This window comes from Scopulibacillus cellulosilyticus (assembly GCF_042665295.1).
Lineage (GTDB): Bacteria > Bacillota > Bacilli > Bacillales > Sporolactobacillaceae > Scopulibacillus_A > Scopulibacillus_A cellulosilyticus.
On record NZ_JBHTCO010000020.1, the window covers coordinates 56,499 to 114,169 of the forward strand.

The following is a 57,671-nucleotide window of genomic DNA, read 5'->3' on the forward strand; positions in this document are numbered from 1 at the left end:
CAAACCTGAACCGTCCTTTTGTACAAATCCGTTGTCGACACCTAACTTATCATGGACATATTTTCTAATTACGGTCAGTCCGGCCTTCGTGCTTCCATCTTTCCGAACGCTTGCGCCTAGCTGTTTCGTCAGCATTTCGGCAATAAAATTATCGCTGTCTTTATCTTGTTTTTTTAAAATTTTATCTAAATCAGGAGAATAAACTTTGGCAATGAGTTTTGCGTGTTTATCTATCTTTCTTGTTCTAATCTGCGGCTCTTGATTAAACGAAACACCCTGATGTTTAAGGTGATCGTAAAACACTCGGCCGGTAAAACGCGCAGGGTCCTCAATAGAAATTTCTTCTTTGTAATAATGATGATCTTTGTGTTCATCATCCTTGTAATCTTTCCCAATCGTTCCTTTTATAACAATTTCATTTTTTAACCGCGTACGGGTTATCGTCAAGTCTTCTTCCTTACCTTCAACTGTTTTGGCATGATTTATGACTTGAACGTATTCGGGTGATGGATTAACTGAAACTTTCGGTTTATCCCCCGGTTGTGACGGTGCTGCTTTAACATCTACTGTGCTTTCATTTACGGACAGCGCCCCGATTGGTGCAGCATAATCATATGGTTCATCATCCCACATCCATTTTGCACCAAGACGCTTATTATCAAAATAGCTGTCATCAACAATAACTTGTCCGTCAACGCGGCGTACACCTTTTTTTGCAAGGGATTTAGCCAATTCTTCTAACTTTTTCACGGTCAAAACCGGATCCCCATAGCCTTTCAGTTCAATATCTCCATGCAGTACACCGTTTGATTTCAGCTTTCCATTAATATAAACCTTTGTAGGAAACCTTTTATTCTTCGGCCATAAGCCGCTTGCCGTTGCTGTAACTAATAATTTCAAAACGGAAGCCGGAACAAAAGTTTTATTTTCCTGATATGAGGCCAGCGTTTTTTTTCGATCCAAAGAATAAATATCGTAGCCGACGATCATACCTTTGGCATAGGGTTCGGAATTCAGTTCATCAACATAGTGCCGCAACGTATCCGCCAAAATTTTATCGGAATCCTGATGACCATAAGCTAAAGCGGGTGTTGCGGTACCCGCAATTAACAGGATGGCAAGAAATAAATATAAGGCTTTAAAAGGTGAAAAAATGATATTAAACCCCTTTCATTCTTATCTTCCTTACATCATTTTTGGAAGGCTTTTTCAATCGGGAAGCAAAAAATAATACAGTCTCCCAAATAAACAAAACAATCATAACTAATCCAAATACTATGATGATATGATTAAAGAAATGCCTCCAAACTATTGAAATCCCTTTCTTTGGCAAGTGAATCGAAAAAGCTAAAAACATGCTAAAGGTAAAATTCCTTGCCCACTGCGAAACATCATAAACAAAGATAGCTTCCCGCACACCGAATGTTTTAATTCTTAACACGGCTCGAAAAGTTTCAATGCTCTCAATAATTATGATAAAAATAAAAGCAAGTAACCAAACAAAGTAAAGAAGCGAAGCCGGTACAGCATGAGACAGCGTACTTGCAAGTCCAGTAATAGATAAAGCACCGTGTATAATGCAATTCGTATTTTTCCAATCACTGACTAAATGCCAATTTAACCGAACATATTGCCTGATAATTAATATAAGACCAATAAGGTAAAAGCAAACCCCGAGCAAAATTAATAATTGATAGATTTCTTCAGGCATGGATTTTTTCAACAATAATGAATAATCAATAACTAACGATTGCGTGCTTACAGCCGATAACAAGACGACACCATGAACAAGTGTCTGTTTCATTTTATATAATTGAAAATAACGAATGATACATAAGCCGGCATAAATCAGCCATAGACAAGAATTAATCATAATAATCAAAATGGCGATCATACGCCATTCCCTTAAGAAGAGAATTAATCCCATAGAACAGACAGAAGAGCCGGCGAGCCAAGTTCCCATTGCAAAACTGTTTAGGACTGACCGAAGGTGGCGTTCAAAAAATGTGCCTTTAAAAAGGGAGGCCGTATAATCGGTGATTAAAGACAGCCATAGTACAAAGATAACGATGATTAACAATTGATCCAAAAAAGCAATGTCAATAGGCATTTCATATATCGCATCACTAACAAAAACCCCCATAGACATCACAATTGCTCCGGCAGCAGTCGCAGCGTACGTTGGTTTAAACAGACGTTTACGAAAAATGAAAAATGCAACCCATAAAAAAACAAAAGCTGCAAAATCGGCTAACGCCTTAGGCTCAATCCAGATCATACACAAATAGGCTAATCCAAAACCAAGAACTAATAACAGACAATTCAACGAAATATGCTTAACTCTCAATTTATTCTTCCTTATAACTTAATATTCTTTAATATAATCTTTTAAAACTCTTACATGATTATACGTTTCATCCTTTGCCGCATAAACAAACGTTACTGTGCCGTTTTTCAGTTGATCTTTAACTTGATCAACAGCCTTTTGTTTTTCAGGTTCTGTTTTTAATTCTTCAATATAACGCGCTTTAAAATCATTAAATTTATCTGGATCATGTGCAAACCATTTTCTCAGATTCGGACTCGGCGCAATATCTTTTAGCCATAAATCAACATGCGCTTTCTCCTTTTTCACACCTCTTGGCCATAATCGGTCAACCAATATCCGAAAGCCATCATTATCTTCAACATCCTCATAAACCCGTTTCATTTTTAATTCAGCCATAGATCTTCTTCCTCCTTTTTAAGCTCTTAAACCCATTTTACATGAAAAATAGCAAACTGGTAAAATCCAGTAATCACAAAAAGACCCCTACTAACCTCCCAGGTACCCGAACGGTATTAGTGAAGGGAGGAATTATTCAAATGAAAAAAATATTCGGTATTGTCCTTACAGGGCTGTTAGCACTGCCATTTATTGCTGCCCACGGTGCCGATGCAGCTGACTACCAGCATTGTAAATTTGAGCATCAAGGGCAAATCAAAACGCACTTTATTTATTATAATTATAAAAGTCAAAGTCAGAGCGGTGATCAAACAAAATCGGCGGCAACTGATCAATCAAATACAACGACGACTGATCAAAATAACAAAGCAGCTGGAAATGATCAAAACTCTGCTAAATCTGACCAAAGCAAAAGCCAACTTAATGCTTATGAACAAAAAGTGGTAGAGCTAACAAACCAAGAACGCCAGAAGAATGGCCTTCAGCCGTTAAAGGTGGACAACCAATTATCAAAAATGGCTCGTGACAAATCACAAGATATGGCTGATAATGGATACTTTGATCACCAATCGCCAAAATACGGTTCCCCATTTGATATGATGAAGACATATGGAATCAAATATACGGCAGCTGGAGAAAACATTGCGGCAGGACAGAAAACACCTGAAGAAGTCGTTAACTCTTGGATGAACAGTCCTGGACACAGAGCAAACATTCTTAACAAAGACTACACATACATTGGCGTAGGCTATGTTAAAGGCGGTTCTTACGGAACTTATTGGACACAGGACTTCATTAAGAAATAAAAAGAAATCCTCGTATGAATTTATCATGCGAGGATTTTTATTGTTTAAATTTAGTACCGGCCCCGGCCGGGTGGAAAGCCCAGTTGACTAGGAAATGGAATACTGGGCTCCCCTTGCTGACCGCTATAGTATGGCGATCCGGCGCCTTGTCCCGGGGATGGTATACCCGGCATCATTCCTCCGCCCGGCTGACCGCCCTGACCCTGCGTGCCAAATAACCCTTGTTGGCCTTGACCGCCGCTTTGACCCGGATATGGCGTCCCGGGCATTACACCTCCGCCCGGTTGGCCCCCTTGTCCGTGAAATGGCGTACCCGGCATCATTCCCCCGCCCGGCTGGCCGCTTTGCCCCTGCGTACCTAATAATCCGTGATGGCCTTGACCGCCATTTTGACCCGGATACGGCGGCATACCCGGCATCGTACCTCCGCCTTGCTGGCCCCCGCTTTGTTGTTCATGACGATTAGTCCAATCCGGTTGACCCAAATAGTAATAATGCATCAAATTCCCTCCTGTTGAAATAAAAAGACTTTATTATCATATTCATATTTCTTTATCATGTTATATTCATCCATAAGTCAGTTCTTTTGCCTATTTTAGAATATGAGAAATATATGCTAAGCGTGTAAATCCAGAAATCTTAATGAAAGGAACCCTAGGCAATCCCGGCTTTGACCAGAAGTATTTCATAGCACATAATTGGAATTTAGTCGTACTCAAGATTTCCCCGAAACAGAATTGTTGCTCAAAAAAAATGCTAAAGGCTAATGTCACGTACCTTATACCCGCCTCTAACATAATTATGCTATAAGCGGATTAGATGAGGTGATAAAAATGACTAAAAACGTCATATACCGGGAATATGGCCCCGGTGATGCCGTTAAAATCGGGTCTTTTAATAAAGAGCTGGAGTCAGCCTATTTATTTAACAATGACTTTAAGCCAGAAAATATTTTTTTAGCAACCGATAAGAAAAACCAAGTTTTGGCTATCGGTCATTTAGAACCGTACAGTTTTCTTGAAAAGAATGGAGAAACTAAAACGTACGTTTCCCATTTTCGTATAAACATTGTTCAAAATCCTATGTATTCAATAGATGAAAGTGTCAAAGATGGTATTTTAACAAAACTGATTAAACGCGCAAAAGAAATAAAAAAATGTCATCATAAAACCATTAAGTTATACGTCAGTCTGCCAAATCAAAAAACAAATGACATTGATTATTTTTTATCAAAAGGCTTTTGTCACAATGAGACAGCTTTTATTATGCGCCGCGATCTGACTAAACCAATAGATACTGATTTTCCTCGATATAATGGCGTCGACGTTTCTCATTGGAAGGTGGAAACAGAAAAAGAACAGCTCAAATACTTACAAGCACAGAAAGATAGTGAAATACCAGAACTATGGAGTAAAGAAAAGCTTGTGTGGTTTAAATCAAGACCTAATTGGCATACATTTACAGCCTTTTATCAAGGTAACATCATTGGAAGCGTTATGACTTGGGAATTAGGTGAAAACATAAGCATGACAGAACAAATGTTCATTCTGCCTCATTGGAGACAAAAGGGCATTGCCCGGCAAATCCTTACAGATGCATTAGTCTCTTTACGTGATAAGGGAAAAACTGAGGTCTTGTTAGGGGTTTTAAGTCATAATAAAGGGGCAATTAATTTATGTAAGTCAGCAGGCTACCACCTCATTGAGACTTATCTTCAATTTTCGTTGACCATATAAAAGAGAAATTAGAACGCCCATACTTCTTTTAAGCGGCAAAAGATTATGTTTGATAATCCCACATAATTATTAGCCGCTTCTTTTCAATTATTTTTCGATATGAATTGAAAAAAAATACATAAATTCCAAAATAAAAACGAATAATAAGAGCAATTCAGGAAAGGAGTGAAAATTTATGCGTTATTTGTGTTTAAGTCTATTGCTTGCAACAATGTTTTCTATCATTCCGTTTGGCACGGGACCAGTTCACGCAAAGGATACTCTAGATACTCTAGCAAATTCCGGAACAAAGATTGTAAAGCTAACGCAGCAACAAAAAGCTGAATTACAAGCACTACATAAGCAGATTTTAAGCAAGAAAGAAGAGGTGATTCATAAATACGTAGAGTATGGTATTTTAACAAAGGCAAAAGGGAACAAAATTATAGCACGGATGGAACACCACTATGCAATGCATGAAAAAAACGGCTTCATCCCCAGATGGCATGGCCACAAAGATAAACATTGGGGGAAATTGAAAGAAAATAATTAAGATATAAAAAGGCTGGGACAAAAGGTCATTAATAACCCTTTGTCCCAGCCTTTTCATTATATTTACTTCTTAAATATGTCCTTTACGTCTCCTGCCTTTTCTTGAATTTTTCCTTTTGCTTTATCTTTTTCGCCTTCAGCTACTTTTTGATCATCATTCGTTATATTTCCCCAAGCTTTTTTTGCTTCACCTTTAACCTGGTTGCCTTTTCCTTTTAATTTGTCATTGCTCATTAGCGTTCCCTCCCTTTATTATTCATGTTTTTCTATACCCGTATGAATGAATAATAAACATACTAACCAATTAAGGTTTCAATTTCGTATCAGTATACATATCAGAACGCAAGCGGATGAACCGGTACAGATGTGTCACGATTACTTTTAGAACTGCGTACCCTGGGACAGCGAGGATAATGCCAACAATTCCGAAAAGGTTCCCCGCCGTCAAAATGACGAAAATAACGGTTATAGGGTGAATGTGCAAGCTTCTTCCCATAATTTGAGGTGAAATGACTTTCCCTTCAAGCAAATGAACGACTACCCAAACAATAGCTAATTTAAGAATCATTAAAGGTGAAGTGACAATAGCTAATACGGCAGCTGGTAAAATAGCAATGAAGGGTCCTAAATAAGGGACAACATTTGTCACCATAGCAATAACCGCGAGCAGCAGCGCATAGTCCAAGCCAATAATTGAATAACCAATAAATAGCAAAATACCAACACAAATAGCTACAAAAATTTGGCCCCGAATATAAGCACTTAGCGCATGGTTCATGTCACCTAAAATTTCTTTCGCCTCTTGACGTGTTTGATTAGGTAAAAAGTTTACAATGTAATCCGGTAATTTTTTACCGTCTTTCAATAAGTAAAAAAGTAAGAAAGGCAAGACAACTATTGATAATATAACTTCAGTGATCGTGCCGACAAAAGTGACAATTCCCTGTGAAAAGTTTGACACATATTTACTTAAATGCCCTGAAATATCCTTCGTTATTTTACTGATATCCGTATTTAGAGAGGACCCTGCCTTATGAACAATTTTACTTTGAGTGACTTTATGAATAATCCCTTGAATTTCATGACTGAGATGAGGAATATTATCTATCAGACTTTGAATTTGTTCTTTCAACGGCGGTATAACAGATCCTACTATAAGAGTAATAATACCGATAATGACTATGTACAATATTAGAATAGATATGATTCTTTTAATTCTTAGCTTTTCCAAGAGGTCAATCAAAGGATTAAATAAGTAGAAACAAACTCCTGCCAAAACAATCGGTAAAAATACAGTTTCTATGAAAATCATGACTGGCTTTAAAATAAAAGTAATCTCTGATAATGAGAAAATCGTTGTACTTATAATAAAGATGATTATCGTATAAACCACGAATTTATTATTTAAAATTTTCTCTTTAAAAACTGTTCTTTTTGGACTTTTAAACGCCATTCTATCACTCCCTTACTCAAGGCAAGACTTAAAGATGCTAATTTTCATATATTCATTTTACCCGTAAAGGCCTTGATTGGAAACGTCTTTTTGGTTCAATTAATCGGGAGTATCCTTTACAAAAGTTAATAGCATCTCCAGTCTTCCAAGGGAGTTGCTTACGTTTCGAAAAGAAAGTTTTCGATGCCTATCTTTTTAAATGAACAGGATGAACGATGGTGTTCAATAGTCCTCCAATAATGATAATCATTGCTGAAAGGTAAAACCAAAACATTAATACGACAATGCCCCCTAATTGACCGTAAAAGGCTGAATAATTGTTATGCCTTACATAAGAGGCAAACCCTAAAGAAACCATCTGCCAACCTATTGTTGCGAAAATAGCTCCCGGCATGACGTTCATGATTTTGAGTTTGATGTTAGGAGCAAAATAATAAAGACCTATAAAAAAGACGATGATAAACAAACTTCCAATACCCCATTGAATAAAAAGCCAAAGATTTTGAAACCATTCAATAGAGACAACGTCCTGTAAGTAATATCTCATCACGCCTTCAATAGCAGGAACGACTACAGAAAACAGAATGGCAATCATAAAACCAATCGTAAGCAGCAAGCCTTCCAATACTTGCTTAAAAATGTTTTTCTTCGTTTCTATCTCATACGCGTCATTTAATATTCTCTTGATACATTGAAATCCCATTGAAGACAACCATAATGTAAAAACTAAACTAAAGGACAGCAGATTGCCTTTTTGGTGAATGAGCGTGTAAGTCAGCGTATTTTCAATTAAGCTGTAAGTACCTTTAGGGGCAAAAGGCTTGATCAATTCTAAAATATAGTCTCCTCTAAACGGCAAATAAGGAATTAAGGAATAGATAACTAGTAGAAACGGAAAAATTGACATTAAAAAGTAATAAGCCATCTGGGCGGATAAATCATAGACTCTTAATTTAAAAAAACCGTCGCCAAGCTGACGAAGTATAGAAAAGATATCCATAATAATAGTGCCTCCTCTTCTAAAAAGGTGACAAAGATGCAGGTAAAGAAAGATTTAATTATAATTAAGCTATTCCAGTCAAAAAAGAATCATGATTGAGAACGGTCTATTTATCCCGGTGCAACCGTCCGTATGACTCCCGCCTCAAAAATTTAGCTTAAACGCTGAAGTTTAGGCGGGAGATAACGGACGCTAACACCCCGATTTGTTCAACTAACCATCAGTGGGGGATGAAGAAAAACCCCCACTGATGGAAGTTTCACTTTATTGTTAATGTCCATTTATGGAAAGATTTAAACCTTTAATACGAGTTTAACACGTTAATTTTTAAATTTTGAATATATTATTTATCCTACGGAAAAACTCACCATAAGCAACGCCTGTTCTTATTAAAAAATATTGACAGTTATTTTTTAAAAATATATTTTAAAAATGAATTTATCATGAAAGTTTAATCATATTATTTTATAGATTGGAAGGAAATCGGCAATGAAAAGTGTTTCAGTCATTATGAATCCATCAGCTGGAAATAATAAGTTAAAAAACGATATTCATATTATAAAACAGAAACTGTCGCAGAAATATGAATCCGTTGATATTTATTTAACTAAAGAACCTGGCGACGGCGCTAATTACGTAAGAAAAATTGCCAATAACGTTGATTTAATTATCGGCGCCGGCGGAGACGGTACTATTTATGAACTTATCAATGCCATATGCGGTTTAGAAAAACGGCCGGCTTTTGCTATTATCCCGGGAGGAACTTGCAACGATTTTTCCCGTGCTGTCGGCATGTCCCAAAAACCGTTAGAAGCGCTTGAGCAAATTTTAGATGAACATCAAGAAAAAGTTGATGTCGGGTATACTGACCATCAATATTTTCTCAATTTTTGGGGTATTGGTCTCATTACTCAGGTTTCTGAAAATCTTGAATCAGATAAGAAATTAGGCAGATTATCTTACTATATTAGTACAATGCAAACCATTAATAATGCCGAATCTTTTCATTTAAAGCTGGCTTCAAAGGAACGCGATTATGACGGAAAAGCTGTCATGGTTATTGTAGGGAACGGTCCCTTTACAGGCGGATTACAAGCCTTTTTCCCAAATTGCAATCTTCAGGACGGCTTGTTGGATGTCCTTATTTTAAAAGATACATCCTTACCGACATTCTGGTCCATTCTGCGTTCAAGTGTGGCCAGTGAAGATTTATTTAATAAAGAAGAAATTATTCATTTTCAGACAAATGAATTGACTATTGAATGTGAGCCAGAACAGAAAATTGATTGTGATGGTGAACGAAATGAATCAACCCCGGCTCATATAAAGATTCTGCCGCAGCATTTAACTGTAATGGTTGGCGACTTTTCAAATTAATAAAGGATATCCCGGCTTAGCATCTCAACGGCCCTTGTATGCAGCCTTTTGTTAGATCAATATTTAAAAGTTTATCTTTTCGAATCGGCGGGTAATTTAGATATTGAGACCTTACATTAATCTAATGGGAGGAAACATTATGGGTATTATTTGGACTCTTATTATAGGCGGTATTATTGGATGGCTGGGCGGATTAATCACCGGCCGGGATATTCCAGGCGGTATTATTGGTAATATTATAGCCGGGTTCATTGGATCATGGTTAGGTACGTTTATTCTTGGCCATTGGGGACCGAGGCTTGCAGGGTTTTACATCATCCCGGCAATTATCGGAGCTATTATTTTAGTTCTTATCCTTAGTTTCTTTTTTCGCTCCTTTAGAAAAAGATCATAACATAAAAGGCGTGTCACAATTTAAAACTATGCCAATTATAGCTGGAAAAATTTAAAAAACAAATGAACTTGTTATCAATTCTGACTGGAAACGAGCAGATAATGGATGCTGCTAAAACAGACCTTTTTAATACGTTAGGCCACCTGGTTATCCAGGTGGCCATTTTGATTAATTTAAAATTAAATCAAGAATCAAGTCTTTTATAGCGGGCTTCAGCAAACATATACACACCGTATGCAATTAAACCAACAGCAGCAACAGCCAGAAGTACAGAACCATAGGGCTGCCGGGATACCTCAGCAAGCGCGCCATCCAGACCTTTCGTTTCATTAGGATCAGCCTGGATGGCTGTTCGAATAAGAAAAAAGCCAATAATCCCAAAGACAACGCCGCGTGCCGAAATCCCAAATTTCCCAAACCGTCCGCTCCACAGCCATTCTTTTCGGCTCATCTTATTTTTCTTAAGATTTTTTTGAAACTTGCCTGACAGTGCCCAAAATACTTGACCTATACCAAAAATAAGGATCCCTGCTCCCAGCAATCCGATAATGGTTTGACCAAATGGTTCCGCAAGCATTTTTGCTGATAAGGTTTGATAATGATGCCCTGGATCTTTAACACCAACATGCATTAACATCTTTACTGCACTGATACATAGACTTATATATATACCGGCAACAAAAAGGTACCCGATCCGGGTAACGATGCCTTTCAGATTATGTCCGATATTTTGCGGGTCAAAAAGTGCAGCGATGATTTGCCAACACCCATAACTGCAAAGACCTGCAGCCAAAACGATAAGTCCTATAAACCCAAACGGCTGCTTTGCAATTGTATGAAGCGCGCCTTCTGAACTCACTAATTTACCATGTAAACCAAAAGCTGTTTGCATAGCCAATAATCCTATGATGAAATAGACGGCTCCTTGCGCCATATGCCCAAAACGTGCAAATCGAATGACCCAAGGCTTTGTCTGTTCTTTTACTTTATGAAACTTGTGGTCATCTTTAATAAATGGTGTTTTCCCCATACCGCTCCGCTCTCCCTTTGCAAACAGATATAAATACGATAATTGTTCATCTAATCATAACTAAAATTGAACTTTAATACCCTATAATATCTTATATATCATATTATAAAAAGTTGCAGGCGGGATAAATGGCCGGTATAGCCCTATTATCAAAAAAGAAGGCGTTCCAATTGGATTGCCTTCTAACCCGATTTTATATTGTTAGACACTAAATCAGAAATTAAAAATCAATTACCCGGGGTAAGCTTTACCCCGGGTAATTTTCTAAATGAATTAAAACAAATTATAGACCGCCAAGACCTAATTGATTTAAAATGTCTACGTCGACAACATCAGCATCACCGCTGTTTCCAGAAAGAATACCGTCTAATAAATTTACCTGTTTCACATTTTTCACCTCCACTAAAACTAGTATTTGGTTATTTATGAAACTACAATTACAATATAACAGAATAATATTTTCCATAATAGAGAATGATTAACTAATCCTTACGGTCTAAATAACCGCAGCTGCTTATAAAGAATTACTACTTTTTTGGTTGGATATTTACTTTTGTAATATTTAATTAATTGTAAATATATAATCCTACTATTTATCATTATTCTAAGATACATAAGAATCCGTTAAACTATTAAATAACATCCATAGTATAAATTACAAGTAAGCATAAACTTTAAAAATTAAAAGTAAATTACATTTTAATTTTGATTTTGTAAAAGATATAAGGACTAAAGGGCTAATATTTCCAACCAAAAAATATTAGAACAAATTTTAAATTTTATTTATGAAAAAAGAAAAAAATCCCTTGAGATGGGAAGTCTCAAGGGAAATAAAAGGAGTATTTTTAAGGATAAACCAGAGCTTGTATTTATAATCTCCATTGGAAGCATTTTATATGCATAATCATGAACTTTTAATTATTTTAGTTTCGACGTAATCATTTGACTAAATATCTCCCACCAGCCTACATCTATTGTATTCACAAATACACGTCTTGTTTCGGGCAACTGTTCATTTAGGTTAACCGTTTTAAACTTTTCTTTAAAGGCGGTATATCAAGATTGAAAGAACCGTAACTGTAATCATAATAACGAAGATACTGTGGTCTCATGAGACGGCAGTATCTCCGGTTCCTTTTAAAGTTCCTTTAATACTTAAGTATTTCTCGGTTTTTCTTCCTTTTCAACCGGTCTTGATTCATCGACGGGAGGATTATTATATCTTTGGTCAACGGTCCCTCCGGCTAATCCTTCATCAACCATCCGGTCAACATCAAAGTTATACTTTTTCCTTTTTTCATTGTCTTTGCTTAGATTCTTTTTATCGTTTTCAGCCATAATCGATCACTCCTTTATTTTGCTCATACCCTTCAGACAAAATTTTAAACTTAGAATTATTAAAATTTAATGTTTTAAATGGTACGGTACTGTCGAAATCACGACATCTTTTCGGAACAATAAGATAACCCGGATCATGAGTCCGGTTTGGTTATGCAAAGCTTTGGTCCACCATTGGCGCGGAATAAACTCTGGGACAAGCACGGTGATCCGGCGATGCTTTCCGTCTTCTCCCATATGATCGATAAAGCGTAATAATGGCCTGATAACACTGCGATAACGCGAAACTGTTGTCACCAAGCGAACATCAGGCGCCCATTTCTCCCATTGCGACTCCATTCTTTTGACATCTTCCTCGTCAAAACCAATATATAAAGCCACAGCTTCCCCGCCTATGGATTTGGCATAACCAATTGTATTACGTACAACCTTGCTGATACCGCTGACCGGAATGATAATACGGCTTTCAATCTCTTCGGGTTTATCTGTTTCAATATCAATTTGAAGCTCCTGACCAACCAGCACAAAATGACGTCTGATCCGATAAAATATCAGGATCAATAAAGGGATGAGAATGACAACAATCCATGCACCTTCCGTAAATTTGGTCACAGCAAAAATAATTGTAACAACAAAGGTCAAAATTGCGCCAATCAGGTTAATCACTAATTTGGACAGCCAATGCTTCGGTTTGTTTTTAATCCAGCGGCAAACCAGGCCTGTTTGCGCTAATGTAAAAGAAAGAAACACACCTATAGCATATAGCGGAATAAGTTGATTCACATTCCCCTCAAACGCGATAATCAATACGATTGCTGCAACAGCCAAAAAGATAATCCCGTTCGAAAAATTCAATCGGTCTCCCCTGACACCAAACATCCGCGGCAAAAACTTATCATCAGACATCATTGAAGCCAAAATAGGAAAAGCCGAGAAACTGGTATTACAAGCCAAAAGCAAAATTAATGCAGTCGTTACCTGGATATAATAGTAAAAAACTGAGTGTCCAAAAATATGCGCCGCAATCTGAGAAAGCACTGTCTCGTGGTTCGGAACAACATGATACAAATAAGCTAATCCAGTGACGCCCGCGAGTAAAATGGCTAGTAATATCACAAGAACGGCTAGCGTACGGGCCGCATTTTGTTTAACCGGTTTCTTAAAATTTGGCGTTGAATTTGAAATCGCCTCAACGCCTGTTAAAGATGAACACCCGGAAGAAAAGGCCCGCATCAGTAAAAACAGCGTTAGTCCTTTCGGCAGGTGATTTGTCACCGGCGGTACATGACTCGGAACCCCTTGAATCAACACTTTCACCAGCCCTGTCACAACCAGTCCTAAAATCCCGAGAATGAACAAGTACGTTGGAAATGAAAAAATTGTTCCAGATTCTCGAATGCCACGTAAATTCAAAACCATAATAAGCAAAACAAAAAATACCCCAATTAAGACCGTATAGGGCCGAAGAACAGGAAAGGCAGAAGAAATGGCTGCGACTCCTGATGATGAGCTGACAGCCACAGTCAATGTATAATCAATAAGTAGAGCAGATCCTGCTGTAAGACCGCCAAACGTCCCCAAATTGTCAGAGGAAACAATATATGCACCTCCCCCGCCGGGATATTCATGAATAATCTGACGATAGGACAACCCCAGCATCACCAATAAAAAAATAATGGCTCCTGCAATCGGCAATGAATACCACAGAGCAACAGCTCCGATTGGAGCAAGAACTGTAAGAATTTGTTCCGGCCCGTAGGCAACAGAAGACAAAGCATCAGATGATAATGTCGGCAAGGCCTTCCATTTAGGTATTTTCTGATCCTTTAATTCTTCTGTTTTTAAAGGCGGTCCGATTAATATTCGTTTCAATGCAGTCATCAATGATCAGCACCTCTTTTGAATAATGTGGTACATTAACCGATGAAATTTAATTAATAACAAGATAAAGAAAACTTGGCTGGTGCCAAGCCTCAGGGCGCAGGCAACTACTTTCCTTGCGTATAAAAAAAGTGAGAAACTCATATAATTTCCCACTAATGATAATTATCTTTTTGAAGTAAATTGTTAAAACACTATATTCTTTTCAGTTGGATTAAGTGAAAGCTATTTAACAATTAATACAGGGCATATTGCATCGTCTAAAACTTTCTTGCTGACACTGCCAAGGAAAAATTCTTTAATCGCTCCTCTTCCGCGGTTTCCCATAACAATGATTTCATATTTATTTTTATCAGCGTATTCACAAATTGCTTTCTCAGGGGTGCCTTCTAAAAGAACAGCATCAATTTTGATGCCTTTGTTATCAATCTCCTCAATAGTGTGTCTTAACAGTTCTTCCCCTTCTTGTTTAAAAGCTTCATCAACATTGATACTTATACCCGCCGCCCCAACATTTGGATAAGATTCCGGAGATATAACATGCACTAGTGTTATATGGCATTCTTCCTCACGCTGTTTACATAAAGAGATTGCCGTTTGCAATGCACGGCCGGCCGCTTCAGATCCATCAATCGGTACTAATAATTTGTTCATTTTACTTTCCTCCCATTTTCTCATATTAACTATTACCCTTTTAAAAAGGTTTCAAAACTTATATGTCAATTTCCATAATTCATACTTTAATACTAAATAGAAGTGGTACTTATGGACATAGTAAAAAATGACAGAACATGTTAATATTTTCTTAACATATGAGCGGGAGGTGAAATCATGTAAATCAATTTATCATTTTTGCGCCATTATGTTTCTGAATATTCCGCCATTCGTTTTATCCTTAATTAAAAAGTATTAATTTATCCTTAATTAAAAAGCATTAATATGAGGAGGGATTGGCAGTGAAACTTTATTTAGATCCGGGCCATGGTGGAAAAGACTCAGGCGCTGAAGGAAATGGTTTACAAGAAAAAGATATTGTATTAGATATTGCCTTAAATATCCATGATATTTTAACTAGAGAATATAAAAATATACAAGTCAAAATGAGCCGAACAACTGATAAATTTGTCAGTTTAGACCAACGTACCAATGAAGCTAACTTATGGGGCGCCGATTACTTTTTATCAATCCATTGCAATTCCAGTAATGGATCAGGTTATGGATATGAAGATTATATTCATGACAGCCTTTCTAATTCATCTAAAACGGGAAAATATAGAGATATTATTCATAAGGAAGTCATCGCGGTTAATGAATTGCACGACCGTGGGGAGAAAAAAGCTGATTTTTATGTTTTGCGTGAATCAACGATGCCTGCGCTATTAACTGAAAACGGCTTTATTGATAATGATCATGATGCTCAATTAATGAAGCGTTCTGACTGGAGGAAAAAAGTTGCCAGAGGACATGTTAACGGGTTGGAAAAGGCCTTTAATCTTGAACAAAATAACACTGTCAATGAAAAAATATACAAAGTTATTGCCGGATCCTTTAGAGATAAGAAAAATGCAGAAAAACGTGTGAATGAACTTCATTCAAAGGGTATTGACGCCTTTATAGATCCCGCCGTTATATCAGGGGAATTATGGTATCGTGTTCAGGCAGGTGCTTTCATTGATGAAAAAAACGCAGAAAAACGCCTCTGGGAAATTGAAGCATTAGGGATTAAGGATGCTTTCATTGCAGCGGAAGATGTCAGCATTCAAGGTCCTGTTTATTTAACAGCTGATGAAATGGATCAGTATGTAAAATCTGTAAATTCAGAGGCTCTTAGTTTAGGAAACTATTATGCCGCGTTTGGTCAATACTATAATATTAAAGGTGATATTGCATTTGCTCAAAGCTTGCTTGAAACAAATTACTTTCGTTTCACAGGCGTCGTTAAAAAAGATCAAAATAATTTTGCAGGTATAGGCGCCACCGGACCGGATAACCCTGGTGCGAGTTTCAATACACCTAGGGACGGTGTCCTTGCCCATATGCAACATTTATATGCCTATGCGACAACCAATCCTTTGCCTGCCAAGTATCCATTAGTTGATCCAAGATTTGATCACGTTGAAAGGGGAACAGCACCAAATTGGGTTGATTTAAACGGTAAATGGGCTGTTCCCGGTGATAATTATGGACAATCTATTTTAAATTTATATAGGAAAATGAAACAATTTTCCAAGGAGTCGAGCCAAAATTACGCGAAAAACTGACTATAAATTATTTTTTGTTAGAAAACAGTTTCAAAATATGAATTGCCATAGGGCATAAGACGGCCGACCCTCCTGTATATTAGAGGATCGGCCGTTTCTATACGTTAAACATCATATAATTAACGACATTGTCGGCTTCTCTTAATCTTTAAAATGGAACTTTTTCCATTCCCCGAATTTTTTAGGAGGACTAAATGCCAAAATGCGGAATAATGAGGCAACTTTTACTGTACCGAGCTTTATTTTTCTAAAGGCTTCCTTTTTCTCTAGGGAATCCTTCGGAATACACTTAGCATGATGCTTGCGAATAGGCTCAATTTCAACCTCAATCATAACCGCCCCTTGGCAATCTTCAAGTTCAAGATCGTACAACTTGGTATAGGGAGGCAACGGTTCTTCTTTTGACTTCTTATCAACAAGCAAATGAAACAGCAGAGCTTTAGCTTTTAAAAAAGTTTCTTCCTCTGAAGTCGCCCATACAGTTTCTTTTCCTAAGTCAGGGAATGTAATTTTTATTTTATCTTGGCTGCAATCAAGTACGGCAGGGTATTTAACTTTAGAAACCTTGTGATCACTCCATTTTGAAAAAATAGAGCATCCCCTCCGTTTTCATAATATTTTACAATACCCTTTAAAACGCCATCCGAAACCCCTATTTCAATTTAGGATCGGTATACATATCTGAATGCAAGCGGATAAACCGGTACAGATGTACGACGATAACTTTTAATACAGCATAGCCTGGTACAGCCAAGATGATGCCAACAAGTCCGAAAAGATTTCCTGCCGTTAAAATGACAAATATAACGGTAATTGGGTGGACATGTAAGCTCTTGCCCATAATTTGAGGTGATATTACTTTACCCTCCAGCAGCTGAACAACGACCCAAACAATCGCTAATTTTACGATCATAAAAGGAGATGTGACAATAGCTATGATAATAGCCGGCGAAATAGCTACGATTGGTCCTACATAAGGAACAACATTTGTCACCATTGCGACTACCGCAAGCAGTAATGCATAATTAAGGCCAATAATTGTATAACCAATAAATAGCAAGATCCCTATACAAATCGCAACAAAAATTTGGCCGCGGATATAGGCGCTTAACGCATGATTCATATCACCTAAGATTTCTTTGGCTTCATGCCGTGTTCTATTAGGTAAAAGTGTGACAAAGTAATCAGGCAACTTTTTGCCGTCTTTCAATAAGTAAAAAAGTAAGAAAGGCAAAACGGCAATTGATAATACAACTTCAGTAAGTGTACTAACAAAGGCGAGTATCCCTTGTGAAAAGCCAGCCGCATATTTACTCAGCTGACTTGTCAGGTTTTTTGCTATTTTATTAATGTCAGTATTAAGGGATTCCCCTGCTTTATGAACAATTTTGCTTTGGGTCACTTTATGAATAATTTCCTGGATTTCATTGCTTAGTTTAGGAATATTGATGATAAGACTTTGAATTTGTTCTTTTAATGGCGGTATAACAGAAGTAACGATAAGTGCAATAATATCGATAATAAGTATATATAATACAAGAATTGATACGATTCTTTTAACACCTCTTCTCTCCAAAAAATCGATGATTGGATTAAATAAATAAAAACAGACACCGGCTAATAAAATCGGCAAGAAGATTGTTTCTATGAAAATAAGCACCGGCTTTAAAATAAAACTTATTTTTGATAAGGAGAGAATAGTTATACTCATAATAAAGATAATCATGATATAAACAACAAATTTATTATTTAAAACTTTCTCTATGAAAAAGGTTTTTTTAGGGCTTTTAGGCTCCAATCTATCACTCCCTTTTAATAGGTGAATTTGTACTTAAAACAGCATTATTTAGAAAATAAAACCTGATTTTCCTAGTTATTAATATTCTATTCGGAAGCAATAGTTCTATGATATTTTTGCTTATTTCATATTCGCTTTTTATTCATTAGGAATACTGTTACAAAAAAACTCTGCTAATCGTGCAGCAGAGTATAATACAATTTATTAAACCTGAGAAAATTCTTTTTAAATTGGAGTAAGACCATGAAAAGTTTCTTATTTCCAATTATGATAAAGGATCTTTAACATTTATTAGATTTATGAATTGGTACGCTCATTTAAGTAACTGTTTTCACCGGGAGAAAAATGAACATTTTGCAGGTTTTCCGGCTGTTGTTCCGGGTCTGGGTGGGTCGTAGTATGTTCAACTTCTTTAATTTCCGGATAATCAATTTCAGTGGTTTTTACGCTTTTCTTTTTTTCCTCATTCATGCTATCCCTCCTTTGTAACAATATCATGTGCCACAACTGGCGTCTCTATCCGTCCTATCATTTTTATCACATAAACGTCATTCCTAACGTTAACTGATGCTCCAACATCATTCATGAGTCCGCAAAAAAAGGCTGCCTGTGAGTCGACATTCGACTTACAAGCAGCCCGATTTATTTGACATTTTTATCACAACAGTTCCTAACGTCTTCTCATGAATTTAAATTAACGAACATAATTAATATGCTTTAATGTATCCCTTATCACTTGCAAATCATCTTCAGAGTATATCGGCGCGTGATTAAGCTGGTTTCTTATAAATCCGCATAAATCCTTTTTGTTTGTAAAACGATAGGAATCTCCATCATTGGATAAATCTAAAACGCCCTGGTTGTACGCTTCATCTTTAACTGATTCGTAACCAAAATAGACGATTGGTGTTGCATACATTTTATGTTCCAAGCGTTCTAACAGATATTGGGAGAGTATCTGTGCGGAACGTTTCGCTTGCTTGGCCGGATCCCCGTAAGATTTGATTTGTACCATCGGCGTATCAGGTTCGTCATTATTTTTAGTTTCTACAAATACAAGCGTTTGGTCCTCATGACTATCTTTTGAACCCATCATATCATTAATAAAAGAGAACATGCCCGCATTATTTCTGTTCAAACCATGAATGATCTTCCCCCGCCAAAACTTTGTTTCAACAATAAAAAGTCCGGCCGGAAGCAAAATAAGATGATCAATTTGACGGGTTTTCATTAGACCGGTCTCGGTTGTATATGGAATAAATAAATTAGGCAAAATGAACATTTCTGAGGAAGTCAATTTACCTTCTTTTATTAATTGTTGTTTTAGCCCTTCGAGAATTTGATGTGTTTCAATTTCACCAGAGTTCCGGGAATACATTTGTAAATCAATGACATGCTGCTGAAGGGCATCAATTGATCGGTTTAATTCATTGATTTGCCCGTAGTAATTTTCCTCCATATCCTGAAGCTGCTGCTTGTAATCAAATTCTTTCTGTTCTTGCTGAGTCTCAAATAAGCTTTGAGTTGCCGCTATTTCAGTTTGGTGCTTCTTAACAAGCCGCGCTTCGGTTTCTTTCATCCTTTTTCTAAGATCAAATATATACCAAATGCCCGCGCCAAGGGCTAATATTAATATGATGATAATGAAAATGCTCATATTTATTCCCCTCTCCATAAACTCATTCGTTACAGGAAGAATTCTTATGACTGATATTACCATTGTTCGAGAGTAAGTGCCATTTTTATAGGATACTACTAAGAGAATGATCTTTCTATTTTTAAAAATTGGTAATAATGTTCTTGCAGTGGGTTTGCCTCACCGCAAACATGTGATATATTCTGATGTTAAGGAGCCAAACGTGATATTAAATTAACGGAGGTTATTGGAGAGATAGATGTTTAGCGTAGGTTACAGAACCATTAAAACAGCAATCGGGGCTGGTATTGCCATCGGCATCGCGCAGCTATTGGGTTTAAATTTTTATATTTCAGCGGGCATTATTACGATTTTATGTATCAAGCCAACAAAGAAAGCATCATTATACAGTGCTTGGCAGCGTTTTATTGCCTGTCTCCTTGCCATGGTGTTTGCCGTGATCTTTTTTCATATTCTTGGGTATCATCCGTGGACAATTATGCTCGTATTGATTCTGTTTATTCCTTCACTTGTAAAGCTGAAGGCACAAGACGCCGTTGGGACCAGTTCGGTTATTATCTTACAATTATATTCACTGGAAAAAACAACTATAGGAATTATCTGGAACCAATTTCAGGTTATTGTGATCGGGATCGGCGTTGCGCTTTTGATTAACTGGTATATGCCAAGTGTGGAAAGCAAAATTATTAAATACCGAAAAAAAATAGAAGATAACTTTTCAATTATTTTAAAGGAATTCGCCGTCTATCTTCGTAAAGGGGACTCCGATTGGGCAGGTAAAGAGATCATTGAAACTGGCGACATTTTAAAAGAAGCCAAACTTCTCTCGCTCAAAGATATTGAAAATCACCCTTTTCGTGAAAAAGACAGTTATTATGCGTATTTTATTATGCGGGAAGAACAATTTGAAATTCTGGAACGGCTCATGCCAAAGATTGCTTCACTTGATAAGACTTACAAGCAAGGGGAACTTATAGCAGACTTTTTGGAGCGCTTAAGTCAAAAAGTATCGCCAAAAAACACGGCAGATGTGTTCCTGGACGATTTAGAAGCCATGCGGGCGGAATTTCGCGAATCTCCGCTTCCAAAAGATCGGACTGAATTTGAGATTCGTTCGGCACTTGCACATTTTGTTAATGAAATGGAAAGTTATCTGGAATTAAAAAGCCAATTGAAACAACCTGCCAATTCAGGAGAGATAAAACAGCTAAAATAGACGGGATTAACCCGTCTGTTTTTACTTATATATTTTATTCAAAAGGGTTAACCTTTGTAATAAGAATCCGTTTTGTAAGGTACAAAGACAACAGTAAAAGAAAACCGCCGCAAATCTCAACGTCCGCAATATTAAAGATCACCGGAAAATGATAAAAAGAGATGAAATCGACAACGTATCCAAAGTACAATCGATCAATAAGATTTCCTAAAGCACCGCTAATTAATAAAGAAAAGCCTATTTGCGCTAACCTCGAATTTAGTCTAAACCTATTATACAAATAGATAATCACAAGGATCATACTAAAATTAATACGAATTAAAAGATTAGTGTCCCCTGAAAGCAATCCAAAACTGGCACCTGTGTTATGAATCAAATCCAATGACAGCCATCCAGGGATCACTTGAGTTAATTGATACATTGCTAAGTGTGTATCCATCCATCGCTTTGTACCCCAATCTAGTATAAAGAAAACCCCAATGATCCAAATTACCCGAGTCATTGTATGTCTTCCCTTTCTTGGAAACTTTCTATTAACTTTTAACATTATATTTACTTTTTCATATGAAAACCCTATTAAAGCATCTGTTCAAACAAATTAACACTTATTTCCCAAGTTCATTTACCGGCTAATTTTAAAGATAATCACATCACCAATGTCCTATTACAATATTGATAAGTGAATTAATTTTTTGAATAACATTTGCTACTTTAAGATATTCAATCACACCTTAACTTGTCATTACAATATTGACATCGTAACCGTATTGCACTCATTTATCCCGGTGCAACCGTCCGTAAAACTCCCGCCTCAAAACTTGAGTTTAAGCGCTGAAGTTTAGGCGGGAGATAACGGACGCTAACACCCCGATTTGTTCAACTAACCATCAGTGGGGGATGAACAAAACCCACACTGATGGAAGTTTCACTTTATTGGTGATTTTATCCAGGTTCTTTAAAAAGCTCCCTTACCCTGATGTTTCTTAACCAACATCCTTTATTAATCAAAATACGTAAAAAACCTTCATAAAAATTATATATGGTGTATATATTATATAAATCATACTAGAAATTTCGAAAGTGAAATCCTTTTATTAAAGTAAAAAAATCGAGCAAAGCTACAGAAACAGTAACAAAGAAATACGCTGAACATGTCTTTTTTAGCATATATGGAGACCTTAAATAGAAAGGGGTAAAGAATATGATATTTTCCGAATGGGATGAAATAACGGTCCATCAGGATCAAGACACATGGAAAGAAGAAGAACCAGTGACTCATCAAGACCTTGAGAAAGAAAAAGAAGCATTAAATCATAACCTAATCAATGAAAACGATAATGACAGTGTTTTATTATTGTTGGAAATAGCCAAGCAGCTGAACAAATGTATTACAAATTTAGAAGAAGAATACGGAACAAAAGCAGCAAAACTTGCAGAAACCCCATTTAATCGTTTAATACATCATATTTTGGATGTATACGATGGAACAAGCTGCAATATCAATTTAAGAGCTGATTACATAAATAATTATAACCTTAATTATGTGTAAGGCTATTTATCGATGAATCATTTTTAAGCAGCGACACAGCTGCTTTTTTTATTATCCTCCAAGTCTGACCTTTCCAGAAGTTACACTCTTACGGACGGTTGCACCGGGATAAATAGACCCGGCTTAAATCCTTTAGTTGTTCCCCTCTGGCCAGCTGTCGGAGAGCTTGTGGAGACAAAGATCGTTGCAGTTCCTGTGAAAAGAGGGTAAGATCGTCTGAAACCTCACGATATAAAAAACACCATCCTTTCCATAATTAATTTCTAGAAAGAATAGCGTTTTTTTCGTTTTTGGGATAATGATTTACACTAGGTTAATGGGCATGCGATGAGACCTCTATAAGGACTTAGCCCCCTTGGCTTCCGCCAATTCACCCCAACCCCCAACCAGCTTTCACTCTAAAACCCATTGAAAGTATCCACCTTAATGGATGGTTTGTTACACTTTCCATTTTTCCCAAATAGGTGGAGCTTTTTTATGCCCATTATTCATCAGTTATGTGTTTTTCATCAACATCTCTTTTAAGATTGAAAGTAAGACTGAATATAACTGAGAAGCTGGTGTGCCCTTATTTTTGTTGTATGGTGGTTTCTTACAAAATTGTAACCATTTGCAGCTATATAGTTGCGTTCTGAATCGTTATTTATATAATAAAGGAACTTTTCATAAAAGTTTGTCTCATTAATTTCTACAAAATGTACGTTTGGTTTAAAACCTAACTCAATTAAATCTGAACAAGTATCAGCTAAAAGTAATGTTTTGCATGCTAATACTTCAAAATACTTTAAAAGTGCATATTTTCTTGAAGAACAACAAGTAAAAAATGTCTTAGATTGATTAATTAATCTTGGGTATTCCGGAACCGTTAGTGCTGGATTACCGGGTTGATCAGAAGGATGAATATAGTACTTAAATCCAGGATGTCCATTCATTTTCTCTAATATTTTTTTACGTAATTGATAAAAAGAAGCGGATACTCGACCAATTAATAATCCGTCTATCCCTTCATATAAGTTATAATCTCTAAAAAACTCTGTATTCACATGATGTGGAAGCCATCTTACTTTTGTGGCGAATTCAGGATAAAGGTTGAGGAAATTATTTTTATATAATGGGAATATCAAACTTACTTTGCTTTTTTGCAAGTATTGTCTTCTAATCTCTACATAATCATCTACATCATGTGGCATATAGCCGATAGGAATATTTACTTTTTCTAAACCCGTCATACCCCACTTATGATGATCATTGATAAATTCATTTATTAGAATAAAATCTGGTTTAAATGGGCACATATCTATTATTTGATTTATGTCTGTCCGAGGGCTATAATCTGTAGTTGTTAATACAACACAATTTGTTAGCTTTTTGATCTCGTCCCAAAGATAAAATGAATTTTTATAGTAAGAATTAGAGAAATCATAATCTAATACCAATAGATTTAAGATTGGTATTCCCTCCCTATAATTTTTCTAAATATGACTTTACTCTATTATATTCATCGACAGACTAATCCATTACAGTCACTTACTGAGGGATTTTTATTTCAACAAATGTGACACTATTCCTCTGAATAACATTTAAATTAGAGGTATATTAGTGCCATTTCCGAGTAATACACAATTTACTTCTACTACGATTGGCAGTCAACTGTCATATGATCATGTTGGATATGAATCTCCCGCCAGAACCGATATCGTAGGTGATTCTAATAATCCATCATTTTATTTTGCTTATGATGGGACAAAAAACATTAGGTTTTCCAAGTTTCCCAAAAATAGAAATATTTTTTATTATAGCTATAAAATACTTATCCTTTTCATTTTTACAAATAAAAAGGAATTGGTTCTCAATCGCTTTGAATTTGAATCATTACCTATAAAATCGCCTGTTCAAACAAGTCAACACTTCTCTCCCAAGTCCAAGAACTTGCTTCTTTCTCACCTTCTGCCGCTAACCGCTTTCTAAGTTCAGGGTTTTCTATTAACCGTTCAATATCTTGTTGCAGACGGTTTTGATAACGATAGGACAACAAGCAATTTTCTTCATGGCGGGCGTAATCAGCATTTCCCCCATTATAAGTGGTGACAAGTGCAGCTCCTGTCTTCATTGCTTCTAATCCTGGTAAGGATGCTGTATCATATATAGAACTATTAACAAAAATATCCGTCTGATTATAGATAGCATTTAATTGTTGATCATTTTGTGGAAGAACAAATTGAAATAGCTGTTCTGAATATAGTTGTTTTAGTTTTTGTGAGGTTCTAAATTCATTAGGCGGAGTAATCAATGTCGCAATGATATGTGGATATTTCATTTTAATATTTGTTAAAACTTCGAGTAAATAATCTTGCTGCCGGTGCCAATTGCCGTCCTCTATTCGTCGAACGATAGCACTAACCATTATAGGTTTTTGAGCAGATCTTTGATGCAAATTCACAAACTCCGAAGATATTCCAACGGGTACTATTTTCCCAATTATTCCATGATTTAATTGGATAATGTCTTTCTGCCATTTGGATAAAACAACAAGTTTTTCTGTTGCGTTATAAGTAATAAATGAATGTTCATTCTCTGGAAGAAAAATTGGTTCATAACATAGACTGAGTCTTACATGTTTTCCTTTTCCCTGTACACTAGCCTCAGCGGCACCCGTAACTGTCGTATAATAATTTGAGATAATCACATCACTAGGCGGATAATCAACACCATTGATAAGCTGGTTATTTGTTCGAATAACATTTGCCATTAAAGGATATTCAATAACACCATAATCCGGCATAACAATATTGACATCGTGACCCCGCCGTACTAATCCATTAGCAAGCTCGGCCAGCATTCTTTGGGCGCCGCCTTTACATAAAGTCAGTATTCCAAATGTTATTTTCATTATGATTCGCCTCTTTTAACTGATATATGATAAGTAAGAATATCGTCTAAAGATTTCATAAAATCTATATCAGCTTCCCAGCCCAGGGCATTTATATCCGTCATATCCATGTGTATTGGGGATTCTTCTTCACATTTGTCAAAAATTACATGAATAGGCTTTTTCGTCAGTTCTTGATAACCTTCAATAACTTCCTTTAGACTTCTCGATTGACCTGATGAAATCTGATATTCTTTGCCAACGTCACCTTTTGTCAGAATCATTTCATAGGCTCGCACCGCGTCGCGAACGTCTATAAAATCTCTCCTCGCTTGAATATTATTAACATGACATTCAATAGGCTGATCGACTTCAAGTGAACTGGTAATTTCCTTTGCTAAAAGGGCACAAATACCATTTGACGGCCCGGGACCGATCAAATTCGTTGGTTTGGCTAACATAACTTTAACATTATACATTGCAGCCCATGCTTTAACCATCAATGCTTGTATCGTTTTACTAAGTCCATAAGGATGTAATGGAAGGTCCTCAGTTGATTTTTCTAATGCTGACCCTATCATCAGTACCTTAGCCTCTGGAATATGCTGTCTTACAGCTTCTAAAATATTTAAGCTGGCAATAACATTTGTCTCTATATAATTAACTGGCTGCCCCCATGAGCTTTTTGCATCATTCCTCCCTGCTAAATGTAAAATATAATCAGGTTGAATAGTTCCAACTAGTTCTTCTACTCGTTTGGCCAATAATAAATCACATTGAATTGTCTTTTGATTTTTGGGTTGCCTTCCCAAAGGGTAGACAGTATACCCCTGTTGTTTAAACCAATGACAAGCATGAACGCCTGTAAATCCTTCCGCACCCGTTATTAATATTTTCTTGTTCATGACGAAAGCATCCAACCTTTAAGTTCTTTCAGCATCTTGTCATAAGATTTTGCTGTATAATTAACATCTGTTCTTTTATTCACTAAAGTTCGGTCACTATAATGAGTAACATCACGATGGATGATAATATCTTTATGAAAAATTTCCTTAATTTTATTTAAAAGTTCGTATTTTGAAACTCTTTCAGCCGAAACAAGATGATATAACCCGGTTGCTTCTTGCTGTATGAGTGTTTCAATTACCTTTGCTAATTCTAATGTAGTGACACCGTTCCAGAACACCTGATCATAACCATCCACTTCTTTTTTTTGCTTCATAAACCAATGAAACAAGCCGATGCCATCTTTTAACTCAGGTCCAATTATTGATGTGCGAATAGTTAAATGTTTACCGCTAGTTATTTCTCCCAATGTTTTTGTTCTTGCATACATTGTTACACCATCCGGCACATCCGTTTCTTGGTAATTTCCTTTTTTACCTGAAAACACACAGTCTGAACTAAGGTGGATAAGCTTCCCGCCATATTGGTCTAATATTTTGGCTAGTAATTGCGGCAATAGACTATTAATCTTAATTGCTTCATAAGGATGATCTTCTGCGGCTTGATTAAGAATACCGACACAGTTAATCACAACATTTGGCTGAGTTTTTAAAAGAAACGATTCTAGATTGGAATCATCCAAACAGTCAAGAAAAACCCCCGATGTTTCAAAGGGGTCACGTGAGGAAGCAATCACCGTATATTTCTGACGGCTCTTAAGATAAGATGTAATCATATGACCAGCCATTCCTTTTGCGCCTAAAACTAAGATTTTCAAGGTAAAAAACCACCTTTGATCAGCATCTTCTTAATGTCATCTTTACTCATAAGATTATCTTTTGAGCAATAGCTTTCTAGTTTGAAGGCAGGGAATTTTTTATAATAATTATGGATGTTATTCATATTGATAGATGGTAAAATAACAAAATAATCTTTACCAAAGCTAACCGCTGTTTGAGTTTCATTTTCCGATAATAAGATTTCGTGAACTTTTTCTCCGGGTCTTATTCCCGTTACTTTAATTTGTACATCCTTTTTCCCTGATTCTTCTATCAGCACTTCAGCTAAATCGGCAATCCGGCATGTTGGCATTTTCATCACAAAAATTTCCCCGCCTTGACTTTCATCAGTGGCTTTAAATAATAATTTAATTGCTTCTTCAAGTGTTAAGAAAAATCGTGTCATTTCTAAATCAGTAACGCCAACCATTCCTTGATTTTTTATTTGATTCTTAAAAACATGAACGACACTGCCATTGGTTCCTAATACATTTCCGCCCCTGACACATACAAACTTTGTCTTAGAGGGTAATAAATTCGCGTGAATAATTAACTTTTCCCCTAAAGCTTTCGTCATACCATAAAAGTTAATCGGATTGGCAGCTTTATCAGTAGAAATATATATAACCTTCTTGACCTTATGATAAATTGCAGCTTCTATAACATTTTGTGTACCTACAACATTGGTCTTTAAAGCTTCATAAGGTTGATATTCGCAAACCGGTACGTGTTTTAAAGCTGCTAAGTGGTAAACATAATCAACGCCCTCACAAGCTTTTAGCAATTGATCTTGATCACGAATATCTCCGATAATAAATTTTAATTTATCATTCGCAAATGTTCTTTCCATTTCAACTTGATTAGCCTCATTCCGAGAAAAAACTCTTATTTCTTTTGGCTCTTTTTCAAGCAACTGGGATACAAGTTCATAGCCCCATGAACCAGTGCCGCCTGTAATAAGTATCGTACTGTTAAACAAAGCCTAACCCTCCTAAAATTAACTTGACAACTTTATCTGAAACATTTGAATCAGTATATCCCTTAGGACATTCCCAGTCTCTCCTTTGACCTGCCATTACATGAACCGACTCCACGATGCGCCTTTTTTTAACACCAGAGACAAGATTACTCCCACATTCCACTGTTTCAGGTCGTTCCGTTGTATTACGCATCGTAACGGTAGGCACATGAAAAATACAGCATTCTTCTTGAACCGTTCCGCTATCAGACAGAACACAAAACGCATGCTGCTCAAGCTTAATAAAATCAAAAAATCCAAAAGGCTCGTAAAACTCAACAAGCGGGTGTACCTGAATATCTTTTATTTTTTCTAATTTTGACTTTGTTCGGGGATGAATACTGCAGATTAATCTTTTTTGATACGTTTCAGCAATGTCATTAAGTGCATTAAAAATCTCCTTTAAATGTTCTTGATGATCGACCGTTTCAGCTCTATGCGCTGTAACAAGAAAATAATCCTTATCTATTAATTTAAGTCTTTTTAAAATTTGACTTTGATCAATAGCTGATTGGTAGTTTTGAATCACCTCATAGATCGGATTACCCGACACCATAATTCGTGATGGATGATGCCCCTCTTTTAATAAATTGTTTTTACTATTTACAGTATAAGGTAAGTTAACTGTTGCAACGGCATCTATCATTCTTCTATTTATTTCCTCCGGCACCTGACGATCAAAGCACCTATTTCCAGCTTCCATATGGACAACCGGTATCCCCATTCGCTCAACAAGCATGGCAGATAAAGCACTGTTTGTATCACCCAATACTAGGACACGATCCGGTTTTTCTTTTAGCAGAATAGATTCAAGTCTTTGAAACATAACACCTAATTGCTGACCTAAACTATGCTTTGATTGATGTAATAAATAATCAGGCTTCCGAAGCTTAAGTTCATCGAAAAATACGTCGCTTAATTGGTACGTAAAATTCTGTCCTGTATGGACAAGAATATGTTGATCCGTTAACTGATCTAATTTTTTAATAATTAAACTAAGGCGAATAATTTCCGGCCTTGTTCCTAATATTGTCATGACCTTCATGACCTTCACCTTCTTTAAAATAGAGCCTTCTTCCTTGGTTTTTAATTCGGGCTTTATTTGAATTTTTTCTAATAGCCAAATTAAATGGGGTAATATTACTAAATAAGCAGAATTTAATTTTACCTTTCTAATTAATAGATTATGTATCAAATCACAAATTGATTGGATAAAACGCCAAACATGGTAAAATTGGTTAAAAACACCTTTTCCCATCGTGCCAAAAAGATACACAATTGAATATATTAAAATCGATAAAGGGAAATTCACTAGATATGGCGTTCAGGAGATAAAATAACGCTTTGAAAGGAGGAAGCACAGGGCTTCATTGAAGCATATTCCTCCCTTAATCAGCTTCAGGTAAAGACTTCCTGTGCGAATAAATGAAAGTCTTATTTGTATTTTATGTGGCTAGCGGGGGTATGGAGACATTAAACAGGCAAAGATGTCACATTCTCCAAGAAAGAGGCATCACCTGTCACCAACTATATATCACGTCAGGCTCGGGTATGCAAAATATAAAGGATATTAAAACATTTGTTACAAACAATCCGAGTGAAATAAAAGAAATCATTAATAGGGAGAATTATCAAGTTATTATCGTCTGTTCCTATTATGATTTCCTTAAAACTTTACGCCAATTAGGTTATCGGGGCAAAATAATCTATGAACTGCAAGGAGCGGGTGTTAATGTAGAAAAATTTCTTGAACCCGGGGTACAGACAGTCAAAACTTATGCCGATGCAATCCTCATTCCTCAAACCACTCACTTGATACAAGTCATACAAAAATTTCTCCCTGACAAAAAAGTATTTTCTTTTCATAACTGCTTTGACTTTCGTACATTTAAATACCAAGAGGTTGAAACACCCCCACGGCCAATTATAGGCTGGGTTGGACGGCTAGAGCAAAATAAGAATTGGCGTGACTTTATAAAAATATCATCTCTCCTTAAGAACCACATACCAAATCTAGACATTTGGATGTTTGAAGATGCTTCATTGGCGCAGAAAAGCGAACGAAGACAATTTCAAAACCTTATCCAAAAACTTGGTATTTCTTCTTCACTTACAATCCGATCAAATATACCTCACGAACAGATGCCGTTTTATTATTCATCTATTGGGAAATCAGGAGGGTTTCTTTTATCGACATCAAAAAGTGAAGGATTCGGCTATGCCGTTGTTGAAGCAATGAGTTGCCGCTGCCCTGTCCTTACAACAGATTCTGACGGTGTGAAAGCCTTTGTTATAGATAATAAAACAGGGAAATTTTTCAATCATAGTCATATCAATCAAGCTGTCAGCAAAGGACTTGAACTTATTCTTATCAAAGAACAAAGAGAACAAATCATTCAAAATGCGTGGCAACAAATCAACACTATTTGTGACCCAATCCAATATTTTAATAACTTTGAACAGATGCTCTTATCTATAACAGACAAAACCGCCGGCTAACGGCGGTTTTGTTATTTTATTTCTTGAATAAGTGAATAAAGCTTTTTTCGATGCCTGTATTTCACAAGCCTGATTTCTTTAGGAATCTCACGCCTGTGCCTTTGACTGCCCATACCTTTATGAACACGATACTTAACTAAAGGCTGGTCTAAATAATAAAAGTCATAGAATTCTAGAATTCGCAGCCACATATCATAATCCTGTGTATAATTTAAACTTTCGTCAAACAAACCAACTTCATTAAACACCGACATTTTAACCATAACAGTACAGCCATTAATGATGCATCCATTTAACATATATTCAAGAAAAAATTTTTTATCTGAGGTGCCAATGCCCGCAGGATGACTTATCACTTTATCTTCTTCATTAATAAGATAATAATTACAATAACTTATTGAAGCATTTAAGCCTTTCATAAATGCCAGCTGTCTTTCAATTTTAACTGCTTCATATAAATCATCGGAACTTAGCCAAGAAAAATAATCCCCTGTCGCTCGTTTTATACCTGTGTTTAATGCACTTGCCGTCCCGCCATTTTCCTTTTCAATATATACAATTTTATCTAAATAGGGCTTTATTTTCTCTGTATAAGATGTTGAACCATCGTTAACTACAATGATCTCCTTATTTTCATATGTCTGATCCAACGCGCTTTTGATCGCTCTGTCTACATATGGATCGTTATAAAACGGAATAATGATTGATACTTTATCCATCAAGTCCCACTCCATTTAACCATTGATGATATTTTGAATATGTCCCAAAATCTCCTGAACCCTTTTAGCTGTCGTATGACGCTCTTTAACCATATTAAGCCCTTGCTTTACAATAAGTTCCCGCTCATGATCATGTTGTAAATAAAATTGAATTTTCTCCATAAAATTTTCTTCATTAATTTCGACAATCGTTTTACCGTCTTCGAAACCTAACTCTTGAAGTTCTGGGTTTGACGGTGCCAATAATAGCGTGCCTGATGCAAGTACCTCATAATATTTGAGAAGCGCAAAATGTTCTGCGCTGTCACAGGTAAGGAAAATTTTCGATTGATTAATAAGCTTTGCATAGCGTTCTCCAACGAATATATCGCTATTTTGTTCATTCACATCTTGGTACCCTGGATGAGGAATATATTTAAATTGAGGATGGGATTTCAGTACTTGATACATTTTATTTCTAAAAGGATAAATATGCGGCCATAAAGCACCTGACATTAATATATCTGTTGTTTTTGGCAAACTGTAATCTTTAAATATTGAATCTGGAACATGATGAGGAAACCAAATCATACGATCTTGAAACTCTCCGAAATATTTTATAAATGGATCCCGATAAATTGAAAAAATATGTCTAACATTCTCTTGTTCTATAAAACTTTTTCTTAGATGCATTTTATACTTTAAATCGTGCATGATAATCCCATATGGAATGGGAGAATCTCCTAGTCTTCTTATAAAAGGACAATAATCAGGCTTAAAATCATTTAATAAAATAAAATCAGGTTCAAAAGACAGCTGCCTCAAAATATCATTAATATAACCATGTTCGTGCCATAAAGTTAAATCAGTATGTTTTTTTAACTCTTCTGCAAGATAATAGCTTGATCTCTCGATATGTTGACTAAAGTCCTTTGTTATAAAAAGCAGTTTCATTTTAGCCGAATTTCCCGCCTTTCCTAATTATTTTATGACCGGTTATTGTTAATGTACTTAATATTGCTGTATTTCTACTAAGGAATATATAAATATTGAGTTAATATTTATATTGTTGCTTTTTTCCAAACCCATAATTAAATTATTAAACAGGATAGAAAAGAATATAAACCCGGGCTGTAATATATAACAACCCGGGTCACTTTTTATCCATCTTTATGAAACTGGTACAAAAGTAGTAGATGTACCGAAATCTAATGATACAATGTCTCTTATTCGAACCAAAACAGTACCGGTACCTGCAGAGCCCATTTCTCTAAAAGTCACAAAATTATTAAATACTCTTTCCACTGTAACTCCAAATAGACTTTGTCCATTGATTAACGAAACTTCATTTATGACTTGATCGGTTTCTGCAAGAAAACGTAATACAGTTCGAAAATTCACATGTTGACGGTTATGGCGACGATCATGATCATGGTCATGGTCATGGTTATTGATATGGCTCAAGCTCTTCCCCCCCTGATTTGAATTAACTAGATAATTTCTAGTTTCACTTATATATATGGTTATTTCTTTAACTTTGACTAGACTTATATCTTTTAAATAAAAAAATAAGAAGATAGTATATATTTTTTTAAAAGCATTCAACTGTAGCTGTAGAAAATCCACTAGTAACAATAACCTTATAGAGATATTTATCTTAGATGCATAGATTTTGAAAATAAACAAAAATATTACCAATGTATTTAAGGGAGGGCCATTCATTAGGGAAAACAGGTATGACAAGAACGGATTAAGTCAATTGTAAATATATCAAGGAATACTCGAATAAAGACTCTTTCCTCCTAAAAATTTTATTACCTTACATTATAATACCTATTAAATTTAGATGTTTATCTAACTATTACAGCTGCCCATCAAACTAACTTTAATGACTCCCAAAATCATTATATTCCCTTTATTGATTAACAATACCGACCATAACATCTTCAAGCTTATTAATTACTTTTTCATAAGAAAGTTTCTCTGAAGTTTCCCTGCCGTTTTTGGCTAAGGTTTTTCTTAGTTCTGGATTATCAAAGAGATCTTTGACTGCTGTAGCCATGCCATCAATATCACCTGGTTCCACTAAAATGGCATTGAACTGATCTTTTGCATATTCTTCAACACCGCCGCATTTCGTTGAGACAACAGGTACCCCGCACGCCATCGCTTCCAATGGCGGCATACCAAATCCTTCATACCAAGACGGAAACAAATGGATGTCGCTTAATTGGTACCAAGTCACCAGCTCCTTTTCACTGGGCTGTACAATATAATTAATCGGGAAGGGGAATTCATCTATTAAAGGTTGATGTTGGCAAACCCAATTAACAATAAAACGTTGCCCTGAAAACCATACTTTTTTTAAAGCACTTAATGCGACATCAAAGCCTTTAAAAGATAAAGAGGGATTGCCGACAAGGCTTATTATGTGATGTCCTAAATCATCTTGTTTATTTGGATGGTAGAGATCAGTATCAATACCATTTGAAATAACTGGTGTCTCAATGTTATAACGGGTTTTAATTACTTCAGAAATATAAGAAGAGGAACTGATAATAGTAATATTACTTTGATAACAACTTTTTAAGTAGTCGCGTACAAAGGGAACATCTTGAATATTTGGAATATCCCCAAACAACCACTCATAACCTTGGTCATAATATAAAACTTTAGTTGATGCGTTTTGCAGCTCGGGAAGTTGATTTATCCAACCGGCAACAGCTATATCACATTCTCCAATAACATTAGCGAAAGATTCATGGGTCGGGACCAAGATTTCCTTATCAACTTCTAGTTCGAACCAACTTGGTAAAACAGGTGTGCCTTGTTCTCCTTTAAAATAGGCATAGATATGATGCCCTTGTTCTCTTAATTTTTTCATTTGCTGTAATAAAACTTTCAAGCCGCCTGTGACGTTATGATGTGGAATCAGGTAACCAATAGTAAGTTTTCTTTTTTCGTTAGCCCTTGTTTTGGATTGCTTTTTTTCAACTTGATTGTTTTTTTGGGTTAATGAAGGATATACTTTAAATAAATGGGCGCCGTTATCACCAATTTTCACTTTCTTATAGCTAAAATCAAATGATGACAGATCAACAAGACTCCATCTGCTTTTATGTTGTTCCAAAACATTGCCATTATAATCTTGTTGAGGTGACGGGTATATAGGAGTAGATATAATTAATGATTTATTTGTATGTTCTAATAGTTTCCTGATAACTTGCTTTCCTTCTTCTTTTTCAAAGTGTTCTAATACATCAACGAGGAGTATCGTATCATAATTATCTAAACTATCAATAATATTTTGTATTTTACCGTAATAAATTTGATTATAAACGTAAGAATGAATAGGATTCTCATAATCTTTAAATCCTTCAACGCCATCGATTTTTAAGTTCCAATGTTCTTTATTATATCGCTCGTATGGGATATCAAAAACTTCACGTAAAAGGACACCATATTTTCCAAACCCTACACCAATATCTAAAATAGATTGGGGCTGATCTATTAATACATGCTCAATAATATCTGGAATTGTTTGATACCAACTAGTCGGCATAATGACCACCTAATTCCTTTATTTTTGTTTCCAAATAATTTTTGTTATAGATGATAGAGGAATTGTTAGGATTATATTTTCTTGCCATTTCATTATGGTAAAAAGCTGATCTGTAATTTCCTAAAAGATCATAGCAAACGCATAGCTGAAGATGGGGGAGCCAAGTATAGCATGCATGATTAATAAACCCGCCTATTTTTTCCACTCTTTTGACATCTAATTTGGTTGCCAAGTCGTACCAAAAGATAGCCTTTTCTAAATCCTTTTTTGATAAATAAATATAACCTAATCTGCAGCATTGGTCTGCACGCGGAAGATCATATGTGAATGACTTTAAGATATATGGTATGGCTTCATCCATATCATCACTTTCTATAAATATATCAGCAATTTTGGCACAGGCATTAATACAATCTTCACTCCATCCTTGATTTGTGTCCAGAAAATTATTGTAATATTCAATAGCCCTTTCAAACAATTGATGGTCATAGCATTCATTAGCATAATAATAAAGATCACGGGGTGTAAAAGTGACACCCCTTTTTAGCATATTTTCATAAATTCTTAAATTTCTATCGCTCAGGGATGTTTTACTGCTTTTATGGGTAATACATATATCGCTGTATATAATATTGCCGCCAACTTCTAAATATTCATGAACAGCCCCGTACCATTTAAAATGGTTGCTCCTTTTTACTAATCGGTTCCTTCTATTACTAAATGTTACATCTCCTTCAGAGTTAAAAGCTAAATTATAGTGCATTGATACAGCATCAATCGACGAATCCAAGTGACCTTTTAATGCCATAAATTTTTTTCTATCTTCCTCTAAAACAACATCATCGGCATCGAGCCAGAAGATATAGTCCATCTTAGCTTTGCTAAATGCATAATTACGGGCTGCGGAGAAATCATCAATCCATTTAAAATCATAAATGCTGTTTCTCGGGCAATTTCTTTTGTTTCATCAGTTGAGCCCGTATCAACAATAATAATCTCATCGACTAATTCTTTTACTGATTCCAGGCAGCGACTAAGTACCGCCTCTTCATTTTTTACAATCATACAAAGGCTGATGGTTGCCAAAATAACCGACCCCCTTTTAGCATTTTCTCTTTTAAGTTATGCAAGCCTTAAGTAAATGTTATAGACATTCCCAAAATTTGAGAGGAGCCGAAACGGCTCCTCTTATTATGAAGATAATTTTTCGATTAAGATAGTTCCACCCGGTAGAAGTGTTAATCCGAGTCCTGTTACAACTATTTCTACAGTAGCCGGTGGTGAAGTAACGTCAACTAATACTTGACCAATGAGCGGCGCTCCTACTGTAGCAAGAGTAAAGGATGGTCCGACCGGTGTTCCATTTACTTGTACTTGTGCTCCGCCTAATAAAGTAACAGCAGTTGTTGGTATTACGAAACTTACACTATAGAACCCAGCTGTATTTAACGAAAATGTTGTAGCATTTACCCTTGTAATATCAGTTCCGAACGAATTGATGGTCGTGTCAAATGGAACAGCACCACCTACAGCGATTAAGCCCCCCGCTGTATTTTCGGCATTAAGTGCAGAAGGAATACCCCCGGCAGCTCCTGTTGCTCCTGTTGCTCCGGTTACTCCGGCTGCTCCAGTGGCTCCTGTTGCTCCGGTCGCTCCGGCTGCTCCAGTCGCTCCTGTTGCTCCGGTCGCTCCGGCTGCTCCGGTCGCTCCTGTTGCTCCGGTCGCTCCTGTTGCTCCGGTCGCTCCTGTTGCTCCGGTCGCTCCTGTTGCTCCGGTCGCTCCGGTTGCTCCGGTCGCTCCGGTTGCTCCGGTCGCTCCGGTTGCTCCGGTCGCTCCTGTTGCTCCGGTCGCTCCGGTTGCTCCGGTCGCTCCGGTTGCTCCGGTCGCTCCGGTTGCTCCGGTCGCTCCTGTTGCTCCGGTCGCTCCGGCTGCTCCGGTCGCTCCAGCTGCATTAATATCACTGATATTTAAATTTACTTCTTGATTTACTCTTCCATCGTATTGTTGTTTTACTTTATCATCTTGTTTTACTTTATCTTCTTGTTTTACTTTATCTTTTACTTTATCTTTTACTTTATCTTTTACTTTATTTTTATCTTTTTTATGGGAATGACAACGTTTATGTCCCATTAATAAACTCCCTTCCTTAAATAAAATTTTTCATCTCCAATATAGGGGCAATTCCTAGAAAAATCAGGATATAATAATGGGATTAAAGTTTTTGAACTATTAACCATAATAGGTATATAAAGGAAAAGCCCTTATATATTTAATGCATTTTGGGATTTATTTGAATGAGCTAATGACTTCATTAAATCCACAAAAATAGCGTTTTACGGCCCAATTTTTTTATTATATAGTCAAACAACTAAGCAAAACCCTTCCATTTTTAATATGGTATATTAACCCGATGAATTTGACCAAAAGTACATGTACCATAAGTGAGGGGGGTAACAATGCGAAGCATTTTTGATGAGGACTACTGTGACGAAAGAAAAAGAGATCGGGAATCATCCGAGAGTGATAATACAAAGCATAGCCTTATTGATGATGATTTCGGCTTCAACAAACGCAGAAGAGAACGTGAACTATCCGAAAGGAGAGAAAACAAACATAGCCTTTTTGATAATGACTGCGGCTGCACTAAAAGGGAAAAAGATCATTGCAATACAAAATGTGAAGGCTGTGTTTGCGGGCTATTATCCCGGCTCGAAAACAAAGATGATCACCACCCGAGGCAAAAATTACTCATATTAAACAAAGGCACATCACAACCAGTATCCGTCGACGGAATGGATCCAACAATTTTTACCTTAAAACGTTTTAATCGTGAAACTTGCTGTGCGGAATTCAGCTTCGATAATCAGCTTATGGATTCAGCCACCGGCTCAACTCCGGTAACCGGGACCCTTATTGAGGATTGCCGCAGTATTGCCGGAATTTTTCGCATAGAAGATGATCATGATTCCTAAAGAAAATAGCCAAAACCAGGTTGACTGAGGGTTTCAGCCTGGTTTTTTCAATACATAAATGATGAAGACTTTAAAAGGTGGATGACATAAAATGAAAGTTTTATATCTATCTTCTGGTTATCCAAGAATCTATCAATTTTTTGACGAATGTATTTTAAATGAATTTCATAAACTTCCTGATGTTGAAGTTAAGTTTTATAAACTAATAGAACAGCCAGGCCCATTTATATCTCTTTGTGAACAGTTCCAGCCAGATATCGTATTGACCATGCTGGGAGACCGTTTACCTAAAAAATCACTAGAGTGGATAAAACATCACAATTTCCATTCTATCCTCTGGCTAACGGAAGACCCTTATTTTACCGATCGATCCATTGAAATCATCCCCTTCTTTGATGTTGTTTTTTCCATTGATATTGGCGCTGTTAACTATTATAAAAGTCTGGGATATCAAAACATTTATCATCTGCCGTTAGGTACCGATCCGGCGGTTTTCTTTCCAAAACCCCATATACAAAAGACAAATGATATTTGTTTTATCGGACATTCTTATCCTGAACGTATTCGTTTGGTTCAGTTACTTTTAAATGAAACAGCCTTTCATATTCAAGTCATTGGAAAGTGGAAAAAAAAGTTATTCTACAAACCAACCAAAAAATTAAATATAATCAACAGCTGGATTCATCCCCTTAAAGTTGCAGATTACTATTCAAATGCAAAAATTGTCCTCAATACTCACCGTTCATATAACTATAAAACTAATCAAAACAGCGCGGGTATCGTGAATCAAAGCATCAATAATCGTACCTTTGATATCGCAGCCTGCGGATCATTTCAGCTGATTCAATGGATTGATGATTTGCCTCAACATTTTGAAGAAAACAAAGAAATCGTCTCATTTAAATCAGATGAAGACTTTCTTAACAAGGTCAATTATTATCTTTCAAATGATGAGGAACGGGAATTAATCGCTGCTAATGGGAGAAAGAAGGCCTTAATGAATCATACATTTAATCACCGTATAAACAAAATGCTGGAGATAGTAAAAGAAATCCTTCATTATTAAATTGATAATAGCTTGTCTTTTTCTATTTTATGTTATAAGAGTCAGATTGATATTCCGACTCCACTAGAGCTTGTTTTCTATTTTGTCCCTTTCAAAATTAAGAGGAAGTTCATAATCTATTAGTGACTCCGATAAAAAGGAGCCGGTTCAAATCCATTAAAACTTTCGATGTCTAATCTGTATATTCCCTTCCAATTATGGTGCCGCAGTGCACCTTTTTTTCTTATATGAATGAACAAGAGCCTCCAGCATCAAACAGTTTTTTTCAGCAAAGACCTAGCCATTAGGTCTCTGCTGCATTTTTTTAAAGCTTCCCATTAAGGATCTAAAGTAGCTGAAGCTTGCTAAATTGCCTCACTCCCTTGGATCTGCAAATTATCAATAAAGGCGGCACTATCAACCCTGCAGTCTCCAAAGTCTGATACCTCAAAAGTGACCGTGATTATCTGTTCGCTAAATGGTCTAAGATCAAAGGCAGTTGTTTGAACAGTTGGGGTGACCAGTTTGTAACAAATATCATTTGGACTTGGAGGCTCTAAAGCAGCATTATTAATGGTAACCGGAAAACCGGGAATTGGCGTACCATTAACGAGAACATTGAAAAAATCGTTAAAAAATGTTGGTCGATCTTCATTTGTTCCAAATTTCCAATCAAATGTTAAATCCCCTGGATTTGATGGGAGCTGAAAAGTCAAATTTAATGAAACACTATCAACACTTTCAGGATTATAGCTAGTCGTACTGTACATCCCTGGTATTAATGCTTTTGCTGCCATACCATTGCTAAGGATGGCAAAAGAATCTCCGTTTGTTGGAAAACCTTGAAGCGGACTTGTAAATACGCCGCATTGACTGGCATCATCTATGGATAGAGAAGCATCGGTTAAACATGAAAGTGTTCCCGGTGAAACGATCGCTTCTGCCAGGTCGGTTGGAGTTATGATTTTCCACCCCCTTTTTGTAATATATTTGGTTTTCGTGCAACCGATATTGATAATCCTTAAAGCTGTTTGAGGCTTTCTATCGTGAAACTATAAACCACGGATTACGCAAACATTCCTTGTTGTATATTAATGGTTCTTTAGTATTTGCCATGCAAACATCGCCCCCTGCCTGTTCCACAATGGCATGACCAGCCGCTGTATCCCATTCCATGGTTGGTGCAAACCTTGGATAATAATCACATGTCCCCTCCGCAACTAAACACATTTTTAATGAACTTCCGGATGAAATCATTTCTACTTGTTGATGGCTATCTTTTAATTTTCCAATAAAAGCGGCTGTTTCCGGTGACATATGTGAACGGCTCGCGACAACTCTAACAACATCATTATTATTAAAAACAGGTAAAACCGTCCCCTGTTCCGTTATAGCTTTTTCATCATCTAACCGGCATTGTGCCGAAGATTCAATTTTAAAAGAACCAAGACCTTGTTTGGCTGCATATAATGTGTCTAATACCGGAGCATAGATGACACCAAGGACAGGCTTTTGATCTTTAATTAATGCGATATTAATCGTAAACTCACCGTTTCGTTTTATAAATTCCTTCGTCCCATCGAGCGGGTCGATCAACCAAAACATATCCCAGCTTTTGCGTTCATGATAAGGTATAGCGGCACCTTCTTCGCTTAAAATCGGGATATCTTTATAGTATTTTTGTAATTGTGACACAATTGTCTGATGCGAATGTTTATCCGCTATGGTTAAAGGAGATAAATCGTTTTTGAGTTCAACATCAACATGATCTTGATCATAAATTTGCATCACCTTTTGGCCTGCTGCTACAGCAATCTGTACAATTATTCCCAGATTAATATTAATGATGTTTCGGTGCCTTATAATCATGAAGAAATATACCCTTTCCGTTCTAAAAATTCGATAACCTGCTTTACGGAATCTTTTATTGATAATTGATCTGTTTCTACAATTAAATCTGGATGATCCGGCGGCTCATAAGGTGCATCGAGCCCGGTGAAATTTTTGATCTCCCCGTTTCTGGCCTTTTTATACAATCCTTTCGGGTCTCTTTTTTCTGCCTCTTCCAGGCTGCACTTCACATAAATTTCTATGAACTCTTGTTTTTCGAGCAACCCTCTTACTAGATTTCGTTCTTTTTGATAAGGCGATATAAAAGCGGTTAACGTCATAATTCCCGCATCGACAAACAACTTTGACACTTCACCGATCCGGCGAATATTTTCTGAGCGGTCCTCCTGAGAAAATCCAAGACCTTTATTTAAACCGTGACGGATATTATCACCATCCAAAATGTATGTGCGAATATTCCTTCTATTGAGCTCACGTTCAACTTCTACAGCTAACGTCGATTTTCCCGAACCCGATAAACCGGTAAACCAAAGAACCGCACTCGTATGTTTGTTTAACTTTCTCCGGTCATCTTTACTTACCTTCCCTTCATGCCAAACGATGTTATCTGCCTTCTGCCTATTTTCAGTCATATCTGCATGATCCTTTCGTCACTTTTGATCCTTTACGTCATTGGAATAAATGACAATAAGAGAGTTATTAAAGAAAACTTGGCTGGTGTCAATTTATGCTTTCCTAACGTCATTTATCCTTGCGCATACCTTTCACGAGTATCTCAGCTACTTCCGGCCGAGTAAATTGCGGGGGAGGACATTCTCCATTACGCAGCAGTTCACGTACCTTCGTGCCGCTTAGGATAAATCGTTCATTATTTGTATGCGGACATGTTTTCATCGAGGCCATTTGATCACATTTTTTACAATAAAAGCTGTGTTCAAATTTGAAGATATGCATACCCAATTCCTTCTCAAACTGACTAATAAGCCCTTGTGCTTCATAAGTTCCATAATAATTGCCAACGCCTGCGTGGTCGCGTCCGACAATAAAGTGTGTGCATCCATAGTTTTTACGGACAATGGCGTGTAAAATCGCCTCACGTGGTCCGGCATAGCGCATTGCCGCAGGATAAATAGCGAGTTTGACACGATCTTTTGGATAGTAATGCTTTAATAGCGCTTGATAACTTTCCATTCGGATATCCGCGGGAATGTCATCCTTTTTGGTTTCTCCAACCAGCGGGTGCAACAGTAAGCCATCGACATTTTCCAATGCCAGTTTTTGAATATATTCATGTGCGCGATGTACCGGATTGCGCGTCTGGAATCCTACGACAGTCTTCCATCCCAGTTTTGAGAACATTTCCCGGGTTTCTTCAGGTGTCATATAAAAACTCTCAAACGGTTCGTGGCTAGGTCTATTCACCATGACGACCGGACCGGCTAAGTAGACTTCGCCGCTTTCAAACAAACGCTTAACACCAGGATGCTGCTCTTCCGTTGTGCCATAAACATATTGAGCTTCAATTTTCTTATCCGGCGTATATTTTTCTTTTAGAGTTAATACACCATAAGTCACGCCATCCTCCCCATTAAGGGCAACTCTTTCTCCAATATCCAATTGTTCCGCCTCTTCTTTTGACACTTGAAGCGTAATCGGAATACTCCACACCGTTCCATCCGAAAGGCGCAATTCTTTAACAACATGATGATAGTCTTCTTCACCCATAAACCCGTTAAGAGGACTGAATCCGCCAATGCCAATTAATTCGATGTCAGATACCGTCCATTTAGACACCGTAAGTGCTTTATTAATACGGCCAATATCGTTTTCACTTTCCATTCTTATTTGTAATACACCGCCATGGGGTTTTATATTTGTCATTTAAAAGTACCTCCTAAAACGCTTAATCAGTTTCTAACAGTAAGTGACTATCTTTATTAGCTATCTCTTAGTAAAATATGTGAATTTTCCGCAGTCTGATTAAAGCAAATAACTAATTTTAAGGAAATTAGACAAACATCCCACGCTAAAAATCGGACTTGCCAATGTTGACAAATCCTTAATACTAAAATGGTGATGACAAATAGATCAGATCATTTACTAGTTTCATACGATTTACTTTCTGCATTATATAATAAAGGGAACATCCCCGAGATCACAGTAAAAGAGGTGTATTTAAATGGCTAAAGAACTTAACAAAGCGCTATCTTTTCTCAAAAAATTAGACAAGGATATCAAAAAGGCAGAAAAAGATATCCGGAGAGTCAAAAAAGCTGTAAAATAATATAGCTAAAAAGTAAGAACACATTAAGACACCCAAATGATTAAGATTTAAGTATTTGGGTGCCTTTTTTCCAAACAGCAAAAAATCCTGCAATAAAAAAAATGTGCCGTTCCTTATTGATTTTCCCCGTTTTCTCCTTCATGTTTGCAGCTTTAATCATTTTATCATTTATTTAAAATTTAAATAAAAGTTCACAAAGTTGACAAATTGTTATTCTATTTGTATTATTATGAACAAAGGACCAATTAAGGAGTTGATAACCATTAATAAAACGATGACCATTATCATTGACAGAGCATCTTGTCTTGCTTTTGAAATTGAAAAGAAATTGGGCAGGAATTTACGGGAGGATGAAAGGGCTTTCGTAGATTGGTTGGCTGAAAAATATAAAGAAGAAAAGCTTGGAACACATTTGAAGTGATCCCAGGCTTGATTGGTGATACTATTCGTCTTGTTTGTTATCTTGGCATTCTTACCGCTTAAAGAGATACATTACAGGTTACTTTTTCCTTCTTTTTTTAATTTTTATACCCTTTGAAGGTATGCTGAAAATGCCATAATCGAGAACCGTAATATCACCTGACTTTGATAAAGCTGTATTTGCCCATTTTACATCTTTCGGTACAATGCCGTTTTTCTGAAACTTTTTTTTCAATTTTTGTTTTTTTCTTTTGTAAAGTTTATTTCGAGGAACCTTTTTCTTCATTTTATCCATTATAATCCATCCGAACCCGATTTCTTTTACGGGGCATAGGTGTTTACGTAAATGATCAGGACAGTGTTTATATATTTTAAACTCAATCTCATTGTTTTTGAGTCCCTTTTCAGTAATAACAACTTTTAAAGCATATCGGTTATTAACATCAAAGACAATTCTATTACGGCCTGCACCAATGACTTTATATTTCAGCTTCAATTCATTTTTTGCTTTATTGATTCTCTGCTTTTTACTTAAATGATCTATTTTTTTTATTTTTTTTGCCCATGAGGTTATTTGCTTGATATCGTCTTTAGATAAGATAGAACTATGATTGGACGCTGACATTTTATTTTTAATCCTCCTTTTCCTTATGGAGAATTCATTATAAAGTGCACTGATTCAAATAAAGTAAATATTGTTATATATTATGAAATTCTATTAAAAATAGTTTGGGCACTAGTATAAACCATTCAAAAGGAACCTAACAATAAAGAAAACTTGCCGATTGGCAAGCCTTAGAAGGCGAAGATTGCAAATTTATACTTTCTTCAAAGTAAAAATAAAGCCGCCAAAAAAAATGGCAGCGCTGGATTGACTTAAAATTCATAGCCTAGCAGATCAATTTCCTTCTTAAAATATTTCCGAACTAATTCTTTTTGAGCAGTATTATAATGCCTGCGATAATGCTGCCGATCCTTTCGAAAGTTCCCTTTCGCATTTGGCAGCCAGCCATCAAAAGGAATGCCGATTTCCTTACATACTTTTTTTAAGTCTTCTTCTAAAGTTTCATATTTGCCTAAAAAGTCTACCGCTACCCTGTCATTTATGGTATAGATCGGAAAGTTGTAAGCCCCCTTGAATTTCCTCCTTTTCAAAAACTCACTAAAACTGATATTTTTCTTCGATTTCCCGGCCCTGAAGTAGTAATGTGAAATCACTTTATCCCATGGGTTTCGATCAAAGCTGAACTTATAATATGAATTCCAAATATCTTCACCTACTAACTTAGCTACTTTTTTTGCTTTGTAATGGTTAAAAAACTTTGGCTCTTTATTATCGTCATCCATGAAATTTTGCGGCTTTATCCCCATACGGGCCCTTATTTCCTCATCTTCCGGCGCAATGGGTGTAATGATGTCGTTTTTTCCGCAATATCTTGAAAGTGATATTTCGATGCTCGTTCCAGCCGTTTTTTTCGATTTTAAAAAGATAAATTTATATTTATGAGAAATAATCAATTGTCTCCCCTCCCGCTTTATTTGTTCGGCTGCTTACATGGTATTTTTTATCTTATTTTTATACTCCGTAAATAAAGCTCTTCCAGGGATGATATGATCTAATTTTGTGCCTTGTTCCAGAACAAACTTGTGCAGCGATTGCAGCTCTTCTCTAGTCAAACGTTGATGCCATAAGCTGTTCCGGTTGCTGTCAATTTTTCGAATAAGCCTTTGTGGATAATAATTTGGCAGATGAAGGAACTGAAAACATTGACTAAGAACTTTTCTTGGATTAGAAATCAGATCATCCTCTTTGACAATTAATAATCGATCCTTACCTATTTTACTTGCAAACTCTGAAACCGCCTTATTGTTTTCATACCAATATTCGGCTAAATACTTTGCATCCCCCCCTGGAAAGAAACGGGATTCATCAATATTCTCCGGCAGATCTCCTTCTGGATGGTATATCCAACACCGCGCAGCATCATCATTTTCCTTTACTGGCCAATAATGCGAGTTATCATCAAATAATTTCTTCATACTTGCAACAACATTTGGAAGATCTCGATAGATCCAGATAAAACGGGCATCCGGAAAAAGGGCATTTAAGAAAGGCATTTTATTACAAAAATGCGGGTTTTTATTTAAAAAAATACCATTTTTATTCTTTCTCTTTTTTTTAATCACTTTGTTCATCCGTTTATGAAAGGCTTGTGTTAATTGCTCTAATTGTCCTGGTCTAACATCATTTTCATCTAAACTGGGACATGATTTATCATGCGTTTTTGGAGAGGACATAGGTACTTTTCCTTCCCTTGACCAAATATTTTTCAATTCAAATCCGCAGTGAATAATCCTTGGATGTTCACCAAGCAATTTAGCCAAAAGGGTCGTACCGCTTCTCATGCACCCTACAATAAATATAGGCTTTTTTAGACTATTTTCTACATCCACTTTTTCTTCCCTCCATTTGTATTATTAACTATGCTAATAAGGCACAATCGCATATGGATTGCCAACCGGCAGTTTAATAAATCGGCTAATTTGCTTGTCAAAATCATATAAATGAACGCCGCCGTCAACAGAGATGTTGGGGAATTTTTGATACATATGCTGAAGATGGCGCATTTTACTTTGACCGACAACTAAAATGTTATTATCAAAATGCAATCCGCGGGTAAACCCGGTAAATTGGGCTACGACTTCCTTGTATCTCCAATTCATATCAAACTTTGAAACATTTAGATTTAAAGAATCGCAATAATATATACTGTCATTAATTATTGTAATACTGTGGGGAGCCATCAAATTGTCAATGACAATCCCTTTTGGGTTAAATTCATGCCTATCAAATGCCACAATAGCGCCATCCCATAATTCAGGCGGCTTTTCCTTCCATCCGCCTGATACAGAAAACATCGAAAGTAATAGGGTATCTTTTGTTACGAAAAGATCATTGATATGGTGTACATCCTTTTCAGCCGTAGACAATGTGTATTCAGCATGCTTATCCAATGATTGTTCTTCATAGACGATGATCTTATTTTGAGTTGATGAAATGATATATATCAAACCATCGTCAGACAATTTAAGACCGTGCAACCCGCTAATGGATTTATCTTGAATTTCAACAACCGATTTAATTTTTAAATCTTCATCGAATACAACCAATTCATTTGGTTGTCTTAAAGCCATAAATCCATCTTTATATTTTATTAAGCCGGCAAATATCCCGCTGTACTTTCTTTGGAAACGATTTTTATTTGGATTAAAAATATATAAACCGCCATGACCGCGTCCGACACTTATTAATAAATCCTTATTATAATCCGCGATGGTTGTCATTTGATTATCGGATGGTTGTTCCGGGCCTTCATAATTGAATTCAATTTTTTGCAATGATAGCATGAGATGATGATCGATCGTCTTTTCCTCCAAATAGCATTTCTCCTTTCTTTAGATTATTTACTGGTTTTTCCCTTAAAGGTTTTTCCGGTAATCTCTTAACCGATGATTAAAAGCCTGAACTCGTTTTACTAAATGTGCGTTTGGATGCTTTTCTTTTATTCTTAAGTAATTATCTTTCGTTATTGAATTGCGGTAATGAATGATAACTGGATCTAATTTTTTTTCACCCGTCGGACAATTCATTTCATTTGTCAGCTGCTTATAAGGAATTGACTTTTTAACGAAGGCTAAAGTTAGGGATGCCTGCTCACAAAAAAAATGGGATTTTTTCATGAGTTTACGCTTACCGGCTAAATCTTTTGTAAGACTCTTCCAAACAGGAAAAAATGATTGCAGGACTGGCTGGGGAAAGATTAAAACGCCAGTATTACAATACCAAATTGTTTTTTGATTTTTATTAGATGTCCTATACTCAGGCCTTGGCATACGAAGGCCATAATGTTTAAACAACCTTTTAAATACGTCATGCGGCACGCTGCATCCATTGGCAATTTTTGCTTGAAAATGCTTGCCGTCAATATACGGCGCCGGGTCTTGGACAATAACCGTATCACAATCCAAAAACATTATGGTATCATATGAATTTATTTCCGGACATTCAAAAAACCTTAGCTTGTTAGATGGTGGATGAGCTTTACTAAACCTTTTTACAATCCGTACAAACGCACCCCATTTTTTTAACTCGTCTACAAATGAGGAATCAGCCTTATCAACAATGCAAACAATAATATTAACACCGGCCATGCTTCCGCCAAACCATCGAATGGATTGAACCAAACGCAATGTCCGTTCTTGGAATTTCGAATTATTTTCGGTAACGCAGCCTATCACCATACGGCCGGCTTTTGGGACAAGCTTTCTAAGATCTTCTTTTGTAAAATGACTTTCAATGTTGAGACCTGCTTCAGATAGCTTATGATGATGCGTTGCAAGAAAGCTGTCTTTTTTATTTGTTGGAAAAAGATGCAGATCATCTTTACGTATGAGTCCAATATAATTACCGTCCGATTTGGCAAATACAAATTGTTGTTCGAGACAAGTCCTGAGAATTGTACCCTTTGTTTGTTTATGACAGTGCATGCCCATTGTTTCTTGGCATTCATCTGTTTGATCAGCTTCATTTGGATTATCGTAAAGTTGTGTACCTAAAATAATAAATCCGCCGGGGCGCAAGGCTTTTTTAACTTTGTCCCATACTATCTCCATTTCAAATACCGGAATGTGCTCAATCACATGGTTCATGACAATGACGTCATAAGCATTCTTTTCTTGCAAATCTTTCGCTTCCATCATCACAAGCTTTACATTTGAATCATTATAACGCCTTCTCGCAATATTAAAAGCTGCTTCACTGAAATCAATACCGTGATAACTTTGACATTTTTCCTTTAAAAAAAAAGGAATGAGCTCTCCTCTGCCATAACCGATTTCTAAAACATCTTTTCCTTTAAGGTCACCAGCAAATGATTTAATAAATTGAAATATATCTATAAATCGTTTGTGAACATCATTTTTTTTAAATTCTTTAAATCCTGACAGACCATAATGGAGTTGTGTTAGTAAATCTTTCTCGCCAAGAAAATAAGCATTCGAATATTTCATGGTAAAGTCACCCATTCATTCTCACCCTCCCGTCAATTAAAAATCATCCAAAGAGTATAGCTCAAGAGCATGCGGCGCATAACGTTCAAGGTACGCTCGAATGTCATTAGCCATTTCTAAATGATAATGCTTGCTTTTATTACGATTAGAGATATCAATTTCCGTTTCATAAGATTTATTTGTCAGCTTTTCTAATATTTTTGGGGATTCCAAAATTGTTTCATATTTTAAAAGAGTCATATGATCGGCTAATGATAAATAACGTTCGCAAAAAAGGTCATAAAATCTTACCTGCTTCAAAAGTAAAGGATCATTGGAGTTTGAAATTTTTTTAATTTCAGGCCAAAATCGTTCTGATCCCGGCAACTTGCCTTTACTGATTGGAAAATTGACATTTTGCCAAGATAATATCGTTGGAATTGGATGCCTGACAATGGCTAATACTGAAAAGAAATTGTTTTCGACCAAATTAGGCAATATACTGGAATAATGAGCATTATGCTTCATACCCAACAAAAAATCTTTATTAACAACCTGCAAGATAAATTGATTAGCATTCTTATTTTTTTTGGCCTTTCCATCCTCGTCATACTTAATATAGTTTGTTAATGATGTACCATCTTTATGTCGTCGATCTTCAATCGGCTTATGGTTTACAATTCTTTTTCTTATTTTTACAAAGTCCTTTTCTATTTGTTTAATTAATTCGTTAATGTTTTTTGTTTTCTTAAAAAGCCGTGCTTGCCAAGCAGGTTCACTTAAACAAACACTGTTCGATAAACTGTCGATAAGAGCTGTTGTTAAAGTAGTGCCGCTCCTGGGTATGCCAGTTACAATTAAATTATTTTTGTTTATTTTTTTCAATTCATCATCCCTCCTATAATCCAGCTTTCCAGCGCCTCCTTTAAAGTGTCCGAACCTAGCAGCCCTTTTATTTTTATGCTATTAACACCCTATGCTTAATCTTTTCATTTGCAACCTAGATTTTTCATGTAAAAATGTCATTGACCGACGTTTATAATGGCGGCGTTCCTCCCGTGTCCAGAAAATTAATTTAGGGAGGAATACCAATGATGGCTATTCAATTTGATTATGCCTGCTTAAAGCTTGCTGCTATTCGTTACAATTTCATTAAGAAATTCCAGGACATCCTTCTTTAGATCATCTCTTTCCATCGCAAACTCGATAATCGTCTTGAGATAGCCTAATTTCTCACCTATATCATAACTTTTTCCTTCAAAAACCTGTGCATACACATTCTCATAATCAAGAAGTGCCGCAATGGCATCGGTGAGCTGAATTTCATTTCCAATCCCAGGCCCCTGTTTTTCTAATAAATCAAAGATTCTTGGAGTAAGGATATACCTTCCAAAGATAGCTAAGTTTGATGGCGCTTCCTCTTGCTTCGGTTTTTCTACTAACTTGCAAATCTTTGAAAGCGACCCGTTCTCATTTATTACATCAACAATGCCATATCGGTCTACTTCAGACTGATTGACACGCTTAACACCGATAATTGATGATTGGTGCTCATCAAATAAACTGATCATTTCTTTTAAACATGACTTATTATCTTTGACAAGAGTATCTCCTAACAATATTGCAAACGGTTCATTACCTATAAAATTTCTTGCACACCAAATCGCATGCCCTAAGCCCTTAGGTGTTCCTTGACGAATATAATGAATATTGGCCATACGGGAAATGCTTTGTATTTCCTCTAAAATGGTCAATTTGCCCTTATTTCTTAACGTTTGTTCTAATAAATAGGAAGTATCAAAATGATCTTCAATCGCTTTTTTCCCTTTTCCAGTAACGATAATAATATCGGTGATTCCTGATTCCACTGCTTCTTCAATAATGTATTGAATCGTTGGTTTATCAATTATGGGCAACATTTCTTTTGGCATTGCCTTCGTTGATGGCAGCAGCCTCGTCCCCAGACCTGCTGCAGGGATAACTGCTTTACTTACCTTTGCCAATCGTCTCCCCCCCTGGTACAACTGAATTCTTATATTTGTTTAATTTAATTTATGGGTATTCAGTGTTTTTGGCACGGCATCTCCATTAAATTCCCCAGAATTGTTTCCCATTAAAAAACCTGCCAGACGTAAACACCCAGCAGGATTATGAACAAAAAACCCATTTGATAAAATTTAAGGCAGTAAATCTATTTTTGCTCCCCTGGAGGAATGGGTTAAACCGGCTTTTCCTTGAACCATAAACATTAATGATTTCCCAAAGTCAATACCAATCTTTCCTGTCATCTCAGCAACTTTCTGAGCAATAACAACGGAATTTACCCCGCATGAAATAAGGGCAATATCAAAATTATCTTTATTTATTCTTATCGTTTCTAAGGTGTGATCCATTTGATAATTATGATCGAAGGGCAAATTTATACAAATATTCATTTTATAAGGTTTTTCTCTTAATAGTTGAGAAGCTTGTTCAGACCACTGGCCTATCAACATGATCTTCTTACTCCTCAGCTCTTTCCAAAATTGCTTTTTTTGAGCAAAAACCCTGTTCACAAATGTATGACATACCATTTGCGGGTTAATTTGAAAATAGCTAAAAACTTGATCGGTTAATTCACGTTTCAATCGGTTTTCAGTAAGAATTGGATCATTTTTATAAAAAGGGATCCCAACGATATCAGCTGCCTTTATAGCATCGACCATTTGATCCCTTAGCGTAAGGTTTGGGAGGGTTACGCCTTTCAATTTTCGATCCTGATTGGCTTTCTGCGCCCATTTTTCTTTTAAAACATTTTCAACTGTCATAACAGAATCCTGTGCCAAAACAATGTTTTCACCGTCACCTATACGTACAAGAGAAAGCGGCTTACTTTCTTCAATGGCCTTTATTAATTTTTCTAAAACTTGATCTACAGTTAAAAATTGTTCATCCGGGATCATAGAAGGAACTCCTTTAGTCAAGATTTTCTACTTTAAGATATATGATGGCATTTGACTGATCGATACCTTCTATTTAAAAATAGGCCGGCTCTTAATATGGATAAATCCTCTATTTTTTAAAATCCGCAAATGCTCGTAACTTTAGTCCACACGCTTACCGCCTTTAGACATAATCTAGAAACGAGAGCAATCCCCCATAATTAGTAAAACAATTGAATGAAGGGAGACAGCGCAACAATGGGTAAAATGAATACTTCATTAGTTGAAATAACTGCATTAGAAGAAACACTCGGTGCTGAAAATGCCAGAATTCGAATCAATGGTATGGAAAGTGATTTAGAAAACCTTCCAAGAACTGTCTTTATGGCGAATGTAACAAGAACAGCAGAGGGGTTTATCCCGCTTAACATTGAGGTACTCGTTAGAAACGAGGTCAGGTCCAGAATAGATATCCAGCTCCCATCTCCTGTCTTGGTTCCATCGTTAGTTTTATTTACAGAACCGGATAGCGAGCGCAGAACGGTTACTTTAGACATTAATATTATGAGGTAGATTTAAGAAGATATAAGGAGATTTCAAGGGTATTCTTTGAGCAGTTGGGAGTTGGTGTGCACTGCGGAGCAATTCTCCAAAAAAGGAGGATTATAAATTTAATGTCATTGTCTAATAAGAGCAATATACTGTCTAATGATGATTTAAAAAGAATAAATTCATGGATAAACAAATTAAAGGAAATGAAACCATTAGATAAAAAACAAAGAGTTAAAAAGGCGAAAAGTAAATTAAAACTTAACTATAAAAAAATCGGCGCAGGCTGCAACAGGATTGTCTATGACATTAATCATAGATATGTCTTAAAAGTAGCCATTACTAAAAGGGGCATTAAAAACAACGAGATTGAATTTAACATATATAAACATTGCCCTGATCAATTACGGGAACATCTATGCCCCGTTAAAGAGATTGGGTACGGCTGGATTATTATGGATAAAATGAGTAAAAAGGTGCCTAAAAGCAGTTATTACAACAGAAAAAGAACTGAAATGTTTAATGAATTTAAGAATAACGGTATTGAGGCTAAGGACCTTCAATGGAGTAATTTAGCCTTATCAAAGTCAGGTAAAATCACAGTCTTTGATTATGGAAACTTTAATATGCCTTCAAAGAATATTATCTATAAGAAGAAACGGAAAAAATAATCCGCTATTTATCTCTTAAGTTATTAAATTTATGAAAGCAGGCATTCTTCAAAAGGTCAAAAGCAATTTAAGGGGTATGATAAATGAAAGGCTTCAAATCCATTAAAATTGAGGGGAGAGATGGACAACAGGTGGAAGTTGTTCATAATCCAACTTCCTATCCTCTAATCGGAAAAGGCCTGCAGGGGGCTGTGTTCAAACTTTCCAAAGATCGTTGTGTTAAAATTTATGCCAGGGAAAAAGATGCCTTAAAGGAACGGCAAGCATTAACCGCATTACAAGATTCCCCGATTGTTCCAAAGTTGTATGAATCAGGATCAAATTACATCGTTATGGAATACATTGAAGGACCTACTTTACTTGAATATCTAAAAAAAACGCGTTCCATGACTAAACATTTATCACAGCAGCTTATGTTTATAATAAGAGAAATGGAACGTATAAAATTCACCCGAAGAGATGCATCATTGCGTCATATTATTGTAACTAAAAAAAAGGATCTTAAACTTATAGATCTTGTCAATTCATATACAAAAAATCGGAATCAACCTAAAGTACTTTTAAAAGGATTAAATAGGTTGGGGTTATTAACCCCATTTTTGAATCAAGTAAAAAAAATTGATTTAGGTTCTTTTAATAAATGGATGACTGACAAAAAACTTCTTAGTCAAATTGGCGTGCATAGGAAAAAGGGGGAATAAAATAGTAAGAGGCGTTAAAAATAAACAGCTGACCTCCAGATTAAGGATGCCAGCTGTTTTGAAAATACCTTTTTACTTTGAAACAAGTGATAGTGCGTATTCGATAGGTTTGGTTAAAGAGTGATCCTTTACTGTTCCATCGAGCGGAAATGGCAGCGGATTCACTTCAAAAATCCATAAATGTCCACTGCCGTCCAATCCTAAATCGATGCCTAAATTAGCCATATGATAGCCTTGTTGTTCAAAAACATGGCAAATCTTATGGCCAAGAAGAATAATTGACTTTTCTATTTCCTCCCATTTTATCTTATCCTGGGGATATACTTTAATTAAGTTTTCAATGGTTAAGGCCGTTGCCGTCTTTGGAATCATATGACTGCCATTTGCAGCAACCCGGAACAACAAACAAGACACTTTCCACTTTCCTTTGGCGTTTTTGTTCATATTAAGCCGGATATCAGTGATGTTTTCGCCTCGCGTCACAGTCTGAATGCTTTGCTGGATAATATAATCCTTAGCCGAGGTTTTGCCAGAAAACCAATTAAAAAAATCCTTGAATGATGAAAATTCCTTTTCTTTCATTTTTAGCCTTTTGGCAAAAAACACTTTTATCTTCCCATCCTTTTTCAGCTTTACTCGAAAAATCCCCCTGCTGCTGTGTCCTTTACTGACATCTACAGGTTTTAACATAATATCCTGATACATAAACAAACATTGTTTAAGGTCCATTTTACTTTCTAATATCACTGTTACCGGAAGATTGTCTCTAAGCAGATGATCTTTTGCCAAAAGAGACCATCCTTCCCATTTATCGAATATAAAATTATTAAATACCTTCTTTCCAATGACTTCTTCAATTTGTTTTAATACCTCTTGATCAATATGACATTGGACGTAAATTGCGTCAGGAAAGGGAAATATGCCTTCTTTCCATTCTTTCGTATCCTTCTCAAAAACATCCCCTTTCACTTGAAGCATCTCAAAATCTAAATCTTCAATATAAAACCTTATAAAGTTTGCCTTACCAAGGAACTTTTTAATTCTTCTTTCAACCAATTCACACATTAATCGTTTTTCTTCCGAAACGCAGATCCCTATTAGAGGTAAATATTCATTAAAATTATCCATTTTATTTACTCTCCCTCTTGAAAATCAACCCATTACTAATGTATGTTTAAACTTTTAACTATTTCAGAAATTCCATATTTGCCCCATTAAATGTACTGATGTATCGGGTCAATTATCCATAAAAATCATATATTGACTATATAACAGCACCTAAATAAGGAAGTAAAATGAGACAGTTGGAAGTGGATATGAGTGAATATTTCTGTATTAGGTACAGGATACGTTGGTTTAGTAACAGGCGTTTGTTTATCCGAAATCGGTCATGATGTGACATGTATTGATATTGATCAAGACAAGATAAATAAAATGAGCGTTGGTATTTCACCGATCTTTGAGCCGGGGCTTAATGAATTAATGTTAACCAATATCAATAAAGGCCGGTTACACTTTACAGCAGATCATCATCAGGGGCTTGCTGATAAAGATATCATATATATAGCCGTTGAGACCCCGCAAAAGGAGGACGGATCAGCTGATCTTCGCTTTATTGTCCGAGCAGCCAAAGACATTGTCTGTCATATAAAAAAAGACGTCATTGTTGTTATAAAAAGTACTGTGCCAGTTGGAACTAATAAATTTATAAAAGAATTGATCCTGGACAATTTAACAAAAGACATAAAAGTAGACATTATTTCAAATCCGGAATTCCTTCGTGAAGGATCAGCCATAAATGATACCTTTTACGGTGATCGGATTGTTATTGGTTCTGAGAATGAAAGTGCGGCAAGTATTCTCGAGGAGGTATATAAACCGTTCCGAGTTCCTGTCTTCAAAACCGATATTTACAGCGCCGAAATGATCAAATATGCATCTAACGCATTTTTAGCTGCAAAAATTAGTTTTATAAACGAAATGGCTCATATTTGCGATAAAGTAGGAGCTAATATTGATGACGTGGCAAAGGGAATGGGACAAGATAAGCGAATTGGCCCCGATTTTTTAAGTGCTGGGATTGGATACGGCGGTTCCTGCTTTCCAAAGGACACGCAAGCATTAGTTAAAATGGCAGAGGACATACAATATAAACCGATCATTACAAAAGCGGCTATCGAAGTGAATGAATGCCAGCAAACCTTACTTGTAGAAAAAGCAAAAAAATATTTTGGAAATCTATTGGGAAAACGGTTGGCTTTATTAGGTTTAACCTATAAACCTAATACTGATGATGTAAGGGGTTCACCCGCTATCCCCATTTCAAAACAATTATTGAAAGAAAGCGCTGAGATCATCGCATATGATCCAGCCGGAATTGGAAAAGCCAGAACCATTCTTCCAAGCAGGATACAATATGCAGGTTCTTTAGATGAAGCACTTTTGAATGCTGATCTTGCCTTCCTCTTGACAGAATGGAATGAAGTCACCGGATCACTCTTAAGAAAGGCCTGTCAATTAATGAAAGAACCTATTATTTTTGATGGGCGAAATTGTTTCTCATTAGATGAAGTTAGAAAGCTTAACATTGAATATCATTCAATAGGAAGACCCCCTGTTTTAAGAGTAAAGTCACATCATCTTGGGCAGGATTGTTAAACATTAATTAAAAAAAGATCGTTCTTTTTGAAACGATCTTTTTTTCAATCCAGTTTTTTTACAGATATTGTTAAGAAGCAATTTGTTAAAGAAAGTTATTACTTTTCTGTTTTAAATTTGGCCATTTTGTACTTTCTTAAGCGTTTGTTAAACTTCTTAATCATTTTTAATAAATGGGCGTCCCGTGTATTTTCCATCAAATAACCTTGTTTATTAATATACTTATGATAATGAATGATAATAGGCTTTGCCTTTGTGCCTTTGTATAAAATTTTTGGGTTTAAATGATAATTCATCTCTTTAGGGAGTTCATCAAAAGGAATATCTTCTGTAAAATAGGCTAAAGTCAGTGCAGCTTGTTCACAAAAAAAGAATTTATCAAGAAGATGTTTATTTTCAATTAAATCATGGACATACTTTTTCCATGTTGAAAGAAAAGGGGGCAGAATTTTTTGTGGAAATATAAGTACGCCGGCATTGCAGTACCAAATCATCGGCTTGCCTTTAAAAGATGCCTTAAAATTTTTTGCCGGGAAAGGAAGATTGAAATGAGAGAAAAGTTTTTCAAACGTATCATGTGAAACAGTTGCCTTGCCTGCCATTGCAGCCTGAAATTTTTTACCGTCAATATACTTTAAAGGATCTTGAACAACAATAGTATCGCAGTCCATCAGTATTACTGTATCATAATACGCCGTTTCCGATAATTCAAAAAATCTAAACTTGTTTGAAGGCGCATGTTCTTTGCTAAAACGTTTAACGACCCGAACAAACACTCCCCACTCCCCAAGCTCATCTACAAAAGATGGATCCGCATCTTCCACCATACACACAACTATATTTGCCCCCGCCATACTTCCGCCAAACCAACGAATGGACTGAACTAATCTTAAAGCTTGTTCACGATATTTAGCACTGTTTTCTGCCACACACCCGATTAACAAACGGCCTGCTTTACAAGATTTTTGATGTTGACTCAATTGATTTCTAACATGGCTTGAATATAAAGGATGTTGCCTTTTTTTTACAAACCCGAAAAAGTTTTGCTCCCACTTTACACAATACAAATCGTGTCGATCGCTCATCTTTAAGATAGTATCAATCGTTTGTTTGTTACAGCGCATCCCCATCGTAGCATGGATCTCATCCAATTGATCTGACTCGTTCGGATTATCATATAGCGGCGTACTGAGAATAATAACCCCATCTGGATGTAAAACATTTTTGAGTTTCTTCCATATATCCTCCATTTCAAATACTGGAATATGTTCAATGACATGATTTAATATAATAACATCATAAATGTTCTTTTCGCTTAAGTCTTTAGCTTCTTTCATTTCTAATTTTACTTTAGGATCTGAATAATGTTTTTTGGCGATTTTCAGAGCATCAGAACTAAAGTCGATACCATGATAATAATCTATCTTT

Annotated in this window: 59 protein-coding genes (2 of these 59 cut by a window edge); 16 read left to right on the plus strand and 43 right to left on the minus strand. The window is 36.2% G+C overall.

The genetic code is table 11. The annotated features are described in order from the left end of the window. The 3 genes from dacB to ACFQRG_RS15445 form a co-directional block, all read right to left on the minus strand. On the minus strand, nucleotides 1–1,050 hold the 5' end (the start) of the coding sequence (dacB, locus tag ACFQRG_RS15435; RefSeq protein ID WP_380967615.1) for a D-alanyl-D-alanine carboxypeptidase/D-alanyl-D-alanine endopeptidase. It extends 1,737 nt beyond the left edge of the window; the window shows 1,050 of its 2,787 coding nt (coding positions 1–1,050); the start codon lies at nucleotides 1,048–1,050; its stop codon lies off the left edge, out of view. A gap of 109 nt (nucleotides 1,051–1,159) precedes the next feature. Next, on the minus strand, nucleotides 1,160–2,347 hold the full coding sequence (locus tag ACFQRG_RS15440) for a TDT family transporter (protein WP_380967617.1): 1,188 nt from the start codon (nucleotides 2,345–2,347) through the stop codon (nucleotides 1,160–1,162). Nucleotides 2,348–2,365: 18 nt separating this feature from the next. Further along, complete coding sequence (locus ACFQRG_RS15445; RefSeq protein ID WP_380967619.1) at nucleotides 2,366–2,725, minus strand: DUF488 domain-containing protein; 360 nt, start codon at nucleotides 2,723–2,725, stop codon at nucleotides 2,366–2,368. 140 nt (nucleotides 2,726–2,865) lie between these two features. Between ACFQRG_RS15445 and ACFQRG_RS15450 the strand changes: the two genes are divergently transcribed. Then, the gene (locus tag ACFQRG_RS15450) at nucleotides 2,866–3,531 is read left to right on the plus strand and encodes a CAP domain-containing protein (protein ID WP_380967621.1); all 666 of its coding nucleotides are present in this window, start codon (nucleotides 2,866–2,868) and stop codon (nucleotides 3,529–3,531) included. Between the two features lie 50 nt (nucleotides 3,532–3,581). On the opposite strand, the gene ACFQRG_RS15455 is transcribed toward ACFQRG_RS15450, so the two are convergent. Continuing rightward, nucleotides 3,582–4,031, minus strand: a complete 450-nt coding sequence (locus ACFQRG_RS15455; protein ID WP_380967623.1) for a hypothetical protein — start codon at nucleotides 4,029–4,031, stop codon at nucleotides 3,582–3,584. A gap of 333 nt (nucleotides 4,032–4,364) precedes the next feature. Here ACFQRG_RS15455 and ACFQRG_RS15460 point away from each other — a divergent pair, with 333 nt between their 5' ends. Together ACFQRG_RS15460 and ACFQRG_RS15465 are read left to right on the plus strand one after the other, a co-directional pair. Next, a complete protein-coding gene (locus ACFQRG_RS15460) occupies nucleotides 4,365–5,267 on the plus strand; it encodes a GNAT family N-acetyltransferase (protein ID WP_380967625.1) in 903 nt (300 codons plus the stop codon). A 175-nt stretch (nucleotides 5,268–5,442) separates the two neighbouring features. Next, nucleotides 5,443–5,799 (plus strand): YckD family protein, encoded by a 357-nt coding sequence (locus ACFQRG_RS15465; RefSeq protein WP_380967627.1) that lies wholly within the window; start codon nucleotides 5,443–5,445, stop codon nucleotides 5,797–5,799. Nucleotides 5,800–5,861: 62 nt separating this feature from the next. Here the strand turns inward: ACFQRG_RS15465 and ACFQRG_RS15470 are convergent, their stop codons facing one another. From ACFQRG_RS15470 to ACFQRG_RS15480, 3 genes are all read right to left on the minus strand, one after another. Further along, entirely contained in the window at nucleotides 5,862–6,032 is a 171-nt protein-coding gene (locus ACFQRG_RS15470; RefSeq protein ID WP_380967629.1) for a CsbD family protein, read from the minus strand. 70 nt (nucleotides 6,033–6,102) lie between these two features. Then, a complete protein-coding gene (locus tag ACFQRG_RS15475) occupies nucleotides 6,103–7,251 on the minus strand; it encodes an AI-2E family transporter (protein ID WP_380967631.1) in 1,149 nt (382 codons plus the stop codon). A gap of 187 nt (nucleotides 7,252–7,438) precedes the next feature. After that, the gene (locus ACFQRG_RS15480; RefSeq protein WP_380967633.1) at nucleotides 7,439–8,251 is read right to left on the minus strand and encodes a YihY/virulence factor BrkB family protein; all 813 of its coding nucleotides are present in this window, start codon (nucleotides 8,249–8,251) and stop codon (nucleotides 7,439–7,441) included. Nucleotides 8,252–8,740: 489 nt separating this feature from the next. Here ACFQRG_RS15480 and ACFQRG_RS15485 point away from each other — a divergent pair, with 489 nt between their 5' ends. Together ACFQRG_RS15485 and ACFQRG_RS15490 are read left to right on the plus strand one after the other, a co-directional pair. Then, entirely contained in the window at nucleotides 8,741–9,628 is an 888-nt protein-coding gene (locus ACFQRG_RS15485; RefSeq protein ID WP_380967635.1) for a diacylglycerol/lipid kinase family protein, read from the plus strand. A gap of 139 nt (nucleotides 9,629–9,767) precedes the next feature. Further along, on the plus strand, nucleotides 9,768–10,022 hold the full coding sequence (locus ACFQRG_RS15490; RefSeq protein WP_380967637.1) for a GlsB/YeaQ/YmgE family stress response membrane protein: 255 nt from the start codon (nucleotides 9,768–9,770) through the stop codon (nucleotides 10,020–10,022). A 184-nt stretch (nucleotides 10,023–10,206) separates the two neighbouring features. On the opposite strand, the gene ACFQRG_RS15495 is transcribed toward ACFQRG_RS15490, so the two are convergent. The 4 genes from ACFQRG_RS15495 to ACFQRG_RS15510 all read right to left on the minus strand — a co-directional run bounded on the left by ACFQRG_RS15495 (nucleotide 10,207) and on the right by ACFQRG_RS15510 (nucleotide 14,925). Continuing rightward, nucleotides 10,207–11,052, minus strand: a complete 846-nt coding sequence (locus ACFQRG_RS15495) for a DUF1206 domain-containing protein (protein ID WP_380967639.1) — start codon at nucleotides 11,050–11,052, stop codon at nucleotides 10,207–10,209. Nucleotides 11,053–12,207: 1,155 nt separating this feature from the next. Beyond that, nucleotides 12,208–12,390: a hypothetical protein gene (locus ACFQRG_RS15500; protein ID WP_380967641.1), complete on the minus strand. Its 183-nt coding sequence runs from the start codon at nucleotides 12,388–12,390 to the stop codon at nucleotides 12,208–12,210. Nucleotides 12,391–12,456: 66 nt separating this feature from the next. Continuing rightward, the gene (locus tag ACFQRG_RS15505) at nucleotides 12,457–14,274 is read right to left on the minus strand and encodes an APC family permease (protein WP_380967643.1); all 1,818 of its coding nucleotides are present in this window, start codon (nucleotides 14,272–14,274) and stop codon (nucleotides 12,457–12,459) included. 222 nt (nucleotides 14,275–14,496) lie between these two features. After that, nucleotides 14,497–14,925, minus strand: coding sequence for a universal stress protein (locus tag ACFQRG_RS15510; protein ID WP_380967646.1), 429 nt, complete (start codon nucleotides 14,923–14,925; stop codon nucleotides 14,497–14,499). Nucleotides 14,926–15,227: 302 nt separating this feature from the next. On the opposite strand from ACFQRG_RS15510, the gene ACFQRG_RS15515 reads away from it, so the two are divergent. Continuing rightward, complete coding sequence (locus ACFQRG_RS15515; protein ID WP_380967648.1) at nucleotides 15,228–16,532, plus strand: N-acetylmuramoyl-L-alanine amidase; 1,305 nt, start codon at nucleotides 15,228–15,230, stop codon at nucleotides 16,530–16,532. A gap of 141 nt (nucleotides 16,533–16,673) precedes the next feature. Here ACFQRG_RS15515 and ACFQRG_RS15520 read toward each other — a convergent pair whose 3' ends face one another. The 4 genes from ACFQRG_RS15520 to ACFQRG_RS15535 all read right to left on the minus strand — a co-directional run bounded on the left by ACFQRG_RS15520 (nucleotide 16,674) and on the right by ACFQRG_RS15535 (nucleotide 19,987). Further along, entirely contained in the window at nucleotides 16,674–16,865 is a 192-nt protein-coding gene (locus tag ACFQRG_RS15520; protein ID WP_380967650.1) for a hypothetical protein, read from the minus strand. 319 nt (nucleotides 16,866–17,184) lie between these two features. Continuing rightward, nucleotides 17,185–18,330 (minus strand): AI-2E family transporter, encoded by a 1,146-nt coding sequence (locus ACFQRG_RS15525; RefSeq protein ID WP_380967652.1) that lies wholly within the window; start codon nucleotides 18,328–18,330, stop codon nucleotides 17,185–17,187. Nucleotides 18,331–18,627: 297 nt separating this feature from the next. Next, nucleotides 18,628–18,801, minus strand: coding sequence for a hypothetical protein (locus ACFQRG_RS15530; protein WP_380967654.1), 174 nt, complete (start codon nucleotides 18,799–18,801; stop codon nucleotides 18,628–18,630). A gap of 223 nt (nucleotides 18,802–19,024) precedes the next feature. Beyond that, nucleotides 19,025–19,987 carry a nuclease-related domain-containing protein gene (locus tag ACFQRG_RS15535; protein ID WP_380967656.1) on the minus strand — a complete coding sequence of 321 codons (963 nt, stop codon included), beginning with the start codon at nucleotides 19,985–19,987 and terminating at the stop codon, nucleotides 19,025–19,027. A gap of 238 nt (nucleotides 19,988–20,225) precedes the next feature. Between ACFQRG_RS15535 and ACFQRG_RS15540 the strand changes: the two genes are divergently transcribed. Beyond that, entirely contained in the window at nucleotides 20,226–21,203 is a 978-nt protein-coding gene (locus ACFQRG_RS15540; protein ID WP_380967658.1) for an aromatic acid exporter family protein, read from the plus strand. A gap of 34 nt (nucleotides 21,204–21,237) precedes the next feature. Here ACFQRG_RS15540 and lspA read toward each other — a convergent pair whose 3' ends face one another. After that, entirely contained in the window at nucleotides 21,238–21,705 is a 468-nt protein-coding gene (lspA, locus tag ACFQRG_RS15545; protein ID WP_380967661.1) for a signal peptidase II, read from the minus strand. 699 nt (nucleotides 21,706–22,404) lie between these two features. Here lspA and ACFQRG_RS15550 point away from each other — a divergent pair. Then, a complete protein-coding gene (locus ACFQRG_RS15550; RefSeq protein WP_380967664.1) occupies nucleotides 22,405–22,752 on the plus strand; it encodes a hypothetical protein in 348 nt (115 codons plus the stop codon). A gap of 521 nt (nucleotides 22,753–23,273) precedes the next feature. On the opposite strand, the gene ACFQRG_RS15555 is transcribed toward ACFQRG_RS15550, so the two are convergent. The 6 genes from ACFQRG_RS15555 to wecB form a co-directional block, all read right to left on the minus strand. Further along, nucleotides 23,274–23,981, minus strand: a complete 708-nt coding sequence (locus ACFQRG_RS15555) for a glycosyltransferase family protein (protein WP_380967666.1) — start codon at nucleotides 23,979–23,981, stop codon at nucleotides 23,274–23,276. A 647-nt stretch (nucleotides 23,982–24,628) separates the two neighbouring features. After that, the gene (locus tag ACFQRG_RS15560) at nucleotides 24,629–25,642 is read right to left on the minus strand and encodes a glycosyltransferase family 4 protein (protein WP_380967668.1); all 1,014 of its coding nucleotides are present in this window, start codon (nucleotides 25,640–25,642) and stop codon (nucleotides 24,629–24,631) included. Next, nucleotides 25,642–26,526 carry an NAD-dependent epimerase/dehydratase family protein gene (locus tag ACFQRG_RS15565; RefSeq protein WP_380967670.1) on the minus strand — a complete coding sequence of 295 codons (885 nt, stop codon included), beginning with the start codon at nucleotides 26,524–26,526 and terminating at the stop codon, nucleotides 25,642–25,644. Before ACFQRG_RS15565 ends, ACFQRG_RS15560 begins: the two co-directional genes overlap by 1 nt. Next, complete coding sequence (locus ACFQRG_RS15570; RefSeq protein ID WP_380967672.1) at nucleotides 26,523–27,344, minus strand: dTDP-4-dehydrorhamnose reductase family protein; 822 nt, start codon at nucleotides 27,342–27,344, stop codon at nucleotides 26,523–26,525. The genes ACFQRG_RS15565 and ACFQRG_RS15570 overlap by 4 nt, the downstream gene beginning before the upstream one ends. Beyond that, on the minus strand, nucleotides 27,341–28,324 hold the full coding sequence (locus ACFQRG_RS15575) for a polysaccharide biosynthesis protein (protein WP_380967674.1): 984 nt from the start codon (nucleotides 28,322–28,324) through the stop codon (nucleotides 27,341–27,343). The genes ACFQRG_RS15570 and ACFQRG_RS15575 overlap by 4 nt, the downstream gene beginning before the upstream one ends. After that, the gene (wecB, locus tag ACFQRG_RS15580) at nucleotides 28,317–29,408 is read right to left on the minus strand and encodes a non-hydrolyzing UDP-N-acetylglucosamine 2-epimerase (protein ID WP_380967676.1); all 1,092 of its coding nucleotides are present in this window, start codon (nucleotides 29,406–29,408) and stop codon (nucleotides 28,317–28,319) included. The genes ACFQRG_RS15575 and wecB overlap by 8 nt, the downstream gene beginning before the upstream one ends. Before the next feature lie 506 nt (nucleotides 29,409–29,914). Here wecB and ACFQRG_RS15585 point away from each other — a divergent pair. After that, entirely contained in the window at nucleotides 29,915–30,862 is a 948-nt protein-coding gene (locus tag ACFQRG_RS15585) for a glycosyltransferase family 4 protein (protein WP_380967678.1), read from the plus strand. A gap of 11 nt (nucleotides 30,863–30,873) precedes the next feature. On the opposite strand, the gene ACFQRG_RS15590 is transcribed toward ACFQRG_RS15585, so the two are convergent. The 7 genes from ACFQRG_RS15590 to ACFQRG_RS15620 form a co-directional block, all read right to left on the minus strand. Beyond that, on the minus strand, nucleotides 30,874–31,581 hold the full coding sequence (locus ACFQRG_RS15590; protein ID WP_380967680.1) for a glycosyltransferase: 708 nt from the start codon (nucleotides 31,579–31,581) through the stop codon (nucleotides 30,874–30,876). Nucleotides 31,582–31,596: 15 nt separating this feature from the next. Next, nucleotides 31,597–32,514, minus strand: a complete 918-nt coding sequence (locus tag ACFQRG_RS15595) for a glycosyltransferase (protein WP_380967681.1) — start codon at nucleotides 32,512–32,514, stop codon at nucleotides 31,597–31,599. A 216-nt stretch (nucleotides 32,515–32,730) separates the two neighbouring features. Beyond that, nucleotides 32,731–33,024 (minus strand): hypothetical protein, encoded by a 294-nt coding sequence (locus ACFQRG_RS15600; protein ID WP_380967683.1) that lies wholly within the window; start codon nucleotides 33,022–33,024, stop codon nucleotides 32,731–32,733. Between the two features lie 451 nt (nucleotides 33,025–33,475). Then, nucleotides 33,476–35,122, minus strand: coding sequence for a glycosyltransferase (locus ACFQRG_RS15605; RefSeq protein WP_380967685.1), 1,647 nt, complete (start codon nucleotides 35,120–35,122; stop codon nucleotides 33,476–33,478). Continuing rightward, nucleotides 35,112–35,993: a tetratricopeptide repeat-containing glycosyltransferase gene (locus ACFQRG_RS15610; protein ID WP_380967687.1), complete on the minus strand. Its 882-nt coding sequence runs from the start codon at nucleotides 35,991–35,993 to the stop codon at nucleotides 35,112–35,114. The genes ACFQRG_RS15605 and ACFQRG_RS15610 overlap by 11 nt, the downstream gene beginning before the upstream one ends. Beyond that, nucleotides 35,951–36,208: a glycosyltransferase gene (locus ACFQRG_RS15615; RefSeq protein ID WP_380967689.1), complete on the minus strand. Its 258-nt coding sequence runs from the start codon at nucleotides 36,206–36,208 to the stop codon at nucleotides 35,951–35,953. The genes ACFQRG_RS15610 and ACFQRG_RS15615 overlap by 43 nt, the downstream gene beginning before the upstream one ends. 105 nt (nucleotides 36,209–36,313) lie before the next feature. Next, nucleotides 36,314–37,252: a BclA C-terminal domain-containing protein gene (locus ACFQRG_RS15620; protein WP_380967691.1), complete on the minus strand. Its 939-nt coding sequence runs from the start codon at nucleotides 37,250–37,252 to the stop codon at nucleotides 36,314–36,316. 326 nt (nucleotides 37,253–37,578) lie between these two features. Between ACFQRG_RS15620 and ACFQRG_RS15625 the strand changes: the two genes are divergently transcribed. Both ACFQRG_RS15625 and ACFQRG_RS15630 read left to right on the plus strand, forming a co-directional pair. After that, nucleotides 37,579–38,094 (plus strand): hypothetical protein, encoded by a 516-nt coding sequence (locus ACFQRG_RS15625; RefSeq protein WP_380967693.1) that lies wholly within the window; start codon nucleotides 37,579–37,581, stop codon nucleotides 38,092–38,094. A gap of 91 nt (nucleotides 38,095–38,185) precedes the next feature. Then, a complete protein-coding gene (locus ACFQRG_RS15630; RefSeq protein ID WP_380967695.1) occupies nucleotides 38,186–39,160 on the plus strand; it encodes a CgeB family protein in 975 nt (324 codons plus the stop codon). A 344-nt stretch (nucleotides 39,161–39,504) separates the two neighbouring features. Here the strand turns inward: ACFQRG_RS15630 and ACFQRG_RS15635 are convergent, their stop codons facing one another. The 4 genes from ACFQRG_RS15635 to sat all read right to left on the minus strand — a co-directional run bounded on the left by ACFQRG_RS15635 (nucleotide 39,505) and on the right by sat (nucleotide 42,871). Next, on the minus strand, nucleotides 39,505–39,936 hold the full coding sequence (locus ACFQRG_RS15635; protein WP_380967697.1) for a hypothetical protein: 432 nt from the start codon (nucleotides 39,934–39,936) through the stop codon (nucleotides 39,505–39,507). Nucleotides 39,937–40,180: 244 nt separating this feature from the next. Further along, nucleotides 40,181–41,008 carry a 3'(2'),5'-bisphosphate nucleotidase CysQ gene (gene cysQ, locus ACFQRG_RS15640; RefSeq protein ID WP_380967699.1) on the minus strand — a complete coding sequence of 276 codons (828 nt, stop codon included), beginning with the start codon at nucleotides 41,006–41,008 and terminating at the stop codon, nucleotides 40,181–40,183. Further along, nucleotides 41,005–41,622 carry an adenylyl-sulfate kinase gene (gene cysC, locus ACFQRG_RS15645; RefSeq protein ID WP_380967701.1) on the minus strand — a complete coding sequence of 206 codons (618 nt, stop codon included), beginning with the start codon at nucleotides 41,620–41,622 and terminating at the stop codon, nucleotides 41,005–41,007. Before cysC ends, cysQ begins: the two co-directional genes overlap by 4 nt. Before the next feature lie 109 nt (nucleotides 41,623–41,731). Continuing rightward, entirely contained in the window at nucleotides 41,732–42,871 is a 1,140-nt protein-coding gene (sat, locus tag ACFQRG_RS15650; protein WP_380967703.1) for a sulfate adenylyltransferase, read from the minus strand. A 602-nt stretch (nucleotides 42,872–43,473) separates the two neighbouring features. On the opposite strand from sat, the gene ACFQRG_RS15655 reads away from it, so the two are divergent. After that, entirely contained in the window at nucleotides 43,474–43,695 is a 222-nt protein-coding gene (locus tag ACFQRG_RS15655) for a hypothetical protein (RefSeq protein WP_380967705.1), read from the plus strand. A 78-nt stretch (nucleotides 43,696–43,773) separates the two neighbouring features. Here ACFQRG_RS15655 and ACFQRG_RS15660 read toward each other — a convergent pair whose 3' ends face one another. The 8 genes from ACFQRG_RS15660 to ACFQRG_RS15695 form a co-directional block, all read right to left on the minus strand. Continuing rightward, nucleotides 43,774–44,319, minus strand: coding sequence for a hypothetical protein (locus ACFQRG_RS15660; protein ID WP_380967707.1), 546 nt, complete (start codon nucleotides 44,317–44,319; stop codon nucleotides 43,774–43,776). A 251-nt stretch (nucleotides 44,320–44,570) separates the two neighbouring features. Beyond that, entirely contained in the window at nucleotides 44,571–45,212 is a 642-nt protein-coding gene (locus ACFQRG_RS15665; RefSeq protein ID WP_380967709.1) for a sulfotransferase family 2 domain-containing protein, read from the minus strand. 33 nt (nucleotides 45,213–45,245) lie between these two features. Beyond that, nucleotides 45,246–46,148, minus strand: a complete 903-nt coding sequence (locus ACFQRG_RS15670; RefSeq protein WP_380967712.1) for a sulfotransferase family protein — start codon at nucleotides 46,146–46,148, stop codon at nucleotides 45,246–45,248. Between the two features lie 33 nt (nucleotides 46,149–46,181). Beyond that, nucleotides 46,182–47,132, minus strand: coding sequence for a DUF4915 domain-containing protein (locus ACFQRG_RS15675; RefSeq protein ID WP_380967714.1), 951 nt, complete (start codon nucleotides 47,130–47,132; stop codon nucleotides 46,182–46,184). A gap of 42 nt (nucleotides 47,133–47,174) precedes the next feature. Further along, nucleotides 47,175–48,779: a class I SAM-dependent methyltransferase gene (locus ACFQRG_RS15680; protein ID WP_380967716.1), complete on the minus strand. Its 1,605-nt coding sequence runs from the start codon at nucleotides 48,777–48,779 to the stop codon at nucleotides 47,175–47,177. A gap of 21 nt (nucleotides 48,780–48,800) precedes the next feature. Then, nucleotides 48,801–49,628 carry a hypothetical protein gene (locus ACFQRG_RS15685; protein ID WP_380967718.1) on the minus strand — a complete coding sequence of 276 codons (828 nt, stop codon included), beginning with the start codon at nucleotides 49,626–49,628 and terminating at the stop codon, nucleotides 48,801–48,803. Nucleotides 49,629–49,864: 236 nt separating this feature from the next. After that, the gene (gene galU / locus ACFQRG_RS15690; RefSeq protein WP_380967720.1) at nucleotides 49,865–50,746 is read right to left on the minus strand and encodes a UTP--glucose-1-phosphate uridylyltransferase GalU; all 882 of its coding nucleotides are present in this window, start codon (nucleotides 50,744–50,746) and stop codon (nucleotides 49,865–49,867) included. Between the two features lie 174 nt (nucleotides 50,747–50,920). Beyond that, nucleotides 50,921–51,685 (minus strand): GT-D fold domain-containing glycosyltransferase, encoded by a 765-nt coding sequence (locus ACFQRG_RS15695; RefSeq protein WP_380967722.1) that lies wholly within the window; start codon nucleotides 51,683–51,685, stop codon nucleotides 50,921–50,923. A gap of 237 nt (nucleotides 51,686–51,922) precedes the next feature. On the opposite strand from ACFQRG_RS15695, the gene ACFQRG_RS15700 reads away from it, so the two are divergent. The 3 genes from ACFQRG_RS15700 to ACFQRG_RS15710 all read left to right on the plus strand — a co-directional run bounded on the left by ACFQRG_RS15700 (nucleotide 51,923) and on the right by ACFQRG_RS15710 (nucleotide 53,585). Beyond that, entirely contained in the window at nucleotides 51,923–52,237 is a 315-nt protein-coding gene (locus ACFQRG_RS15700) for a hypothetical protein (RefSeq protein WP_380967724.1), read from the plus strand. A 101-nt stretch (nucleotides 52,238–52,338) separates the two neighbouring features. Next, entirely contained in the window at nucleotides 52,339–52,884 is a 546-nt protein-coding gene (locus tag ACFQRG_RS15705) for a hypothetical protein (RefSeq protein ID WP_380967726.1), read from the plus strand. A gap of 83 nt (nucleotides 52,885–52,967) precedes the next feature. Further along, nucleotides 52,968–53,585, plus strand: coding sequence for an RIO1 family regulatory kinase/ATPase domain-containing protein (locus tag ACFQRG_RS15710; protein WP_380967728.1), 618 nt, complete (start codon nucleotides 52,968–52,970; stop codon nucleotides 53,583–53,585). Between the two features lie 72 nt (nucleotides 53,586–53,657). On the opposite strand, the gene ACFQRG_RS15715 is transcribed toward ACFQRG_RS15710, so the two are convergent. Continuing rightward, nucleotides 53,658–54,713 (minus strand): YheC/YheD family protein, encoded by a 1,056-nt coding sequence (locus ACFQRG_RS15715; RefSeq protein ID WP_380967730.1) that lies wholly within the window; start codon nucleotides 54,711–54,713, stop codon nucleotides 53,658–53,660. 192 nt (nucleotides 54,714–54,905) lie between these two features. Between ACFQRG_RS15715 and ACFQRG_RS15720 the strand changes: the two genes are divergently transcribed. After that, on the plus strand, nucleotides 54,906–56,243 hold the full coding sequence (locus ACFQRG_RS15720; RefSeq protein WP_380967732.1) for a UDP-glucose dehydrogenase family protein: 1,338 nt from the start codon (nucleotides 54,906–54,908) through the stop codon (nucleotides 56,241–56,243). Nucleotides 56,244–56,341: 98 nt separating this feature from the next. Here the strand turns inward: ACFQRG_RS15720 and ACFQRG_RS15725 are convergent, their stop codons facing one another. Then, a protein-coding gene (locus ACFQRG_RS15725) for a methyltransferase domain-containing protein (protein ID WP_380967734.1) crosses the window boundary here: on the minus strand, nucleotides 56,342–57,671 show its 3' portion. The gene runs 233 nt beyond the window's last position; the window shows 1,330 of its 1,563 coding nt (coding positions 234–1,563); its start codon lies off the right edge, out of view; the stop codon is at nucleotides 56,342–56,344.

Coding starts and splice junctions, on each gene's coding strand:
- ACFQRG_RS15555 (WP_380967666.1), bottom strand. CDS start 23,981: ATGACGGGTTTAGAAAAAGTAAATATTCCTATCGGCTATATGCCACAT.
- ACFQRG_RS15485 (WP_380967635.1), top strand. CDS start 8,741: ATGAAAAGTGTTTCAGTCATTATGAATCCATCAGCTGGAAATAATAAG.
- ACFQRG_RS15560 (WP_380967668.1), bottom strand. CDS start 25,642: ATGAAAATAACATTTGGAATACTGACTTTATGTAAAGGCGGCGCCCAA.
- ACFQRG_RS15700 (WP_380967724.1), top strand. CDS start 51,923: ATGGGTAAAATGAATACTTCATTAGTTGAAATAACTGCATTAGAAGAA.
- ACFQRG_RS15620 (WP_380967691.1), bottom strand. CDS start 37,252: ATGGGACATAAACGTTGTCATTCCCATAAAAAAGATAAAAATAAAGTA.
- ACFQRG_RS15625 (WP_380967693.1), top strand. CDS start 37,579: ATGCGAAGCATTTTTGATGAGGACTACTGTGACGAAAGAAAAAGAGAT.
- ACFQRG_RS15595 (WP_380967681.1), bottom strand. CDS start 32,514: ATGAAACTGCTTTTTATAACAAAGGACTTTAGTCAACATATCGAGAGA.
- ACFQRG_RS15500 (WP_380967641.1), bottom strand. CDS start 12,390: ATGGCTGAAAACGATAAAAAGAATCTAAGCAAAGACAATGAAAAAAGG.
- ACFQRG_RS15445 (WP_380967619.1), bottom strand. CDS start 2,725: ATGGCTGAATTAAAAATGAAACGGGTTTATGAGGATGTTGAAGATAAT.
- cysC (WP_380967701.1), bottom strand. CDS start 41,622: ATGACTGAAAATAGGCAGAAGGCAGATAACATCGTTTGGCATGAAGGG.
- ACFQRG_RS15480 (WP_380967633.1), bottom strand. CDS start 8,251: ATGGATATCTTTTCTATACTTCGTCAGCTTGGCGACGGTTTTTTTAAA.
- ACFQRG_RS15630 (WP_380967695.1), top strand. CDS start 38,186: ATGAAAGTTTTATATCTATCTTCTGGTTATCCAAGAATCTATCAATTT.
- ACFQRG_RS15530 (WP_380967654.1), bottom strand. CDS start 18,801: ATGAATGAGGAAAAAAAGAAAAGCGTAAAAACCACTGAAATTGATTAT.
- ACFQRG_RS15585 (WP_380967678.1), top strand. CDS start 29,915: ATGCAAAATATAAAGGATATTAAAACATTTGTTACAAACAATCCGAGT.
- wecB (WP_380967676.1), bottom strand. CDS start 29,408: ATGAAGGTCATGACAATATTAGGAACAAGGCCGGAAATTATTCGCCTT.
- ACFQRG_RS15590 (WP_380967680.1), bottom strand. CDS start 31,581: ATGGATAAAGTATCAATCATTATTCCGTTTTATAACGATCCATATGTA.
- lspA (WP_380967661.1), bottom strand. CDS start 21,705: ATGACTCGGGTAATTTGGATCATTGGGGTTTTCTTTATACTAGATTGG.
- ACFQRG_RS15610 (WP_380967687.1), bottom strand. CDS start 35,993: ATGGACTATATCTTCTGGCTCGATGCCGATGATGTTGTTTTAGAGGAA.
- ACFQRG_RS15475 (WP_380967631.1), bottom strand. CDS start 7,251: ATGGCGTTTAAAAGTCCAAAAAGAACAGTTTTTAAAGAGAAAATTTTA.
- ACFQRG_RS15470 (WP_380967629.1), bottom strand. CDS start 6,032: ATGAGCAATGACAAATTAAAAGGAAAAGGCAACCAGGTTAAAGGTGAA.
- ACFQRG_RS15540 (WP_380967658.1), top strand. CDS start 20,226: ATGTTTAGCGTAGGTTACAGAACCATTAAAACAGCAATCGGGGCTGGT.
- ACFQRG_RS15695 (WP_380967722.1), bottom strand. CDS start 51,685: ATGATCCCGGATGAACAATTTTTAACTGTAGATCAAGTTTTAGAAAAA.
- ACFQRG_RS15715 (WP_380967730.1), bottom strand. CDS start 54,713: ATGGATAATTTTAATGAATATTTACCTCTAATAGGGATCTGCGTTTCG.
- ACFQRG_RS15455 (WP_380967623.1), bottom strand. CDS start 4,031: ATGCATTATTACTATTTGGGTCAACCGGATTGGACTAATCGTCATGAA.
- ACFQRG_RS15710 (WP_380967728.1), top strand. CDS start 52,968: ATGAAAGGCTTCAAATCCATTAAAATTGAGGGGAGAGATGGACAACAG.
- ACFQRG_RS15520 (WP_380967650.1), bottom strand. CDS start 16,865: ATGATTGAGGTTGAAATTGAGCCTATTCGCAAGCATCATGCTAAGTGT.
- ACFQRG_RS15550 (WP_380967664.1), top strand. CDS start 22,405: ATGATATTTTCCGAATGGGATGAAATAACGGTCCATCAGGATCAAGAC.
- ACFQRG_RS15460 (WP_380967625.1), top strand. CDS start 4,365: ATGACTAAAAACGTCATATACCGGGAATATGGCCCCGGTGATGCCGTT.
- cysQ (WP_380967699.1), bottom strand. CDS start 41,008: ATGATTATAAGGCACCGAAACATCATTAATATTAATCTGGGAATAATT.
- ACFQRG_RS15490 (WP_380967637.1), top strand. CDS start 9,768: ATGGGTATTATTTGGACTCTTATTATAGGCGGTATTATTGGATGGCTG.
- ACFQRG_RS15565 (WP_380967670.1), bottom strand. CDS start 26,526: ATGAACAAGAAAATATTAATAACGGGTGCGGAAGGATTTACAGGCGTT.
- ACFQRG_RS15705 (WP_380967726.1), top strand. CDS start 52,339: ATGTCATTGTCTAATAAGAGCAATATACTGTCTAATGATGATTTAAAA.
- ACFQRG_RS15605 (WP_380967685.1), bottom strand. CDS start 35,122: ATGCCGACTAGTTGGTATCAAACAATTCCAGATATTATTGAGCATGTA.
- ACFQRG_RS15510 (WP_380967646.1), bottom strand. CDS start 14,925: ATGAACAAATTATTAGTACCGATTGATGGATCTGAAGCGGCCGGCCGT.
- ACFQRG_RS15450 (WP_380967621.1), top strand. CDS start 2,866: ATGAAAAAAATATTCGGTATTGTCCTTACAGGGCTGTTAGCACTGCCA.
- ACFQRG_RS15635 (WP_380967697.1), bottom strand. CDS start 39,936: ATGGCAGCAAAAGCATTAATACCAGGGATGTACAGTACGACTAGCTAT.
- ACFQRG_RS15535 (WP_380967656.1), bottom strand. CDS start 19,987: ATGAGCATTTTCATTATCATCATATTAATATTAGCCCTTGGCGCGGGC.
- ACFQRG_RS15495 (WP_380967639.1), bottom strand. CDS start 11,052: ATGGGGAAAACACCATTTATTAAAGATGACCACAAGTTTCATAAAGTA.
- ACFQRG_RS15465 (WP_380967627.1), top strand. CDS start 5,443: ATGCGTTATTTGTGTTTAAGTCTATTGCTTGCAACAATGTTTTCTATC.
- sat (WP_380967703.1), bottom strand. CDS start 42,871: ATGACAAATATAAAACCCCATGGCGGTGTATTACAAATAAGAATGGAA.
- ACFQRG_RS15660 (WP_380967707.1), bottom strand. CDS start 44,319: ATGTCAGCGTCCAATCATAGTTCTATCTTATCTAAAGACGATATCAAG.
- ACFQRG_RS15680 (WP_380967716.1), bottom strand. CDS start 48,779: ATGGGTGACTTTACCATGAAATATTCGAATGCTTATTTTCTTGGCGAG.